This is a genomic window from Clostridium nigeriense (genome assembly GCF_900086595.1).
GTDB classification, from domain to species: Bacteria; Bacillota; Clostridia; order Clostridiales; family Clostridiaceae; genus Clostridium; species Clostridium nigeriense.
In genome coordinates this window covers 465,544-523,214 of sequence record NZ_LT575472.1, presented here as the reverse complement: position 1 = coordinate 523,214, position 57,671 = coordinate 465,544, and the positions used below count along the sequence as shown (strand labels likewise).

Sequence of the window (57,671 nt, the reverse complement as noted above, 5' to 3'; positions counted from 1 at the left end):
GACTTAAGTCCTCCCACTTAATTAAAACATTAGCTTATATTAAACTAATTTTTCAACTTGTGTAAATTCTAGTTCAGCTAGAGTTTCTCTGCCGAACATATCGATTAACGCTTTAATTTTGCGTTTTTCTATATTTATCTCTTGAATTATAGCCACAAATTCTCTTAGTGGCCCTGAGATAACTCTTACGCTTTCCCCTACTTCTAAATCAATCTCTACCGGAGCTTCTTTAACTCCCATGGATTCAATTTCTTCATCTGTTAAGGGAACTGGTTTAGAAGCTGGGCCAACAAAACCTGTTACACCCCTAGTGTTTCTAACCACATACCATGACTCATCTGTCATTAGCATTTTTACTAACACATATCCAGGAAACTTCTTCTTTAGAGAAATCTTTTGTTTCCCATCTTTCTCTTCTACTACTTCTTCCATAGGCACTTGAATGTCTTGTAACAAGTTTTGAAGATTTCTATTTTCAATGGTCTTTTCAAGATTTGCTTTAACTTTGTTTTCGTAGCCTGAGTATGTGTGTACAACATACCATCTTGCTTTTTCGCTCATATTTTCTTATAGGCTTAAAGCCTAAACCTCCTTTATTTAAAATTTAAAATGAATTTAAAGAGGTTTTGAAAAATATAATCTAACCCACCTACTAATACAATATATATTAGTACAACTACGCCAACTGCAATTAACGCTTTTTTAGTTTCATTTTTAGAAGGCCAAGTTATTCTTTTAACTTCTGCCTTAACCCCTCTAAAAAAATTAAATATTCCACCATTACTTGGTGTTTTTTTAGTTAAATTTACATTTTCCTTAACAGCCATTACTTCACATCCTTAATCATTGTGAGTATATGTCAAAACTATATCAGCTAATTACTTAGTTTCTTTATGAAGTGTATGTTTCTTACAGAATTTGCAGTATTTATGCATTTCTAATCTGTCTGGGTTATTTTTCTTGTTTTTCATTGAATTGTAATTTCTTTGCTTACACTCTGTGCATGCTAAAGTTACCTTTACTCTCACAGTCTGCACCTCCAGTTTACCGTAAATAATATAAAACTATGCTACTTTATGTTAATGTATTTTCGTTAATTACCTAAACACATTATCACAAAACAGCTATTATGTCAATATATAAGCCTTGCAAAGGACTAGGTAATGAAACCCAGTCCCACACACAGCTTTATCACTTATTTATTATTCGATTATGCTAGTAACAACTCCTGAACCTACAGTTCTTCCACCTTCTCTAATCGCGAATCTTAATCCTTCGTCCATTGCAACTCTAGTGATTAATTCAACGTTCATGTCGATGTGGTCTCCTGGCATAACCATTTCCATACCTTCTGGTAATTTGATTGATCCAGTAACGTCTGTTGTTCTGAAGTAGAATTGTGGTCTGTATCCATCGAAGAATGGAGTATGTCTTCCACCTTCTTCTTTCTTAAGTACGTAAACTTGACCTACGAACTTTTGGTGTGGCTTAACTGATCCAACTTTTGCTAATACTTGACCTCTTTCGATGTCAGTTCTTTGAACTCCTCTTAAAAGAACTCCAACGTTATCTCCAGCTTGCGCTTCGTCTAGTAACTTTCTGAACATTTCTATTCCTGTTACTACTACTTTTCTTGTATCTTCTTGTAATCCAACGATTTCTACTTCGTCTCCTACGTGAAGAACTCCTCTTTCAACTCTTCCCGTTGCAACTGTTCCTCTACCAGTGATTGTGAATACATCTTCTACTGGCATTAAGAATGGCTTATCTGTTGCTCTTTCTGGAGTTGGGATGTAGCTGTCTACAGCTTCCATTAACTCAAGGATTGGAGCGATTGCTTTTTCATCTGTTGGGTTTTCTAAAGCTACTAAAGCTGAACCCTTAACTACTGGAATATCATCGCCTGGGAAGTTGTATTCTGATAATAATTCTCTAACTTCCATTTCAACTAATTCTAATAATTCTTCATCATCTACCATATCAGCTTTGTTTAAGAATACTACTATGTAGTCAACTCCAACTCTTGATGCTAGTAGGATGTGCTCTCTTGTTTGAGGCATTGGACCATCTGCTGCTGAACAAACTAAGATAGCTCCGTCCATTTGAGCAGCTCCTGTGATCATGTTCTTAACATAGTCAGCATGTCCTGGACAGTCAACGTGTGCATAGTGTCTGTTTTCTGTTTCATATTCAACGTGTGATGTATTGATTGTGATTCCTCTTTCTTTTTCTTCTGGAGCCTTATCAATTTCATCATATTTGAATGATTCTGCTAATCCTCTGTTTGCTAAAACTGTTGTGATTGCAGCTGTTAATGTTGTCTTACCGTGGTCAACGTGACCGATTGTTCCAATGTTTACGTGTGGTTTACTTCTTTCGAATTTTTGCTTTGCCATTGTAAAATCCTCCTTTATGGAAATTAAATAATATGAACCTTCTTAGTTATTATATCTAATTTAGTTCTATTTTTCTATACTTATATGAATTTTAGTATCAATATACTAAGTTTATATTTAGTAATGTTACTTATAATTTAATTATAAGCAACATTACATATTTTTATAACTAAAGTGAATTAGTTTCTTTCACTTTTTATCTTTTCTTGGATGCTCTTTGGCACTTCTTCAAAGTGGTCAAATACCATTGAATAAGTTCCTCTACCTTGAGTTCTTGATCTTAAAGTAGTAGCATAACCAAACATTTCTGAAAGTGGAACGAATGCTCTTATTATTTGAGCTCCGTTTATAGCTTCCATACCTTCAATTCTACCTCTTCTTGAGTTAAGGTCACCCATTACATCTCCCATGTATTCTTCTGGAACTGTAACTTCAACCTTTTCTACTGGCTCAAGTAATACTGGATCTGCTTTTGCCATAGCATTCTTAAATGCCATAGATCCTGCAATCTTGAAGGCCATTTCAGATGAGTCAACTTCGTGGTATGATCCATGAACTAATTTAACTTTAAAGTTAATAGTTTCATATCCTGCTATAACCCCGTTTTTAGCTGCTTCTTGAATACCATTGTCTATAGCTGGTATGTATTCCTTTGGAACAGCTCCACCAACGATAGCATTTTCAAATGTGTATTCTCCTTCAGTTGGTTCCATTTCAATAACAGCATGACCGTATTGTCCTTTACCACCTGATTGCTTAGCATATTTAGCTTCAGCTTTAACAGCTTTTCTGATTGTTTCTTTATAAGCAACTTGAGGAGCACCAACGTTACACTCAACTTTGAACTCTCTAGTTAATCTATCAACTATGATTTCTAAGTGAAGTTCTCCCATACCTTCTATAATTGTTTGACCAGTTTCTTGATCAGTATGAGTTCTGAATGTTGGATCTTCTTCTGCTAATTTAGCTAATGCTAATCCCATCTTTTCTTGACCAGCTTTTGTCTTTGGTTCTATAGCTACAGATATAACTGGTTCTGGGAATTCCATTGATTCTAATACTATTGGATTATTTTCTGCACAAAGAGTATCTCCTGTAGTAGTGTTCTTTAATCCAATTATTGCTCCTAATTCACCTGCTTCTAATGACTCAACCTCTTCTCTGTGGTTGGCATGCATCTTAACAAGTCTTCCGATTCTTTCCTTTTTACCCTTAGTAGAATTTAACACATATGTTCCGCTTTGCATAACACCTGAGTAAACTCTTGTGAATGCAAGCTTTCCTACGAATGGGTCAGTAGCTATTTTAAATGCTAAAGCTGACATTGGAGCTTCATCTGAAGCTTCTCTTGTATCTTCTTCACCTTCTAAAGTAGTTCCCTTAACAGCAGGAATATCTAATGGTGATGGTAAGAATGCAACAACTCCATCGATCATTTGTTGAACACCTTTATTCTTGTATGATGATCCACAAATACATGGAACTACTTCATTAGCAATAGTTGCTTTTCTTAAAGCAGTCATTATTTCTTCTTCAGTTAACTCTTCACCTTCAAGGTATTTTTCCATTAACTCTTCATCTGTTTCAGCTATTGCTTCTATCATAGCCATTCTATATTCTTCAGCTTGATCAGCTAAGTCAGCTGGTATTTCTTCATATCTAACATCTTTTCCAAGATCATCATAGAACATAATAGCTTTATTAGTTATTAAATCTACCATTCCCTTGAATTGATCTTCTGCTCCAATTGGAATTTGTATTGGAACAGCATTAGCTTTTAATCTATCTCTTACAGTGTTGATACATCTAAAGAAATCTGCACCTGTAGCATCCATCTTATTTACATATATCATTCTTGGTACACCGTATTTGTCTGCCTGTCTCCATACAGTTTCAGTTTGTGGTTCAACACCACTCTTTGCATCTAGAACTGTAACAGCACCATCAAGTACTCTTAAAGATCTTTCAACTTCAACTGTAAAGTCTACGTGACCAGGAGTATCTATTATATTTAATTCATGGTCTTTCCAGAAACACATTGTTGCAGCAGAAGTAATTGTTATACCTCTTTCTTTTTCTTGTTCCATCCAGTCCATTTGTGAAGCACCTTCGTGAGTTTCACCTATTTTATGTGTTTTACCAGCATAAAATAATATACGCTCTGTAGTTGTTGTTTTACCAGCATCTATATGAGCCATTATTCCAAAGTTACGGAATTTATCTAATGGATAATTTCTTGCCATCTGTATGTCCTCCTCTCAACGAGTAATTTTAAATTCGACAAAACTGTTTTGGCAAAAGTCCAAAACAGTTTGTTTATTAGTATCTGTAATGAGCAAATGCTTTGTTTGCTTCAGCCATCTTATGAGTATCTTCTCTCTTCTTAACAGCTGCTCCAGTATTATTAGCTGCATCCATTAATTCTCCAGCTAATCTTTGAGCCATTACCTTTTCGCCTCTTTTTCTTGAAGCATCTAAAAGCCATCTTAGTCCTAAAGTCTGTCTTCTTTCAGGTCTAACTTCGATTGGAACTTGGTAGTTAGCACCACCTATTCTTCTAGCTTTAACTTCTAATAAAGGCATTACATTGTTCATTGCTTCTTCAAATACTTCNTATTCAACGTGTGATGTATTGATTGTGATTCCTCTTTCTTTTTCTTCTGGAGCCTTATCAATTTCATCATATTTGAATGATTCTGCTAATCCTCTGTTTGCTAAAACTGTTGTGATTGCAGCTGTTAATGTTGTCTTACCGTGGTCAACGTGACCGATTGTTCCAATGTTTACGTGTGGTTTACTTCTTTCGAATTTTTGCTTTGCCATTGTAAAATCCTCCTTTATGGAAATTAAATAATATGAACCTTCTTAGTTATTATATCTAATTTAGTTCTATTTTTCTATACTTATATGAATTTTAGTATCAATATACTAAGTTTATATTTAGTAATGTTACTTATAATTTAATTATAAGCAACATTACATATTTTTATAACTAAAGTGAATTAGTTTCTTTCACTTTTTATCTTTTCTTGGATGCTCTTTGGCACTTCTTCAAAGTGGTCAAATACCATTGAATAAGTTCCTCTACCTTGAGTTCTTGATCTTAAAGTAGTAGCATAACCAAACATTTCTGAAAGTGGAACGAATGCTCTTATTATTTGAGCTCCGTTTATAGCTTCCATACCTTCAATTCTACCTCTTCTTGAGTTAAGGTCACCCATTACATCTCCCATGTATTCTTCTGGAACTGTAACTTCAACCTTTTCTACTGGCTCAAGTAATACTGGATCTGCTTTTGCCATAGCATTCTTAAATGCCATAGATCCTGCAATCTTGAAGGCCATTTCAGATGAGTCAACTTCGTGGTATGATCCATGAACTAATTTAACTTTAAAGTTAATAGTTTCATATCCTGCTATAACCCCGTTTTTAGCTGCTTCTTGAATACCATTGTCTATAGCTGGTATGTATTCCTTTGGAACAGCTCCACCAACGATAGCATTTTCAAATGTGTATTCTCCTTCAGTTGGTTCCATTTCAATAACAGCATGACCGTATTGTCCTTTACCACCTGATTGCTTAGCATATTTAGCTTCAGCTTTAACAGCTTTTCTGATTGTTTCTTTATAAGCAACTTGAGGAGCACCAACGTTACACTCAACTTTGAACTCTCTAGTTAATCTATCAACTATGATTTCTAAGTGAAGTTCTCCCATACCTTCTATAATTGTTTGACCAGTTTCTTGATCAGTATGAGTTCTGAATGTTGGATCTTCTTCTGCTAATTTAGCTAATGCTAATCCCATCTTTTCTTGACCAGCTTTTGTCTTTGGTTCTATAGCTACAGATATAACTGGTTCTGGGAATTCCATTGATTCTAATACTATTGGATTATTTTCTGCACAAAGAGTATCTCCTGTAGTAGTGTTCTTTAATCCAATTATTGCTCCTAATTCACCTGCTTCTAATGACTCAACCTCTTCTCTGTGGTTGGCATGCATCTTAACAAGTCTTCCGATTCTTTCCTTTTTACCCTTAGTAGAATTTAACACATATGTTCCGCTTTGCATAACACCTGAGTAAACTCTTGTGAATGCAAGCTTTCCTACGAATGGGTCAGTAGCTATTTTAAATGCTAAAGCTGACATTGGAGCTTCATCTGAAGCTTCTCTTGTATCTTCTTCACCTTCTAAAGTAGTTCCCTTAACAGCAGGAATATCTAATGGTGATGGTAAGAATGCAACAACTCCATCGATCATTTGTTGAACACCTTTATTCTTGTATGATGATCCACAAATACATGGAACTACTTCATTAGCAATAGTTGCTTTTCTTAAAGCAGTCATTATTTCTTCTTCAGTTAACTCTTCACCTTCAAGGTATTTTTCCATTAACTCTTCATCTGTTTCAGCTATTGCTTCTATCATAGCCATTCTATATTCTTCAGCTTGATCAGCTAAGTCAGCTGGTATTTCTTCATATCTAACATCTTTTCCAAGATCATCATAGAACATAATAGCTTTATTAGTTATTAAATCTACCATTCCCTTGAATTGATCTTCTGCTCCAATTGGAATTTGTATTGGAACAGCATTAGCTTTTAATCTATCTCTTACAGTGTTGATACATCTAAAGAAATCTGCACCTGTAGCATCCATCTTATTTACATATATCATTCTTGGTACACCGTATTTGTCTGCCTGTCTCCATACAGTTTCAGTTTGTGGTTCAACACCACTCTTTGCATCTAGAACTGTAACAGCACCATCAAGTACTCTTAAAGATCTTTCAACTTCAACTGTAAAGTCTACGTGACCAGGAGTATCTATTATATTTAATTCATGGTCTTTCCAGAAACACATTGTTGCAGCAGAAGTAATTGTTATACCTCTTTCTTTTTCTTGTTCCATCCAGTCCATTTGTGAAGCACCTTCGTGAGTTTCACCTATTTTATGTGTTTTACCAGCATAAAATAATATACGCTCTGTAGTTGTTGTTTTACCAGCATCTATATGAGCCATTATTCCAAAGTTACGGAATTTATCTAATGGATAATTTCTTGCCATCTGTATGTCCTCCTCTCAACGAGTAATTTTAAATTCGACAAAACTGTTTTGGCAAAAGTCCAAAACAGTTTGTTTATTAGTATCTGTAATGAGCAAATGCTTTGTTTGCTTCAGCCATCTTATGAGTATCTTCTCTCTTCTTAACAGCTGCTCCAGTATTATTAGCTGCATCCATTAATTCTCCAGCTAATCTTTGAGCCATTACCTTTTCGCCTCTTTTTCTTGAAGCATCTAAAAGCCATCTTAGTCCTAAAGTCTGTCTTCTTTCAGGTCTAACTTCGATTGGAACTTGGTAGTTAGCACCACCTATTCTTCTAGCTTTAACTTCTAATAAAGGCATTACATTGTTCATTGCTTCTTCAAATACTTCTAAAGCATCTTTGCCTGTTTTTTGCGCCACTATTTCAAACGCTTCGTAGCATATTTTTTGTGCTACTCCTTTTTTACCATCTTCCATAACGTTATTTACTAATTTAGTAACAACCTTTGAATTGTATATTGGATCTGGTAATACATCTCTTTTTGCGATATGTCCTTTTCTTGGCACTTTTCTTCCCTCCTTAACATAATAAATTTAAGTTCATTGGTACTCTGCAATAAATATTGCCGTAAAGTGCTTCGCCCCTTCATCTATATAAACTTAATTTATAAATCTATGTAAATGCTGAAGATAAGCACTACTGTAGTTTATAGTTTAAACTACTTTTTTGCCTTCGGCTTCTTAGCACCGTACTTTGATCTTCCTTGCATTCTGTTAGCTACTCCAGCACAGTCAAGTGCTCCTCTTACGATATGGTATCTAACACCAGGAAGGTCCTTAACTCTACCACCTCTTATAAGAACAACACTGTGCTCTTGTAAGTTGTGTCCTACACCACCAATGTATGCAGTTACTTCGAATCCATTTGTAAGTCTTACTCTTGCGATTTTTCTTAACGCTGAGTTAGGCTTCTTAGGAGTAGTTGTTTTAACAACTGTACAAACCCCTCTTCTTTGTGGACACTCATTAAGTGCTGGTGCTGTTGACTTGTTGATAACAGTTTTTCTGCCTTTTCTTACTAATTGGCTAATAGTTGGCATTTTTTCACCTCCTGAAATTTTTTTATCTATCTAATATTTAAGATAAAAGCTAATTTATTATATAGTATAAATGTATCTATGTAAATTAGTTTATATACATAATATACATTTTTTAAACTCCTTAATAGACTTAATCTGTATATTTTTTACATTTTTATCCAGATGCACCCCTATTAAGCTCTTAGTTAATTTTTTGTGTATATATTTAGCTACCTATTCACATTGTCCTAATTAACTTTTATAAATTTAATTCCATAACTTATTATAATTATCTAATTTAAATTAATCTTAATATTTCATGAAATTACTCTTTTTTATAAAAGTTCATAGAGGCATAGCACATAACTTTGCCTCCATGAATCCATGTAGACAATTATACTGTAGTGTAGCTCTAAAATCACACAACTCGTATTTTATCATTTAAGCATACACATGTCAATAAAATTGCATTGTATTATTCAATTGATTCTAATACTTCATTATTCACTGGAACATCCTCTACATCTAACTTAACGTTTCTGTATCTCATCATTCCAGTACCTGCTGGTATTAACTTACCAATAATAACATTTTCTTTCAATCCAACTAATGGATCTATTTTTCCTTTGATTGCTGCTTCAGTAAGAACTCTTGTAGTTTCTTGGAATGATGCTGCTGATAAGAAACTGTCTGTTGCTAAAGCTGCCTTAGTTATACCAAGTAAAGCTTGCTCTCCCTTAGCTTCTTCTCCGCCAAATTCCCTTACTCTTGCATTTTCTTCTTCAAAGTCAAACATATCTATCATAGTTCCTGGTAATAATTCAGTATCACCAGAATCTAAAACTTTAACTTTTCTAGTCATTTGTCTAACAACTACTTCTAAGTGTTTATCATTGATATCAACACCTTGTAGTCTATAAACTTTTTGAACTTCTGATAATAGATATTTTCTAGCTCCATCTATTCCCTTTATAGCAGCTATATCATGCGGATTTACTGAACCTTCAGTAATTTCATCCCCAGCTTCTATAACTTCATCATCAGATACTTTTAATCTTGATCCGAAAGGTATTTCGTAGCTACGTTCTTCTCCATCTTCAGATGTTACAAATACAGTTCTCTTCTTTTTAGTTTCTTCAACTCTAACTGTACCTGAAATTTCACTTACTATTGCTAAACCTTTTGGCTTTCTAGCTTCAAATAACTCTTCTACTCTTGGAAGACCTTGTGTGATATCGGCTCCAACAACTCCCCCTGTGTGGAATGTTCTCATTGTAAGCTGAGTACCAGGTTCTCCGATAGATTGAGCTGCTATAATACCAACAGCTTCACCAATATTTATCTTTTGTGCTGTTGCCATGTTCATACCATAACATTTTGAACATACACCAACTTTACACTTACATGTAAATACTGATCTTATTTTTACTTTTTTAATTCCAGTTGCTGCAACTTTTTCTGCAGTATCTAGATCCATATATTGATCAGCTTCTACCATAACTTCTCCTGTTTCTGGATGAATTATTGCTTCAGCTGTATATCTACCATGTAATCTTTCAGCTAATCCTTCGATTGCCTCATTACCTTCCTTAATTTCTGAAACATAGATACCTTCTGTTGTTCCACAATCTACTTCTCTTACTATTACATCTTGTGAAACATCAACAAGTCTTCTTGTTAAGTATCCAGAGTCAGCAGTCTTAAGCGCTGTATCAGCATTACCTTTTCTAGCTCCGTGTGTAGAAATAAAGTACTCTAATACTTCAAGACCTTCTCTAAAGGATGCTCTGATTGGTAATTCTATAATCTTACCAGTTGGACTCGCCATCAGACCTCTCATACCAGCTAATTGCTTAATTTGAGATTTAGAACCTCTGGCTCCTGAATCAGCCATCATGAATATTGGATTAAACTTATCCAAACTATCCATAAGAGCATCTGCAACATCTTCTGTTGTCTTAGTCCATTTTTCTATAACTCTTTCATATCTTTCTTCTTCAGATATAAATCCTCTCTTATACATCTTCTCAATTTTTTCAACTGTTTCATCAGCTTCCTTAAGAAGTCTGTATTTAGCTTCTGGTACTATCATATCTGAAGCCGCAACTGTTACAGCTCCAATTGATGAATAATGATATCCTAAAGCTTTAATCTTATCTAGCATTATAGATGTATTAGTTGGACCATGAACAGCATAACACTTATCTATTAATTTTCCTAAAGTCTTTTTAGTTATTAAGAAATCAACCTCTAAGTTAAACTCTTCATCTTTATTATTTCTATCAACAAATCCTAAGTCTTGAGGAATAGATTCATTGAATATTAATTTACCAACTGTAGTTGTAATGATTCCAGATCTTACTTCTCCATCTACTTCTCTAAATAATCTTACTTTTATTTCAGCGTGAATAGCTATTTCGCCTACTTCATAAGCCATAATAGCTTCATTTTTAGATGCAAATATTTTACCTTCACCTTTAGCTCCTTTTTTATCCATAGTTAGATAATAAGAACCTAATACCATATCTTGTGTAGGTACACAAACTGGTTTACCATCTGAAGGCTTCATTATATTTCCTGCTGCTAACATTAAGAATCTAGCTTCAGCTTGTGCTTCAACTGATAATGGAACGTGAACAGCCATTTGGTCACCATCGAAGTCAGCATTGTACGCTGTACATACTAATGGATGTAATTTTATTGCTCTACCTTCTACTAGAACTGGTTGGAAAGCTTGAATTCCTAATCTATGTAGAGTAGGTGCACGGTTTAATAATACTGGATGATCTGTAATAACTTCTTCAAGTACATCCCAAACCTGATTATTTACTCTTTCAACCATTCTCTTTGCACTCTTAATGTTATGAGCTACGCCATCTTCTACTAGTTTTTTCATAACAAATGGCTTAAATAATTCTAAGGCCATTTCCTTAGGAAGTCCACATTGGTACATTTTTAATTCTGGTCCAACAACAATAACTGATCTACCAGAATAGTCAACTCTCTTACCAAGTAAGTTTTGTCTAAATCTACCTTGCTTACCTTTTAACATATCTGATAATGATTTAAGTGGCCTGTTTCCTGGTCCTGTTACAGGTCTTCCTCTTCTACCATTATCTATAAGTGCATCCACTGCTTCTTGAAGCATTCTCTTTTCATTTCTAACAATAATATCTGGAGCACCTAAATCTAATAACTTCTTTAATCTGTTATTTCTATTAATAACTCTTCTATATAAATCATTTAAGTCTGAAGTTGCAAATCTTCCTCCATCTAATTGAACCATTGGTCTTAAATCAGGTGGAATTACAGGAATAACATTAATAACCATCCATCTTGGATCATTTCCTGATTTTCTAAAAGATTCTACTACTTCTAATCTTCTTATGATTCTAACTTTCTTTTGTCCTGTACTTACTTTTAATTCTTCTTTAAGATCTCTTGCTTGAGATTCTAAGTCGATTTCTCCAAGTAATTCTTGAACTGCTTCTGCTCCCATTCCAGCTATAAAGCTTTCATCACCATATTTATCAACAGCTTCTCTAAATTCTTTTTCATTAAGAAGTTGTTTCTTTAATAATGGAGTTTCCTTAGGATCTATTACTACATATGAAGCAAAGTATAATATTTTCTCTAAAGCTCTTGGTGACATATCTAAAAGTAATCCCATTCTTGATGGAATTCCTTTAAAGTACCAAATGTGAGAAACTGGGGCAGCCAGTTCAATGTGCCCCATTCTTTCTCTTCTAACTTTAGCCTTAGTAACTTCAACTCCACATCTATCACATACTATTCCCTTATATCTTACTCTTTTATATTTACCACAATGACATTCCCAATCCTTGATAGGTCCAAAGATTCTTTCACAGAATAAGCCATCTCTTTCTGGTTTAAGGGTTCTATAGTTTATTGTTTCAGGTTTTTTAACTTCTCCTCTTGACCATTCTCTTATTTGATCTGGTGAAGCTAACCCTATTTGTATAGCATCAAAATTATTCAATTCAAACAAGGGTATATCCTCCCTTCAAAATTAGTGTTCATCATTTACAAAATCATCTAGTTCTAAGTCTTCTTCATGGAAGCCTTCTAATGCAAAATTATCGAATTCAACATCTTCTTCAACTTCATCTTCTGACATTGTATAACTGTCATCTATATTAACATCATCTGCAACAATATCTTCTGTTCCTTCAATGTTAACTTCTAAATCTTCCATATCTTCTTCAGCAAACTCTTTAAGTCTAACTTCTTGGTTATCTTCATTTAAGACTTTAACATCTAAGCATAGAGCTTGAAGTTCTTTAATAAGAACCTTGAATGATTCTGGAACTCCAGGTTCTGGAATATTTTCACCTTTAACTATAGCCTCATAAGTCTTAACTCTACCTACAACATCATCTGATTTAACAGTTAAGATTTCTTGTAGTGTATGTGCAGCACCATATGCTTCTAATGCCCAAACTTCCATTTCCCCGAATCTTTGACCACCGAATTGTGCCTTACCACCAAGTGGTTGTTGAGTTACTAATGAGTATGGTCCTGTTGATCTTGCGTGTATCTTATCATCAACTAAGTGAGCTAGCTTTAAGATATACATGATACCAACAGTAACTTCATTGTCAAATGGTTCACCTGTTCTACCATCATATAATACAGTTTTACCATTTGCATTATAACCTGCTTTTTCTAAGCATTCTTCTATGTCTTTTTCAGTTGCACCATCAAATACAGGAGTAGCTATATGCCATCCTAATTGACTTGCAGCCCAACCTAAGTGAACTTCTAATACCTGACCGATATTCATACGCGATGGAACCCCTAGAGGGTTTAAGCATATTTGTAGTGGTCTTCCATCTGGTAAGAATGGCATATCTTCTTCTGGAAGAACTCTTGATATAACCCCTTTATTACCATGACGTCCAGCCATCTTATCTCCAACAGATATCTTTCTCTTTTGAGCTATATAACATCTTACTAATTCATTAACTCCTGGGTTCAATTCATCCCCATTTTCTCTAGTAAAGACTTTAACATCAACAATGATACCAGCTTCTCCGTGAGGAACTCTTAATGAAGTATCTCTTACTTCTCTAGCCTTCTCACCAAATATAGCTCTTAGAAGTCTTTCTTCTGCAGTTAATTCAGTTTCTCCCTTAGGTGTAACTTTACCTACAAGAATATCTCCTGATCTAACTTCAGCTCCTATTCTTATGATACCTCTATCATCTATGTCTTTTAATGCATCTTCACTTACATTAGGAATATCTCTAGTTATTTCTTCTGGTCCTAGCTTAGTATCTCTAGCTTCACATTCATACTCTTCAATATGAATAGAAGTAAATACATCTTCTCTAACTAATTCTTCTGAAATAAGCATAGCATCCTCGTAGTTATATCCTTCCCACGTAATGAAGCCCATTCTTATATTTTTACCTAGTGCAATTTCACCTAAGTCCGTTGATGGACCATCAGCTAACACTTGGTTCTTAAACACAATTTCGCCTTTATCTACTAAAGGTCTTTGATTTATACATGTACCTTGGTTACTTCTCTTAAATTTAAGAAGCTTATAAGTATCTATTCCTCCGTCTACGTCTCTCTTAATTCTTATTTCATTAGAGCTTACGTAAACAACTTTACCAGCATTTTTAGCCTTAGGAAGTACTCCTGAGTCTACCGCAGCCTTAAATTCTATACCAGTACCTACTATTGGTGCTTGTGGCTTTAATAGTGGAACAGCTTGACGTTGCATGTTTGATCCCATAAGTGCTCTTGATGCATCATCATTTTCAAGGAACGGTATCATTGCTGTAGCTACAGATACTATTTGTCTTGGAGATACGTCTATTAAATCTACTTCATCAGCATTAACTACTAATATATCATGTTTGCTTCTAACAGTAACTCTACTGTCAACAAATTTTCTATCTTCACCGATAGGTTCTTTGGCTTGTGCTACAAGATATAAATCTTCTTCATCTGCTGTAAAGTATCTTATTTCATCAGTTATTATTCCTTTTTCTTTATCAACAACTCTATATGGAGTTTCAATAAATCCATATTCATTAACCTTAGCATAAGTAGCTAATGAGTTAATAAGACCTATATTTGGTCCTTCTGGAGTTTCTATCGGACACATTCTACCATAATGTGAATGGTGAACGTCTCTTACTTCGAACCCAGCTCTTTCTCTTGAAAGACCTCCTGGTCCTAAAGCAGATAATCTTCTCTTATGAGTTAACTCTGAAAGTGGATTTGTTTGATCCATGAATTGTGATAATTGCGAACTTCCAAAAAATTCCTTTATAGCAGCCGCAACAGGTCTAATATTGATTAACATTTGAGGAGTTATAGCTTCTTGGTCTTGAATAGTCATTCTTTCTTTAACTACTCTTTCCATTCTTGATAAACCAATTCTAAATTGGTTTTGTAATAACTCTCCTACTGATCTTAATCTTCTATTTCCTAAATGATCTATATCATCAACATAACCTATTTCATAAGGTAATCCTAATTCATAGCTTATAGTTGCAAATATATCATCTTTTATTATATGTTTAGGAATAAGTCTATTTATATTCTTTTTAATTTCGTCTTTTATAGTTTCTTCATCATCATAGTTATCTAAAATTTCTTTTAATATTGGATAATGAACATATTCCTTGATATTTAAGTCTTCTATATCAAAAGATACAAATTTCTTTATATCAACAAAGTGGTTACCGATAACTCTAACAACTCTATCCTCAACTAAAATATCAACTGAGTTAATACCTACATTTTGGATTTCTTCAGCAACAGATCTACTGATTTTTTTACCTTGCTCTACCATAATTTCTCCTGTTTGAGGATTAACTATATCTGTAGCAGCAATTTGGTTGACTAATCTTAAATTTAATGCTAATTTCTTATTAAATTTATATCTTCCAACCCTTGATAAATCGTATCTCTTTGCGTCAAAGAATAATGAGTCTATAAGAGATATTGCGCTATCAACTGTAGGTGGTTCACCTGGTCTTAGCCTCTTATATATTTCTAATAAGGCTTCTTCCTTTGTTTTAGTGTTATCTTTTTCTATTGTAGCCTTAAATCTTTCATCTTCCCCAAAATAGTCTAGAAGCTCTGCATCGCTTCCGAATCCCATAGCTCTTGCTAATATTGAGATAGGAAGTTTTCTTGTTTTATCTATTCTTACATAGATAATATCGTTAGAATCTGTTTCATATTCTAACCATGCTCCCCTATTTGGAATAACTGTAGATGAATACAGTTTCTTACCTGTTTTATCAACATTAAAACTGTAATAAACTCCTGGTGACCTTACTAATTGACTTACTATAACTCTTTCAGCACCATTTATGATGAAAGTTCCTTGTTCAGTCATTAATGGGAAGTCACCCATAAATACTTCTTGTTCTTTGATTTCACCAGTTTCATTGTTTTGTAATCTTACAGAAACCTTTAGTGGTGCAGCATAAGTAGAATCTCTCTCCTTGCACTCTTCCACTGAATACTTAATGTTATCCATATCAAGCTTATAATCAACAAATTCTAGAACAAGATTACCTGTAAAATTTGTGATTGGATTAATGTCATCAAATACTTCATGAAGACCTTCCTTTAAAAACCACTGATATGAATCTAATTGTACCTCAATAAGATTTGGCATTTCTGTTACATCTTTAACTTTACCAAAACTCATTCTAGTTCTTTTTCCGACTTGGACAGGATGTACCATGAATTTTCACCCCTTGTATAAAACTAAAATAACCAAAAACACACCTTCCCTAAGGACTTTATGTTTTCGGACAACATCACTAATTAGTATAACCAGCTTTTAAGCTATTATACAAATTTTTCATATGAATATATACCATCCCATAATGAATAGTACATTTAATGATACTATCATATTCTGCTTTCAATGTCAATTATTTTATTGTATAACTTATGTTAATCTAAAATAATTAACTTTTCAAGTAAATTTTTATATAAAACTATATAAAGTATCCCAGGAACTTGATATTTTATATAGTTTTATTTAGGCAATTAAAAAGGTGCTATTACAGCACCTTTTTATATTTAAAGTTAATTACTTAACTTCTACTTCAGCTCCAACTTCAGCTAATTTAGCTTTCATGTCTTCAGCTTCTTCTTTTGAAACGCCTTCTTTAAGTGTCTTAGGAGCTCCGTCAACTATTTCCTTAGCTTCCTTTAATCCTAATCCAGTTAATTCTCTAACTACTTTGATTACTTTGATCTTTTGAGCACCAGCGTTAGCTAATACTACATCAAATTCAGTTTTTTCTTCTGCAGCTGCAGCACCACCTGCAACAGCTCCTGCAACTGCTACTGGAGCAGCAGCGCTTACACCAAATTCTTCTTCACAAGCTGTAACTAGCTCGTTTAATTCTAAAACAGTCATTTCTTTTATAGCTTGAATTATATCTTCTCTTGTCATTTTAATTGCACCTCCAAAATTTTTATCAGTTATTATTCAGCTGATTCTGATTCTTTCTTTTCTTTAATTGCATTTAATAAATATGCAAGGTTTGATAATGGAGCTTTGAAGCTTCCAAGAAGTTTTGCGATAAGAACTTCTTTTGATGGTATTGTAGCAAGCTTTTCAACTTGTTCTTTGTTGTATATAGTCTTATCTACCATACCTGCTTTTAATTCTAATTTCTTGTGATCCTTAGCAAATGTATGTAATACTCTTGCTGGAGCAGTAGCATCTTCATAACCAAATGCTATAGAAACTGGTCCTTCTAAGTATTCATCAAGACCTTGAATTCCTAATTCATTAGCAGCTAATACTACTAGGTTGTTTTTATAAACCTTGTATTCAACACCTGCTTCTCTTAAGCTTTTTCTTAAAGCTGTATCTTCTTCAACTGTTAAACCTTGATAGTTTGCTAGAACAACTCCTTGAGCTTTTTCTAACTTTTCTTTAATTTCAGCTACCTTAGCTTCTTTAATTTGTCTATTCTTGTTCATTACTGTGTGTCCACCTCCTCACAGTTTTTAACTGCAATTTTATATTAAGAAAGGCCTTCCCATAGACATAGGAAGACCAACAAATAATTACTTACCTTGGTATTCCTCGGTAGGCAATTATTTAAACCTTTCGGCACCTACTGTCTTTGGAATTAGTATTCTTTTTTTCAACAGATAAGATTATATTACATAGTCTTATACTTGTCAATACTAATCTAAAACTTTTGTTGGGTTAATTTTAGCTCCAGGTCCCATTGTGCTTGAAACAGATACTGATTTAACGTATTGTCCCTTAGCAGCAGCTGGTTTTGCTTTTATTAAAGCATCCATTAAAGCGTGGAAGTTTTGTTGTAGTTTTTCAACTCCAAAAGACTTCTTTCCGATTGGGCAGTGAACTATAGCAGTTTTGTCAACTCTATATTCAACCTTACCAGCTTTGATATCAGCTATAGCCTTAGCAACATCAAATGTTACTGTTCCTGATTTTGGGTTTGGCATTAATCCTTTAGGTCCTAAAACTCTACCGATTCTACCAACAACACCCATCATATCTGGTGTAGCTACAACTACATCATAATCAAACCAGTTTTCAGTTTGGATCTTTTGAACTAATTCTTCAGCTCCAACGAAATCTGCACCAGCTTCTTGAGCTTCTTTAGCTTTTTCGCCCTTAGCGAATACTAAAACTCTTACTGTTCTACCAGTTCCGTTTGGAAGAACAACAGCTCCTCTAACTTGTTGATCTGCGTGTCTTGGGTCAACCCCTAATCTAACGTGTAGTTCTATAGTTTCATCAAACTTTGCCTTAGCAGTTTTAACAGCTAAATCTAAAGCTTCAGATGGAGTGTATAATGCACTCTTATCTATTAATTTTGCGCTTTCAATATAATTCTTTCCCATAATTTGCCTCCTTTGTGGTATTAACGGTTTTTACCTCCCACTTTTTTACGAATTACTCTTCAACAGTTACTCCCATACTTCTTGCAGTACCTTCGATCATGCTCATAGCAGTTTCGATAGTTGCTGCATTTAAGTCAGGCATCTTTAACTCAGCAATTTTTCTTACTTGATCCTTTGTTAACTTACCAACTTTAGTTCTGTTTGGAACTCCTGAACCACTTTCGATTCCTAATTCCTTCTTTATAAGAACTGCTGCTGGTGGAGTCTTTAGTATAAAACTAAAAGATCTATCTTGGTAAACTGTTATAACAACTGGTATTATTAATCCAGCTTGGTTAGCAGTCTTTGCATTGAACTCCTTACAGAATCCCATAATATTAACACCATGTTGACCTAATGCTGGTCCTACTGGTGGTGCTGGTGTTGCCTTACCTGCAGGAAGTTGAAGTTTAATCATCCCTGTTACTTTCTTAGCCATGTTAATATTCCTCCTATACTGTGGTAATACGGACTTAAGTCCTCCCACTTAATTAAAACATTAGCTTATATTAAACTAATTTTTCAACTTGTGTAAATTCTAGTTCAGCTAGAGTTTCTCTGCCGAACATATCGATTAACGCTTTAATTTTGCGTTTTTCTATATTTATCTCTTGAATTATAGCCACAAATTCTCTTAGTGGCCCTGAGATAACTCTTACGCTTTCCCCTACTTCTAAATCAATCTCTACCGGAGCTTCTTTAACTCCCATGGATTCAATTTCTTCATCTGTTAAGGGAACTGGTTTAGAAGCTGGGCCAACAAAACCTGTTACACCCCTAGTGTTTCTAACCACATACCATGACTCATCTGTCATTAGCATTTTTACTAACACATATCCAGGAAACTTCTTCTTTAGAGAAATCTTTTGTTTCCCATCTTTCTCTTCTACTACTTCTTCCATAGGCACTTGAATGTCTTGTAACAAGTTTTGAAGATTTCTATTTTCAATGGTCTTTTCAAGATTTGCTTTAACTTTGTTTTCGTAGCCTGAGTATGTGTGTACAACATACCATCTTGCTTTTTCGCTCATATTTTCTTATAGGCTTAAAGCCTAAACCTCCTTTATTTAAAATTTAAAATGAATTTAAAGAGGTTTTGAAAAATATAATCTAACCCACCTACTAATACAATATATATTAGTACAACTACGCCAACTGCAATTAACGCTTTTTTAGTTTCATTTTTAGAAGGCCAAGTTATTCTTTTAACTTCTGCCTTAACCCCTCTAAAAAAATTAAATATTCCACCATTACTTGGTGTTTTTTTAGTTAAATTTACATTTTCCTTAACAGCCATTACTTCACATCCTTAATCATTGTGAGTATATGTCAAAACTATATCAGCTAATTACTTAGTTTCTTTATGAAGTGTATGTTTCTTACAGAATTTGCAGTATTTATGCATTTCTAATCTGTCTGGGTTATTTTTCTTGTTTTTCATTGAATTGTAATTTCTTTGCTTACACTCTGTGCATGCTAAAGTTACCTTTACTCTCACAGTCTGCACCTCCAGTTTACCGTAAATAATATAAAACTATGCTACTTTATGTTAATGTATTTTCGTTAATTACCTAAACACATTATCACAAAACAGCTATTATGTCAATATATAAGCCTTGCAAAGGACTAGGTAATGAAACCCAGTCCCACACACAGCTTTATCACTTATTTATTATNTATTAAGAAAGGCCTTCCCATAGACATAGGAAGACCAACAAATAATTACTTACCTTGGTATTCCTCGGTAGGCAATTATTTAAACCTTTCGGCACCTACTGTCTTTGGAATTAGTATTCTTTTTTTCAACAGATAAGATTATATTACATAGTCTTATACTTGTCAATACTAATCTAAAACTTTTGTTGGGTTAATTTTAGCTCCAGGTCCCATTGTGCTTGAAACAGATACTGATTTAACGTATTGTCCCTTAGCAGCAGCTGGTTTTGCTTTTATTAAAGCATCCATTAAAGCGTGGAAGTTTTGTTGTAGTTTTTCAACTCCAAAAGACTTCTTTCCGATTGGGCAGTGAACTATAGCAGTTTTGTCAACTCTATATTCAACCTTACCAGCTTTGATATCAGCTATAGCCTTAGCAACATCAAATGTTACTGTTCCTGATTTTGGGTTTGGCATTAATCCTTTAGGTCCTAAAACTCTACCGATTCTACCAACAACACCCATCATATCTGGTGTAGCTACAACTACATCATAATCAAACCAGTTTTCAGTTTGGATCTTTTGAACTAATTCTTCAGCTCCAACGAAATCTGCACCAGCTTCTTGAGCTTCTTTAGCTTTTTCGCCCTTAGCGAATACTAAAACTCTTACTGTTCTACCAGTTCCGTTTGGAAGAACAACAGCTCCTCTAACTTGTTGATCTGCGTGTCTTGGGTCAACCCCTAATCTAACGTGTAGTTCTATAGTTTCATCAAACTTTGCCTTAGCAGTTTTAACAGCTAAATCTAAAGCTTCAGATGGAGTGTATAATGCACTCTTATCTATTAATTTTGCGCTTTCAATATAATTCTTTCCCATAATTTGCCTCCTTTGTGGTATTAACGGTTTTTACCTCCCACTTTTTTACGAATTACTCTTCAACAGTTACTCCCATACTTCTTGCAGTACCTTCGATCATGCTCATAGCAGTTTCGATAGTTGCTGCATTTAAGTCAGGCATCTTTAACTCAGCAATTTTTCTTACTTGATCCTTTGTTAACTTACCAACTTTAGTTCTGTTTGGAACTCCTGAACCACTTTCGATTCCTAATTCCTTCTTTATAAGAACTGCTGCTGGTGGAGTCTTTAGTATAAAACTAAAAGATCTATCTTGGTAAACTGTTATAACAACTGGTATTATTAATCCAGCTTGGTTAGCAGTCTTTGCATTGAACTCCTTACAGAATCCCATAATATTAACACCATGTTGACCTAATGCTGGTCCTACTGGTGGTGCTGGTGTTGCCTTACCTGCAGGAAGTTGAAGTTTAATCATCCCTGTTACTTTCTTAGCCATGTTAATATTCCTCCTATACTGTGGTAATACGGACTTAAGTCCTCCCACTTAATTAAAACATTAGCTTATATTAAACTAATTTTTCAACTTGTGTAAATTCTAGTTCAGCTAGAGTTTCTCTGCCGAACATATCGATTAACGCTTTAATTTTGCGTTTTTCTATATTTATCTCTTGAATTATAGCCACAAATTCTCTTAGTGGCCCTGAGATAACTCTTACGCTTTCCCCTACTTCTAAATCAATCTCTACCGGAGCTTCTTTAACTCCCATGGATTCAATTTCTTCATCTGTTAAGGGAACTGGTTTAGAAGCTGGGCCAACAAAACCTGTTACACCCCTAGTGTTTCTAACCACATACCATGACTCATCTGTCATTAGCATTTTTACTAACACATATCCAGGAAACTTCTTCTTTAGAGAAATCTTTTGTTTCCCATCTTTCTCTTCTACTACTTCTTCCATAGGCACTTGAATGTCTTGTAACAAGTTTTGAAGATTTCTATTTTCAATGGTCTTTTCAAGATTTGCTTTAACTTTGTTTTCGTAGCCTGAGTATGTGTGTACAACATACCATCTTGCTTTTTCGCTCATATTTTCTTATAGGCTTAAAGCCTAAACCTCCTTTATTTAAAATTTAAAATGAATTTAAAGAGGTTTTGAAAAATATAATCTAACCCACCTACTAATACAATATATATTAGTACAACTACGCCAACTGCAATTAACGCTTTTTTAGTTTCATTTTTAGAAGGCCAAGTTATTCTTTTAACTTCTGCCTTAACCCCTCTAAAAAAATTAAATATTCCACCATTACTTGGTGTTTTTTTAGTTAAATTTACATTTTCCTTAACAGCCATTACTTCACATCCTTAATCATTGTGAGTATATGTCAAAACTATATCAGCTAATTACTTAGTTTCTTTATGAAGTGTATGTTTCTTACAGAATTTGCAGTATTTATGCATTTCTAATCTGTCTGGGTTATTTTTCTTGTTTTTCATTGAATTGTAATTTCTTTGCTTACACTCTGTGCATGCTAAAGTTACCTTTACTCTCACAGTCTGCACCTCCAGTTTACCGTAAATAATATAAAACTATGCTACTTTATGTTAATGTATTTTCGTTAATTACCTAAACACATTATCACAAAACAGCTATTATGTCAATATATAAGCCTTGCAAAGGACTAGGTAATGAAACCCAGTCCCACACACAGCTTTATCACTTATTTATTATTCGATTATGCTAGTAACAACTCCTGAACCTACAGTTCTTCCACCTTCTCTAATCGCGAATCTTAATCCTTCGTCCATTGCAACTCTAGTGATTAATTCAACGTTCATGTCGATGTGGTCTCCTGGCATAACCATTTCCATACCTTCTGGTAATTTGATTGATCCAGTAACGTCTGTTGTTCTGAAATAGAATTGTGGTCTGTATCCATCGAAGAATGGAGTATGTCTTCCACCTTCTTCTTTCTTAAGTACGTAAACTTGACCTACGAACTTTTGGTGTGGCTTAACTGATCCAACTTTTGCTAATACTTGACCTCTTTCGATGTCAGTTCTTTGAACTCCTCTTAAAAGAACTCCAACGTTATCTCCAGCTTGCGCTTCGTCTAGTAACTTTCTGAACATTTCTATTCCTGTTACTACTACTTTTCTTGTATCTTCTTGTAATCCAACGATTTCTACTTCGTCTCCTACGTGAAGAACTCCTCTTTCAACTCTTCCCGTTGCAACTGTTCCTCTACCAGTGATTGTGAATACATCTTCTACTGGCATTAAGAATGGCTTATCTGTTGCTCTTTCTGGAGTTGGGATGTAGCTGTCTACAGCTTCCATTAACTCAAGGATTGGAGCGATTGCTTTTTCATCTGTTGGGTTTTCTAAAGCTACTAAAGCTGAACCCTTAACTACTGGAATATCGTCTCCTGGGAAGTTATATTCTGATAATAATTCTCTAACTTCCATTTCAACTAATTCTAATAATTCTTCATCATCTACCATATCAGCTTTGTTTAAGAATACTACTATGTAGTCAACTCCAACTCTTGATGCTAGTAGGATGTGCTCTCTTGTTTGAGGCATTGGACCATCTGCTGCTGAACAAACTAAGATAGCTCCGTCCATTTGAGCAGCTCCTGTGATCATGTTCTTAACATAGTCAGCATGTCCTGGACAGTCAACGTGTGCATAGTGTCTGTTTTCTGTTTCATATTCAACGTGTGATGTATTGATTGTGATTCCTCTTTCTTTTTCTTCTGGAGCCTTATCAATTTCATCATATTTGAATGATTCTGCTAATCCTCTGTTTGCTAAAACTGTTGTGATTGCAGCTGTTAATGTTGTCTTACCGTGGTCAACGTGACCGATTGTTCCAATGTTTACGTGTGGTTTACTTCTTTCGAATTTTTGCTTTGCCATTGTAAAATCCTCCTTTATGGAAATTAAATAATATGAACCTTCTTAGTTATTATATCTAATTTAGTTCTATTTTTCTATACTTATATGAATTTTAGTATCAATATACTAAGTTTATATTTAGTAATGTTACTTATAATTTAATTATAAGCAACATTACATATTTTTATAACTAAAGTGAATTAGTTTCTTTCACTTTTTATCTTTTCTTGGATGCTCTTTGGCACTTCTTCAAAGTGGTCAAATACCATTGAATAAGTTCCTCTACCTTGAGTTCTTGATCTTAAAGTAGTAGCATAACCAAACATTTCTGAAAGTGGAACGAATGCTCTTATTATTTGAGCTCCGTTTATAGCTTCCATACCTTCAATTCTACCTCTTCTTGAGTTAAGGTCACCCATTACATCTCCCATGTATTCTTCTGGAACTGTAACTTCAACCTTTTCTACTGGCTCAAGTAATACTGGATCTGCTTTTGCCATAGCATTCTTAAATGCCATAGATCCTGCAATCTTGAAGGCCATTTCAGATGAGTCAACTTCGTGGTATGATCCATGAACTAATTTAACTTTAAAGTTAATAGTTTCATATCCTGCTATAACCCCGTTTTTAGCTGCTTCTTGAATACCATTGTCTATAGCTGGTATGTATTCCTTTGGAACAGCTCCACCAACGATAGCATTTTCAAATGTGTATTCTCCTTCAGTTGGTTCCATTTCAATAACAGCATGACCGTATTGTCCTTTACCACCTGATTGCTTAGCATATTTAGCTTCAGCTTTAACAGCTTTTCTGATTGTTTCTTTATAAGCAACTTGAGGAGCACCAACGTTACACTCAACTTTGAACTCTCTAGTTAATCTATCAACTATGATTTCTAAGTGAAGTTCTCCCATACCTTCTATAATTGTTTGACCAGTTTCTTGATCAGTATGAGTTCTGAATGTTGGATCTTCTTCTGCTAATTTAGCTAATGCTAATCCCATCTTTTCTTGACCAGCTTTTGTCTTTGGTTCTATAGCTACAGATATAACTGGTTCTGGGAATTCCATTGATTCTAATACTATTGGATTATTTTCTGCACAAAGAGTATCTCCTGTAGTAGTGTTCTTTAATCCAATTATTGCTCCTAATTCACCTGCTTCTAATGACTCAACCTCTTCTCTGTGGTTGGCATGCATCTTAACAAGTCTTCCGATTCTTTCCTTTTTACCCTTAGTAGAATTTAACACATATGTTCCGCTTTGCATAACACCTGAGTAAACTCTTGTGAATGCAAGCTTTCCTACGAATGGGTCAGTAGCTATTTTAAATGCTAAAGCTGACATTGGAGCTTCATCTGAAGCTTCTCTTGTATCTTCTTCACCTTCTAAAGTAGTTCCCTTAACAGCAGGAATATCTAATGGTGATGGTAAGAATGCAACAACTCCATCGATCATTTGTTGAACACCTTTATTCTTGTATGATGATCCACAAATACATGGAACTACTTCATTAGCAATAGTTGCTTTTCTTAAAGCAGTCATTATTTCTTCTTCAGTTAACTCTTCACCTTCAAGGTATTTTTCCATTAACTCTTCATCTGTTTCAGCTATTGCTTCTATCATAGCCATTCTATATTCTTCAGCTTGATCAGCTAAGTCAGCTGGTATTTCTTCATATCTAACATCTTTTCCAAGATCATCATAGAACATAATAGCTTTATTAGTTATTAAATCTACCATTCCCTTGAATTGATCTTCTGCTCCAATTGGAATTTGTATTGGAACAGCATTAGCTTTTAATCTATCTCTTACAGTGTTGATACATCTAAAGAAATCTGCACCTGTAGCATCCATCTTATTTACATATATCATTCTTGGTACACCGTATTTGTCTGCCTGTCTCCATACAGTTTCAGTTTGTGGTTCAACACCACTCTTTGCATCTAGAACTGTAACAGCACCATCAAGTACTCTTAAAGATCTTTCAACTTCAACTGTAAAGTCTACGTGACCAGGAGTATCTATTATATTTAATTCATGGTCTTTCCAGAAACACATTGTTGCAGCAGAAGTAATTGTTATACCTCTTTCTTTTTCTTGTTCCATCCAGTCCATTTGTGAAGCACCTTCGTGAGTTTCACCTATTTTATGTGTTTTACCAGCATAAAATAATATACGCTCTGTAGTTGTTGTTTTACCAGCATCTATATGAGCCATTATTCCAAAGTTACGGAATTTATCTAATGGATAATTTCTTGCCATCTGTATGTCCTCCTCTCAACGAGTAATTTTAAATTCGACAAAACTGTTTTGGCAAAAGTCCAAAACAGTTTGTTTATTAGTATCTGTAATGAGCAAATGCTTTGTTTGCTTCAGCCATCTTATGAGTATCTTCTCTCTTCTTAACAGCTGCTCCAGTATTATTAGCTGCATCCATTAATTCTCCAGCTAATCTTTGAGCCATTACCTTTTCGCCTCTTTTTCTTGAAGCATCTAAAAGCCATCTTAGTCCTAAAGTCTGTCTTCTTTCAGGTCTAACTTCGATTGGAACTTGGTAGTTAGCACCACCTATTCTTCTAGCTTTAACTTCTAATAAAGGCATTACATTGTTCATTGCTTCTTCAAATACTTCTAAAGCATCTTTGCCTGTTTTTTGCGCCACTATNTATTCAACGTGTGATGTATTGATTGTGATTCCTCTTTCTTTTTCTTCTGGAGCCTTATCAATTTCATCATATTTGAATGATTCTGCTAATCCTCTGTTTGCTAAAACTGTTGTGATTGCAGCTGTTAATGTTGTCTTACCGTGGTCAACGTGACCGATTGTTCCAATGTTTACGTGTGGTTTACTTCTTTCGAATTTTTGCTTTGCCATTGTAAAATCCTCCTTTAATCTTTGTGATAAACTTTGCCTAGCGTTTTCTAGCTTTTTTGGTTAATATATTGAGCCCACTACAAAGATTAAAGCAATTTAAAATCACAAAAATCGCAATTAGTGAGCGCTCAACTATATTGGAGCTCACGATCGGGATTGAACCGACGACCTCCGCCTTACCAAGGCGACGCTCTGCCTACTGAGCTACGTGAGCATTTCCATCATATTTTGGTTTACAGTTTAATATACCAATTATAAAGTTTACTATTGTTCAAAAAATTTGTCAATAAAAATTTAATGACTTATTTTTCTGGCCAAAGACACTTTTCTAGTTTCCTCTTAACCCTCTGAAGTGCATTGTCTATTGACTTAGCTTGCCTATCTAAGTCACAAGCAATTTCTTGATATGATTTCCCATCTAAATAAGATTGAAGAACTTCCATTTCAAGATCAGAAAGTACCTTGGCCATTTCTCCTTCAATATGCTTTATTTGTTCTTTTCCTATTAGCAGTTCTTCAGGATCAGTAATTTTTAACTCTGATAATACATCAATTAACGTCCTATCTGATTCTTCCTCATAAATTGGTTTATTTAAAGATATATATGTGTTAAGGGGGATATGCTTTTGTCTGGTTGCTGTTTTAATAGCTGTTATAATTTGTCTAGTAACACAAAGTTCTGCAAAAGCTTTAAAGCTAGTAAGCCTATCTGCCTTAAAATCTCTAATTGCCTTATATAAACCTATCATTCCCTCTTGATAAATATCTTCTTTGTCAGCTCCAATAAGAAAATAAGATTTTGCTTTAGCTTTTACAAAGTTTTCATACTTTGAAATTAAATATTCTTGTGCTCTACTGTTTCCCTTTTTAGCTTCATCTACTATCTCTTCATCCAGTTTATTTTGGAATTCAACAAATAAGGTTTCTTCCAATCTAGTACTCTCCACCATATATCACCCCTTTTTAAGCCTTATGCTATCTTTCTACCTTTTAAGATTTATTATTACATTTTATTTACTACGTCTCATAGCCTCTAACTTTTTCAATACATCTTCATCAACATTGTCTAATAGATTATTCTTACTAGATAAATGTGTATTTTTTAATGTTTTTCTTTTTATTCTATTTTCAGTATCAAGAACCTCATTATAAAATTCAATAGAAGATACTCTAACAGCCCCTCTTTGAAAAATAGTTTGTTGCTCAAGCCAATCTGAAGTAACAACATAGACCTCAAACCTTCTTCCCAAATTATGAACTTCTCTTTCTATATAAGAGTCTGCTGTTTCTCCATCTTTAGTAAAGACTATACTTATATTATTATTTATATCTTCCTTCTTTTCAATGCTTCTATTTACTTTATGGGCATCAAAAACTATTATAATTCTACATCCTTCGTAAACAGAATAATTATGCAAACTATCTATTAAACTTTGTCTTGCCCCATCAAAACTATAATCTTTTTGAACTTTTAAATCTGGCCAACTATTTATAACATTATACCCATCAACAAATACTATTTTCACATGATACCTCTTGTGGCTTAGTTATTTTACTAGCCTTCCCTTTAATATTTCATACATCATTATACCACCTGCAACTGAAGCATTTAAAGAGTTTATTTTTCCTACCATAGGAATCTTAACTAACTTATCACATTTTTTTAATGTAAGCTTAGATATCCCCCTGCCTTCGCTTCCTATAACCATAGCACAAGGTCCACTAAAATTAACTTCATAACTATATTCTTCTCCAGCTATATCTGCTCCATATATCCAAAGACCTTCTTTTTTTAATTCATCTATAGCTGCATTTATATTAGTTACTTTAGCTATTTTCATATGCTCTATTGCTCCCACAGAACATTTATAAACTGTAGATGTTATACCTACATTTCTTCTCTTTGGTATTATAATACCATGAACGCCACATAATTCCGCAGTCCTTATTATAGAACCTAGATTATGAGGATCCTCAATTTCGTCTAATATTACTATAAATGGATCTTCGCCTCTTTTTTTAGCTAAATCTAGCATATGAGGTATTTCACAGTACTTATATGGAGTAACTTGAGCTATTACACCTTGATGATTTACTCCTCCACTCATTGCATCTAATTTTTTTCTATCTACATCTTTTAAAACTATTCCTTTTTCCCTAGCTATATTAATTATAGCCTTTATAGATCCCTCCATATTGCCATTTGCAATATATAATGATTCTATAGTTCTATCGCTTTTTAAAACTTCCATTACAGCATTTCTACCAACAATTAAATCTTCTCTAATTTCAGTTTCAACTATTTCAATGTTCTTATCTTTATTATCTACACTTCTTCTGTTATCTTTAGCAAATTGCTTTTTAGGCTTATTTTGACTATTTTCAAACATTTGTCTTTCCATTCTAGCCTTCATTCTAGCTTCTCTAGTTCCTTTAGTCATTTTTATCACTCCTTAAATCTATTATATCCTTTTCTAAGGTTATGTTAAGTATATTTCCGTTGATTTCTCTAATATATTAAAAAGTCTTTCCCTATTTCCTATTAAGTATAAGTATCCAATTAGAGCTTCAAATCCAGTAGCATTTCTATAATCTACAACACTTGAGTTCTTAGGTATAGTTGCTGATTTAGCATTTCTACCTCTCTTATATATGTACATCTCGTCCTCTGTTAATTCTCCCTCTATATTATGCATTATAGCAGACTGACTCTTAGCCTTTACATATCCAATAGCTTTTACATGCATTTTATGAGCAGATAATTGTGTATTATTAGAAAGAATATAGTTTCTTATATATATTTCAAAAACTCCATCACCTATTAATGCTAACTGCAAAGGATTTAACTGTCTGGCCTCTTCCTTACTAAATTCTCTAATTCTTAAATCCTCTAACATATTCTATCTCCTTTAAATAAAGGCTGCAAACGCAGCCTTTATATTAATTTATTTTTTTCCATCTAACACCTTGAGGTGTATCTTCTAAAATAATATTTCTTGCCTTAAGGTCATCTCTTATTTTATCAGCTAAAGCAAAGTTTCTATCTTTTCTTGCTTGTTGTCTTTCTTCTATTAGTCTTTCTATTTCTTCTTCTAGACTCCCCTTAGTAGACTTTTGAAGAATACCTAATGGATTTCCAAGTTCTCTAATAAGTTCTAATGCTTTTTCACAAAGCTCCTTAGAAGAATCAATAGATATATTTGTATTAATATCTTTTATAAGGTCAAAGATAGCTGTAATAGCATCTGCAGTATTGAAATCATCATCCATCTTAGCTATATACTTTTGTCTATATTCATCTAATGATTCTAAATACTTTTCTTCTTTCTCATCCATCTTTTCTTTCTTAACTTCATTCATCAAGTTTTCAAGATTTGAAACTGCATTATATAATCTTTCAACTGACGCCTTAGCAGATTCTAATAAGTCATCACTAAAATTTAATTGAACTCTATAGTGAGCAGATAACATTAAAAATCTTATTACATCTGCATCATACTTACCTAAAGCATCTCTAGCCGTTAAGAAATTATTTAAAGACTTAGACATTTTTTGGTTATTAACATTTAAATATGCAGCATGCATCCAATAATTTGAAAAAGGTTTGCCTGTTAATGCTTCACTTTGAGCTATTTCATTTTCATGGTGTGGGAAAGCTAAATCCATTCCACCGGCATGAATATCTATAGTTTCACCTAAAAGCTTTTTGGCCATACATGAGCATTCTATATGCCATCCTGGTCTTCCTAGTCCCCAGGGACTTATCCAAGCTGGCTCCCCTGGTTTTTGTGCCTTCCATAATGCAAAATCCATAGGGTCTTCTTTTCTTTCATCTATATTTATTCTGGCACCAGATTGAAGGTCCTCTAAACTTTGCTTAATAAGTTTTCCATATCCCTCAAACTTCTTCGTTCTAAAGTAAACATCTCCATCTACTTCATAAGCATATCCCTTTTCAATTAGTCCTTCAACAAACTCTATGATATCTTTTATATATTCAGTAGCCCTAGGATTAGTTGATGCTCTTTTTATATTTAATCCATCAGCATCTTTGTAATATTCGTCTATATACTTATCACCAATGTCAGCAACTGTAGTTCCCTCTTCATTAGCTTTTCTAATCATTTTATCATCTATATCAGTAAAGTTTTGAATAAACTTAACATCATAGCCTTTATACTCTAAATATCTTCTAATGGTATCAAAAACTATAAAAGTTCTCCCATTACCTATATGAAAATAATTATAAACTGTAGGTCCACAAACATACATCTTAACTTCTCCTGGAGTAATTGGAACAAACTCCTCCTTCTTTCTTGTTAAGCTATTATAAATTTTCATTTAATTACCTCCTATCTAACAGATAATTTATTTTTCTTAAACTCTTCTCTTACCCTATTAACTACTTCTTCTATCTTTATATTTTCCATCTCAGCAGTTCTAAGTTTAAATTCTACTTCACCTTCTGATATTTTCTTACCAACAGTAATTCTCATTGGTATTCCCATAAGATCAGAATCTTTAAATTTAACTCCTGCTCTTTCGTTTCTGTCATCTAAAACTACATCTATTCCCATATTCTTTAGCTCTTCATAAATGCTATTAGCAATTTTCATTTGCTCTTCATCTTTTATATTTACTGGTATAACATTCACATGATATGGAGCTACAGCTAAAGGCCATACTATTCCATTTTCATCATTATGTTGTTCTATTATAGATGCCATAGTTCTAGTTACACCTATTCCATAACATCCCATCATAAATGGTTTTTCTTTACCATTTTCATCTATGAATTTTGCATTCATAGCCTCTGAATATTTAGTTCCAAGCTTGAATATATGACCTACTTCTGTTCCTCTTGATATAGTTACTTTGCCTCCACAAACTGGGCATTTTTCACCTTCAGTAATATTTCTATAATCACCAACTACACCTTCAAAATCTCTACCATAATTCACATTTTCAATATGATATCCTGTTTCATTTGCCCCTACTATAAAATTGTACATATTGGCAACTTCTTCATCAACTAATAAAGTATCAACCTTTATATTTATAGGTCCTGCAAAGCCAACTTGCGCATTAGTAGCCTTTAATACTTCTTCTGATGTAGCCATATTTAAATTAACTACTCCACCTAAAGCATTAGATATTTTAACCTCATTAGCTTCTCTATCTCCTCTAATCATTACTGCTACAATTTTATCATCAGCATTATAAATTAAAGTCTTTGCAAATTTCTTTTCAGTAGTATTAAAGAATTTTACTAAATCTTCAATAGTTCTTATATTAGGAGTCTCAGTTTTAACTAAATCCCTTAATTCCTCCTTTTCAGCCTTTTCAACAGTTGAAGGAGCTTTTTCTATATTAGCTGCGTAATCACAAGCTGTACAGAAAACTACATCATCTTCTCCTACTTCTGATTTAACCATAAATTCAGCTGAATTTGAACCTCCAATTGCTCCTGAATCTGCTTCAACACATTTTGCATCTATTCCACATCTATTGAATATCTTTATATAAGCTTCATACATCTTATTATATGATATGTCTAATCCATCTTGATCCTTATCAAAGCTATAAGCATCCTTCATTACAAATTCTCTAGATCTCATAACACCAAATCTTGGTCTTCTTTCATCTCTATACTTGGTTTGAATTTGATAAAGATTTACTGGCAATTGCTTATATGACTTAATTTCATTTCTAGCTATATCTGTAAATACTTCTTCGTGAGTAGGCCCTAGACAAAAATCTCTGTTATTTCTATCTTTAAGTCTAAACATTTCTTCTCCATAAACATCCCATCTACCTGACTCTTGCCAAAGTTCTGCTGGCAATACTGCAGAAGCTAAAAATTCTTGAGCTCCGGCATCATTCATTTCTTCTCTTACTATATCTTCTACCTTTTTTAAAACTCTTAATCCTAATGGCATGTAATTATATATTCCTGATGCCATTTTTCTAATCATTCCAGCTCTTAACATTAATTTATGGCTATTAATTTCAGCTTCTGCTGGAACCTCTCTTAATGTTGATATTAACATATTAGACATTTTCATTTTTGCTTCCTCCTACTACTTTTTATTATATTTATCTAATTCTCATAATTTATTTAGATTTTTTAATTATAAACAATATATTTTATAAGATAATAAAAAAAGCCCACCCTATTATAATTAGGGCGAACTTATATCGCGGTACCACCTAAATTTGTGCTCTAATAATTTTAACGATATTAAACCGATAGTTTTTACCTACGACTCCAAAGCTGGTTCAAATCCTGTTGAAAATCTTACAGCCCATGAATTTTCTCTCTGAAATGCGGATTCTACTATTCTTCTTCACTGTTTTAAAACCTATTTAATTTTAGCTTAATTTATTATATATTCTAGCAAAATTTATGTCAATATAATAGTCATTTTTATCAAATAAGTCTTTCTGCTAATATTAAATCCTCTGGTGTGGTCACCTTAATATTAGTATAGTCTCCTTCATATAAATAAACTCTATTGTTATAAGCTTCAACAACCATAGTATCATCTGTAACTATTAGCTTATCTTGCTTTATTTTTTTATGACATTCCTTAATTAAATCAAATTTAAAAACTTGAGGAGTTTGAATTGCCATTAAATCTTGTCTATTGGGAGTTGAAAGAGAAAATCCATTTTCATCTTTTATTTTTATAGTATCCTTAGGTATAACCCCTGGCGCTGCCGCTCCATAAAGTTTTGCATATTTTATACCATCTATTATTATTCTTTCGGAAACAAAAGGCCTTGCTCCATCATGAATTAACACTATTTCATCATTTTTTATTTCTTCTAACGCATTAAATACAGAATCTTGTCTCTCTTTTCCGCCTTCAACTATCAAGTCTACCTTTAAAGAGTATTTCTCTAAAACTTCCTTAATACAATATTCTATTTCATCCCTCGGTAATACTAAAATGATTCTATTTATATCCTGGCAAGCAGTAAATTTCTTCAATGTATAATATAGGATAGGCTTACCATTAATCTCTATATACTGCTTACTAACTTTAGCACCCATTCTTTTCCCTTTTCCACCGGCTAAAATTATAGCACTAATCATATAAACACCTACTGTTCTTCTTTAGGTTTTGCAAATATCATCCTACCTGCAGCTGTTTGTAATACAGATGTAACAATAACCACTATTTGTTCACCCATATACTTTCTTCCACCTTCTACAACTATCATAGTTCCGTCATCTAAATATCCTATTCCTTGAGTTGCTTCCTTACCATCTTTAACTACTATTACTTTCATTTCTTCTCCTGGAAGAACTACTGGCTTAATAGAGTTAGCAAGCTCATTAATATTAAGAACTGGCACCCCTTGGAATTCTGCAACTTTATTTAAGTTGAAATCATTTGTTATAACTTTACCCTTTAGAGTTTGAGCAAGCTTTAATAACTTACTATCAACTTCTTGAATTTCTGGAAAATCACCTTCCCAAATTTGAGTCTCTATATCTAATTCTTTTTGAATTTTATTTAATATATCAAGACCTCTTCTTCCTCTATTTCTCTTAAGAGAATCAGCTGAATCCGAAATATGTCTTAACTCATCTAGGACAAAGTTAGGAATAACTAAAGGCCCTTCCACAAATCCTGTTTGACATATATCAAAAATTCTACCATCTATAATTACTGATGTATCTAAAACTTTAGCTATAGATTTTACATTACCCTTAGATTTTTTATCCTTAATACTATTTTTTCTTAAATTTGCAAGAACATTTGATATATCATCCCTTTTTTCAATAAATATATTAGCAAATATTATTGCAAATATTAAGTTTAATAAGACAAAGAGTATTGGTCCTAGCCCAAATAAATCTATACTATTTAAAGGTAATCCCACCAATGATGTTAATATTAATGATATTAATGCACCAAACCCACCATATATTATCTCTGTTGCAGTAAGCCTTTGAATATTTTTTTCTATATATTCAATAACCTTAACAATAGAGTCATATATACGTGGTGAAATAAAATAAAGAATAATTCCAATTAATAAAGTCATAAAAATACGAAAAGATATAATTCCAATTGTTTTAGATAAAAAAGATATTTCACTTATAAGTTTTATGTTTAATAATATTCCACTAAGAATATACCCACTTATTAAACCTATTATAGTAAATATAACTCTTATAATCTTTTTTAACATATTTTCACCTCCTATATAATTTTTATAATCTATATAATTATACCATATAAATCCTATTCTCTTAAATTAATAAATCTTAAAATCTTATTAATTTAAAATACCCCCTATAAAAAATCACTGATTTAATTTATTATAGGCTTAAGTTAATTAATCCTTTTAGCAATAAAAAATTAGTATCAGCCGTAATCTTAAAGGAGTTGATGTATATGAAAGATATAATATTTGATAGTTTTCAAAATGATGTTAATGAATCTTTACTACGTCATAAAAGTGTTCTAGATATAATGACAAAATTAAATGAAACAAATGCTAGAGTTAATAGAGCTCTAGCTAAATCAGTAACTAATTGCGGCTGTATAAAAATAAACGCTAAAAAACAAAATCATCTTTCTACCAATACAAACTTTAATCCTTCTTTAAGTACACATATTGAAGGAAAGCTTTGTGATAATTGCCGCGAGGTTATAGAAAATGAGCTTGGAAATAATATATTTTATCTTACCTCTTTATGCAATTGCTTAGATTTGAACTTATATGACATATTCCTAAAAGAAGAAAATAAAATAAATATCTTAGGGAAGTATACCCTTAGATAGGTTTAAAGCAGGGCAATACCTGCTTTTTTATTATTAACTTTTTCTTTTTCTTTTATACATATTTTAACTAAATCTCATTCTTTAAATATATTTGTTCCTTTATTCTCTTTAATCCACTTCTTATAGCCTTTGCCCTAGCCTCTCCTATACCGTCTACTTGATCTAATTCTTCTGTATCAGCATCAATTACAAATTTAAGTTGTTGAAAGTGTCTAACTAAATTCTCTATTACCGAAACTGGTATTCTTGGAACTTTAAATAATATTCTAAATCCCTTTGGAGAAATTAACGTATCAGTTAATGGCATACCTGTATAACCAAGCAATTTAGATATTAAATCTAAATCTACAAGTTCTTCTGCTGTAAGTCTTTGTATTTCATTATATATTTCATTATAATCCATGTCTTCTTTGCAATAATCTCTTATTAATAGTATTCCATCTCTTTCAATAAATCTAATAAGTTCACTAAGTTGCATTGCTATTAATCTTCCTTCATTACCTAGCTCAACTATATATCTTTTAATTTCTTCAACTACTCTCATTACCATTTCAGTTCTTTGTATTGCTGTAACTACATCAAAAATAGTAGTTAAATCTTGAAATTCTAATAAGTTTAAATTGTTTATCACTCTATCTAATACAGTGACATACTTTTCTAGAGTTTGTATTGCTTGATTTGCTCTTGCTAAAATAACACTACTTTCTTGAAGAACATATTTTAAATCCCCCTTATAAACAGTTATTATATTTCTCCTTTGAGAAATTGCTATAACTACATTTCCTGTTTGCTTTGCAACTCTATTTGCTGTTCTATGCCTAGTACCAGTTTCATATGTAGTAAGAGTATGATCTGGCACTAGCTGAGTATTTGCATAAATTATTTTTTTTAAATCACTACTTAAAACTATAGCTCCATCCATTTTTGCTAATTCATAAACATACGCTGGTGAATAATCTGAATTAATATTAAATCCGCCATCTACTATTTTCATTATTTCTTCATCATCACCAATTACTATTAACCCACCAGTTTTAGCTCTTAATATATTTTCCAAACCTTCTCTAAGAGCTGTTCCTGGACTCATTAACTTTAATATGCTCTTTATTTCTTCATCATCTTTTATCCTCATACACTCACCCAATCTTGCTAGAATATCTTATTAATAGCCTCTCTTAAATTGCTTACACCGATAATATTCATACTACTACTATTTACCTTATCCTTGTTTCTTTCAGGTATTATCGCATTTTGGAATCCCATCTTTTCAGCTTCTTTAATTAATCTTTCACAAGAAGATATCGGTCTAATTTCTCCTGTAAGTCCAACTTCCCCAATTATAACTGTCCTTTGAATTTTTAAACCTGTGTTTTTAACGCTGGATAATAGAGCTAAGGCTAAGCCTAAATCTCCAGTAGTTCCATCTAAACTAAGTCCTCCAACTACATTGACATATACATCATATTTATAAAAAGGTACTCTTAATTTCTTTTCCAAAACTGCTAGTATAAGTCTTAGCCTTTGATTATCTATACCAACAGCGGTTCTGCTTGCTAAGTGTGTATTACTTTCACTAACTAAAGCTTGCATTTCAACTAAAATCGGTCTAGTACCTTCCATTATTCCTATTACTGTAGAACCCTCTTGGTTAAAATTAGTATCTTCTAAGAATATTCTCGAAGGATCATATATTTCCTTTAATCCTTCTTCAGCCATTTCGAATACTCCGATTTCACTTGTAGTTCCAAAACGATTTTTCATAGTCCTAAGAACTCTAAATTCTTCGGTACGTTCTCCTTCAAAATATAGTACTGTATCTACCATATGTTCAAGTACTCTAGGCCCTGCTAATTCTCCTTGCTTAGTTACATGAGCTACTATGAACAAAGGAATATTTTGATGTTTTCCTATTCTCATAATTGCATTAGAGCACTCTTTAACCTGAGATACACTTCCTGGAGCTGATGTAATTGATTCTTTATATACAGTTTGAATGGAGTCTATAATTACGAATATAGGATTTATTTCATTAATATATGATTCAATTAAGTCTAAATTAGTTTCAGATAATATAAAAAGATTATCTGAATTAACTCCTAACCTATCTCCTCTAATTTTTATTTGTTCTTCCGATTCCTCTCCAGAAACATATAAAACCTTGCCATATTTTTTTGAAATTGAATCTGCTGTTTGAAGAAGGAGTGTTGACTTACCTATACCCGGGTCTCCTGATATTAAAGTTAAAGAGCCTCTTACCAATCCTCCACCTAATACTCTATTTAATTCTTTTAATCCCGTATCATATCTTTCTTTTTCACCTGATTTTATATCTCTTATGCTCTTTGGCATATTTTCTAATACTCTTATATTATTAACCTTAGATTTTACTTCTTTTGTTGTTTCTTTTATTTCCTCTATTAAGGTATTCCAATTATTACAATCTGGACACTTTCCTAACCATTTAGGAGACTCATATCCACATTCTTGACAAACAAACATGGATTTAATCTTTGCCATAAAATTTACCTACCAATCTATTTATTTTTATATTAAATTACTATAAATACTATATCATAACAAAATCCAAAAACCAATTTTAATAATAAAAAAAGAGCTGCAATAATTATATTATTACAACTCTTTTAAAAATATTATTCAAATCTAAATTTTATAGTAGTTTAGCCGCTGCTTCATCAACTATTACTACAACATCTCTATGCATTTGTAACATTGATGCAGGCATATTAGTGCTTATCTTTCCACTTACCATTCCTTTTACAGCTTCAGCCTTAGATTCACCACTTGCTATAACTATTATCTTCTTAGACTTCATTATTCCGCCAAGACCCATTGTTAAAGCTGTCTTTGGAACTTCATCTATTGAATCAAAAAATCTTGCATTTGCCTTTATAGTATCTTCAGTTAATCCAGTTAAGTGTGTTCCAGAAACTAATGCTTCATCTGGCTCATTAAATGCTATATGTCCGTTATTTCCAACTCCTAATAACTGAACATCAGTGCCACCTAAAGCTGCTATTTTAGCATCATAATTTTTACATTCTTCTTCTATATTTTCAGCTAATCCATTTGGAACATAAGTATTCTTCTTATCTATATTTATATGATTAAATAAATTATCATTCATAAAGTATCTATAGCTTTGAGGATGATCTCCACTTAATCCAACGTATTCATCAAGGTTAACAGTAGTAACTTTAGAGAAATCAATTTCTCCTTCTTTATTCATTCTTATTAACTCTTTATACATTCCAATTGGTGATCCACCTGTTGCTAATCCTAATATTGCCTTAGGATTATTCTTAACAACCTCGGCCATTTCATTAGCAGCCACTTTACTTAACTCTTCATAATTTTTTGTTACTATTACCTTCATCGTATTTTCCCCTCTCTTCTAGATATATTTACTTCTAAAATAAATTTATCTGACCTATATATAGCTTCTTCTAAAAATATTAATTTATTATTTAAATCATAAGTTTTACTAATAATTTTTAGCATAGGTACTTGGTTGCTAACACCAAATATATCTTTTAATTCGTTATTCATAATAACTGAAACAATTGAGGATTGAGAATAATCTACCTTATAACCAAAGTCCTCTAATATTTTAAATAGGGACCCTTTTAGCATTTCTTCATCTATATACCCGCAATAATCTACTGGTATATAAACTCTCTCAAGAGCAACACACTCCTCATCAACTATACGCTTTCTGGTTATTTTATATAGCTCATCTAATGAAAAAATATCTGTAAAGTCTTCTGGAGTTTGGATTTTTTCAAATTCAACTAGTTCAGATCTTAGGCTTTTTCCCATTTGCTTTATTATCTCAGTAAAGCTCATCATGTCCTTTTGTTTAAAAGTTTGTTCGCATACAAAAGTTCCCTTACCCTTAATCCTTAATAGAATTCCTTCTTGTACTAATTCTCCAATAGCCTGCCTTATGGTCATTCTACTAACTCCATATATTTCACATAACTCTCTTTCGCTTGCTATGCAATCTCCTGGTTTCCATACCCCCTCAGAAATTTTAGATATTAAATCATTCTTAAGTTGATAGTAAACCGGAATTGGACTACTTTTATCTATCATTATTAATCCTCCTATAAATATTATATTAAAAATCGTTATAGATGTCTAGACCAGTTGATTAATTTATATATTTTTTATATTGTTATAAAAAAAAAATTTTTGAGAAAAATAATCTTATAATCCATAAAGGAGTTGATATTTTGGTTAGTCGAGATTATTTTTCAAATATTCCATCTAAAAATGTATTACGTGAAGATAAAAGTAAAAATTTATCTGAAGAATTATTCTCAAACTATAAAGATAATTCTTTAGATAACATGATTCTTAATTCTAACTTAGAAAATCAAAATGTTATTAAATAACTTATATCTCACATTGATATGATACCATATTCTTTATTTTTATAAAATATTTCATAAATATTGAATTTAGTGTTGAAATAGTGTAAACTTTATATTAAATAATATTAATTATCTATTGATAATAAAAAAGGAGGATTACAAATGGTTAAAGTTTATAGTACAAACTCTTGTCCATGGTGTGTAAAAGCAAAAAATTATTTAAAATCAGTAAATGTTCAATTTGAAGAATTTAATGTGCAAGAAGATATGACTGCTAGAGATGAAATGATCAATAAATCAAAACAAATGGGAGTTCCTGTTTTAGATATAAATGGTACTGTTATTGTTGGATTTGATAAAAATGCTATTGATAAAGCTTTAAATCTTTAATTTAAATTACTATTACTAAGTTTATTTTAACTTTTATCGTTATAAACATAGTAAAACAAAGGGAGCTGTTAAAAACAGCTCCCTTTGTTTATATTATCTTCCTATATTAATAACAGTAGCCTTTGGTCTTGACATAGCTTCTATTGAATATCTTATACCTTGAGTTCCTATTCCAGATGCCTTAACTCCTAAGAATGGGAAATGATCTGGTCCTCTTTCAGTTTTATTATTAACTTGAACTGTACCAACTTCTAATCTTTCAGCTACATAAAAAGCTTCATTAATGTTTTCAGTAAATACTGATGATTGTAATCCATATTCAGATTTATTAGCAATATCTATTGCCTCATCCTTATCTTTTACTCTTATTATTGGTAATACTGGACCAAATGGTTCTTCCCAAGCTAATCTCATATCAGTTGTTACATAGTCAAATAGAGTTGGATAAATTAGATTATCTTCTCTCTTACCACCAACCAATAAATGAGCACCCTTTTCTCTTGCATCATCAATTAATTCCCAAACAAAGTCTGCTGCTTTATTATCTATTAGTGGAACTACTTCTGCACCATCTACTGGATTTCCTACCTTTAATTTTTCAACTTTTTCCTTAACTTTTTCAACTAATTTGTCTGCAATTTCATCAACTACTAATATTCTTTTAACAGCTGTACATCTTTGTCCTGAATAAGAATATGCTCCAGAAACTATATTAGCTGCTGCTAAATCTAAATCAGCATCCTTTAATACAATTGCTGCATCCTTACCACCAAGTTCCATTAGTAATGGCACCATGCTTGTTATTTTTGAAATTCTAGTACCAACTTCTGTACTTCCAGTAAAATTAATAAAATCAATTTCAGGATGAGTAACTATATAGTCTCCTATTTCACTTCCTCTTCCAGTAATAGTATTTAATACACCTGCTGGAACTCCTGCTTGCTCAAACACTTTAGCTAAATATAATCCGCAAAGACTTCCTTGAGTTGCAGGTTTTAACACTACAGTATTTCCAGCTATTAAAGCTGGTGCAATCTTTGAAGATGCTAAGTTTATTGGATAGTTAAATGGAGATATAGCTAATACTACTCCTAATGGTTCTCTTGTTACCAAAGATATTTTATTTTTCTTAAATCCTGGGAAGCTGTCCCCTGGAATACTTTCACCAGCTAAATTCTTTGCTGTATCTGCTGTAAATCTAATATAGTCCGCTGATCTTAATATTTCTGACTCAGCTGATTTCTTATCTTTTCCAATTTCTCTCATCATTATATCTGACATTTCATCTGCCTTCTCTATTAACAAATCTGCTGCCTTATATAATACTTCTGCTCTTTCATTAACTGGAACGTTTCTCCATAGTTTTTGTGCTTCATCTGCACTCTTAATTGCAAAATCCACTTCTTCCTTAGTCATTGCTGGAACTTTCCCCACTAAACAGTTCCCTATTGGTGAATAAATATCAATGAACTTATTACTATTACTAGTTACCCATTGACCATTAACTAAATTTTTAAAGGTAAATTCCTCTCCTATTATACAACTAAACATTATTTGCCCCCTTCTATTTTTTTGCTAATTCTATTTTATTTTTATCAAATCCAACTATAATTTCTCCATCTATATCAATAACAGGTACAGTTCTTTGTCCTGAGACCTTAAATACTTCTTCTCTATCCTCATGTTTATCTGCTACATTTATTTCTTGGTATTCCCAACCCTTCATTTCAAAAAATCTCTTTGCCTTCACACAAGATGGGCACCATGATGTTGAATATATTTTTATCATATTATTTCTCCTTACTGTACTTTAATTTATTATTATCAAAACTTTATTATTTATTACTTTTTTTATTTTCAACTATAACTTTTTCCGCTTGTAATGCTGCTATAGTTCCATCAGCAACGGCTGTAGTTATTTGTCTATATTCTTTTTCTCTAACATCTCCTGCTGCAAAAACTCCATGAACCTTGGTTCTCATAAGCTCATCAGTCTTAACATAGCCTCCAGCTGTTAGTTCTATAAATTCTTTAAAATGCTCTGTCTTTGGTTCTGTTCCTATAAATCCAAATATTGCATCCATATTCATGACTTTTTCACTACCATCTATAGTGTTTTTTATTATGGCTTTTTCCATAAAGTCTTCACCATCAACATCAACTAAATCTTCATTAAATAATACTTCTATTTTTGGATGATTCATAACTTCTTCTATAGTTGCTTTTTCACCTTTAAAATAGTCATATCTTCTTATCATATATACTTTAGATGCAAACTTAGTTAAAAATAAAGCTTCTTCTAATGCAGAGTTTCCTCCTCCAACTACACCAACTACTTTTCCTTCATACATTGCACCATCGCATACTGCACAATAATGTATCCCCTTCCCTGAAAACTTCTCTTCATTAGGAATAGGTAGTTTTCTAGGTGTGGCTCCTGTTGCTATAATAACTGCATCAGTTTTATATATATAACTATTAGTTTCAATTATCTTTTCATCATTACTAAAATCAACTTTTTCAATCATATCAAACTCATCAATTTCAGCGCCAAGTTCTTCAGCTTGTTGTTGCATTAAATCTGCAAGCTCTGCTCCTGAAACTTTTTTAAATCCTGGATAGTTTTCAATAGTATAACTATTTCTAACTTGACCTCCTAATATTTGATCTTCTATTAAAAGCATATCTAATTTTGCTCTACTTGCATAAATAGCAGCAGTTAGACCAGCAGGGCCTCCACCGATTATTATAAGTTCTTTATGTTTTATTTCTTTACTCATAGCTTTCTCCTCCTACCCCCCAGGGGTATAATCTTTATATTAATTATATGCTTCTACATTTTAAATTGCAACTACTTTTATATAATAATTTTTATTAATTCTATATTTTTTATCTTTTTTATAGTATTAAACTATTAATAATTTATTATTACAAATAGCAAAAGAAAGATTTTCTAAAAGAAAATCTTTCTTTATATTATGATATATGCTTGAAATAAAGTTCTTCTCCATTACAATAAACTTCTAAATTGTCTCCACCCTTAATGCAGCCTTTTAGCATTTCTTCACTTAACTTATCTTCTAACTCTTTTGCAATTATTCTTCTTAAAGGCCTTGCACCATAATTAATATCAACACCCTTATTTACTAAGAATTTTTTACTATCCTCATTTAAGTTTATTGTTATTTTTCTCTCTCTTAATTTATCTATTGTATTATTAAGCATTAAGTTAACAATTTTTAATATATCCTTATCTCTTAATTTCTCAAATACTATAACTTCATCTATTCTATTTAAAAACTCCGGTTTAAACTGTTTTTTTACCTCTTCCATTATGTTTTTCTTCATATTTTCATATTCATTATTTTCAAAATTACTTTGATTGAAGAATCCAACTGTACTCTGTTTTTTTATATCATGTGCTCCAACATTTGAAGTCATTATGATAATAGTATTTTTAAAATTAACAGTTCTTCCTTTACTATCCGTAAGCTTTCCATCTTCCATGATTTGAAGAAGAATATTAAAAATATCTGAATGAGCCTTTTCAATTTCATCTAATAGTACAACAGAATAAGGATTCCTTCTTACAGCTTCTGTTAATTGTCCTCCCTCTTCATAGCCTACATATCCCGGAGGAGCTCCTATTAATCTAGATACAGAATGCTTTTCCATATATTCAGACATGTCTATTCGTATTAGATTTTTTCTATCTCCAAACAACACTTCTGCTAAAGTATTAGAAAGCTCAGTTTTACCAACGCCTGTTGGTCCACAGAATATAAATGCTCCTATTGGCCTATTAGGATCCTTTAACCCAACTCTCGCTCTTCTTATAGCTCTTGCAACTGCAGTAACAGCTTCTTTCTGTCCTATAATTCTTTCTTGAAGAATATCCTCTAACTTTAATAACCTTTCGGATTCTGCTTCAGTTAACTTTTCTACTGGAATCTTAGACCATACTGATACTACTTTTGCTATCTGCTCTTTATTTACTATATTACTAAATTCACTTATATTATAATTAATTTTTAAGTTATTAAGCTTATCTTTAATTTCCTTTTCTTCATCTCTTAGATAAGCTGCCCTTTCAAAGTTTTGGCTTTTAATTGCAAGTTCCTTATACCTAGAAATATCATCTAAACTTTTTTGTAAATCAATAACTTCTGGTGGTGAAACTAAATTTTCTATTCTTACCTTTGCAGAAGCTTCATCAATTAAATCAATAGCTTTATCTGGCATAAACCTATCACTTATATACCTATTAGATAATTCTACTGCTGCCTCTAGTGCCTCATCTTCAATCTTAACCATATGATGAATTTCATATTTTTCTCTAAGACCTTTTAATATTTCTAGAGTTTCCTCAGTTGATGGTTCTTCTACCATTACAGGTTGGAATCTTCTTTCTAAAGCTGAATCTTTTTCTATATACTTTCTGTATTCATCTATAGTAGTTGCTCCAATACATTTAATTTCTCCTCTAGCAAGTGCAGGTTTTAAAATATTTGATGCATCTATTGCTCCTTCTGCTCCGCCTGCTCCAACTATAGTATGAATCTCATCTATAAATATTATTATATCTTGAGAATTTACTATCTCGCTCATAACTTTCTTTAATCTATCTTCAAATTCACCTCTATACTTAGCTCCAGCTATCATAGCAGTTAAATCTAAAGCTATTATAGATTTATCTTTCAATATATCAGGAACCTTACCTTCTGCTATTAATTGAGCCAATCCCTCTATAACAGCAGTTTTACCTACTCCAGGTTCTCCTATTAAGCATGGATTATTTTTTCCTCTTCTACATAATATCTCAAGGACTCTTTTATTTTCATTTTTTCTCCCTATAACTGGATCAAGCTTTCCTTCCTTAGCTAATAAAGTTAAGTCTCTACCATATTGACTTAACATAGGAGTCTTTACACCATTCTTCTTACTTTTATCATCTGATTGCTTTAAATCCTTTGAATCATTTTTATTAAGAAAATTTACAAGTTCATTTTTTACTAATTTTAAATCTACTTTTAAATTTGAAATTATTGTGTAAGCTATACTCTCAATATCGTCTAATAGAGCTAAAAGAATATGTTCTGGATTTATATAATTATGATTATACATCATTGATTTAGCTAAGCTATCATCAAATATTCTCTTAGTTCTAGGATTTAATAACATTTCTCCTATTGATATATCAATATCTCCAAAACCTAAGTATTCTTCTATAATATTTCTAGCTTTATCTATTGTAACTCCATTAATATATAATACTTTGTTAGCAAAGCCCCCCTCTTTTAATATTCCCAAAAGAATATGCTCAGTTCCTATATATCCATGTTTAAAATACTGTGATTCCTTTTGAGCTTCTAAAAGTACTGTCTGAGCTCTTTCTGTAAATTTACCAAAAACCATAAATACCTCCATACCCTATTGCTAAATTACAATTCACAGACAAACTATAGATATATAACATACATTAAGATAATACAATAGCTAAAATTCCCTTTAACATATCTGCTCTAAGTTTATTTTTATCATCAACAGATGTTAAAGTTCTGTCATTTAAAGAAATTTTAATAATCTCGTACTCCTTATTAGTAATAGATTTCGTATCCTTTAAATGATTTAAAATAGATAAAGCATTTCCATAGGTTATACTTTCCCCTATAGAATTATTTATTATATTTAACCTTTCAGCCTTATCATCGTATGTTATCTTTTTAATAACTATACATCCCCCGCCACCTCTTTTACTTTCAATAATATATCCTTTTTCATAAGTAAACCTAGTAGTTAAAACATAATTTATTTGAGATGGTGCACAGGAAAATTTATCTGCTAATTCATTTCTTTGAATTAATATTTTTCTTTCTCTTTCTTCATTTAATAAATCCTTTATAAAATTTTCTATTGTATCTGAAATTCTTGCCATATATTCACCTTCTTAAACTTAGTTTCAAAATTGACCTTCTTTGACTTTTATTATATATTATTAGTTTTAATATGTCCAATTATTATATTTTTCATTTTAAAGGAATTATGTTACTCCTTTTGTTTAAACTATATAAGAGGTGATACATATGGAAATTAAGTGGATTGGCCATAATAGTTTTTTAATAAAAAATTCTTTTGGAAAGAAAATTCTCCTAGATCCAATGCAAATATATCCCTATATACAAAAATATGATTTAAGCCCAGATATAATTACATTTAGTCACTCTCATAACAATGAAATTATTAATTATTATATAGATAGTAATTGTAAAATAATTAATTCAGCATTAAAATATCAAGATAATCACTTTCGTATTGAAGGATTTACTAGCTTTAGAGATAATTATGAAGGTTTTAAAAGAGGTGAAAATATAATTTATATTATAGAAATAGATGGTTTTAAATTATGCCATCTTGGCTCCTTAGGCCATATATTGGATGACGATTTAATTAGTAATTTATTAGATATTGATGTTTTATTTATACCTGTTGGTGGCCACTTTTGCTTAGATGGACACTCAGCTTCTAAGCTTGCCTCAGAAATAAAACCTAAATATATAGTTCCAATGAGTTTTAAAACATCCTCAGAATACTTTTATCTAGACGGACCACTTAAATTTTTAACTTCTTATAAAAATATAATTTCTTATAACTCTAATATAATTTATTCACAGGACTTAGACTTTTTTAACAAACAGACAGTAATATTATTAAGACAAAATAATAAAGAACCGCTAATTTAGCGGTTCTTTATGTAGAATTATGCTTGTACTGGAGCTCCTACTGGACAAACATTTGCACAGTTTCCACAATCTATGCAAGTATCCTCATCGATAACGAATTGAGTATCTCCTTGACTTATAGCATTAACTGGACATTCTGCAGCGCAAGCACCACAGTTGATGCATGAATCTTCAATTTTAAATGCCATTATCAGCACCTCCTAATATTATGAATCTATTTCAATCACTATTTTATCATAAGGGTAAAAAATTTTAAAGACTTCTAAAAAAATATCTAAAATATAATTTTAATTAATACTGTATCCTAGTTCTTCAATAGATGCTATTATTCTATCTAAAACTACAGTTTTATCATCATAAACAATGTTAACTTCTTTTTTAGATATACTAATTTCACAAGCAATAACGCCTTCGTTATGAGATATAACATCTTTTATACTAATAACATCATTATTTGTATTAAGATTTGAAATCTTTAATACTGTCTTCATTTAATACCCTCCTTTAACTATCCTTTATTAGATCCTTTATTAGATTTTTATCTTCTGGTGAATCTATTTCTAATTTAATTTCAGATTCATCTATAGAATCTTCATATCCACCTTCAATTAATTCAATATCATCTATCTTAAATTCTTCTACTACCTCTTCATCGCCTCTTCTATACTTAACTTTCACATTTTCTTTAACGGTATTATTACTAATAACTTCACCCTTAAAATCACCCATTTTTACTATAGAACCGATCTTAGGTAATCTCTTTCTTATGTCTTCATAAGTACTTTGCTCATAATTTAAGCAACACATTAGTCTTCCACAGATACCTGATATTTTAGTTGGATTTAATGACAAGTTTTGTTCCTTAGCCATTTTTATTGATACTGAAGCAAAATCTCCAAGGAATGTCGAACAGCATAATGGTCTTCCACAAGGTCCTAAACCTCCAAGCATCTTCGCCTCGTCTCTTACTCCTATTTGTCTAAGCTCTATTCTAGTCTTAAATATTGTTGCTAAATCCTTAACTAGTTCTCTAAAATCTACTCTTCCATCTGCAGTAAAGTAAAATATAACTTTATTATTGTCAAAGGTATATTCTACATCTATTAATTTCATATTTAATCCATGCTCTTCAATTTTTTTCAAACATATATCTAAGGCATCTTTTTCCTTTACCTTATTTTCCTTATGTTTATTTATGTCATCTTCTTGAGCTACTCTAATAACGCTCTTTAATGGAGCTACTATATCTGATTCAGGAATTTCCTTAATCCCTATAACGCATTCTCCAAATTCTATTCCTCTTGCTGTTTCAACAACAACAAAATCACCTTTTTTTATTTCTAATCCACTAGGATCAAAATAATATATCTTTCCGGCTTTCTTAAATCTAACGCCTATTACTTTTATCATTATTAAACCTCCATAAAACCTATAAGCATAACTCTAATAGTTAATTGAAAATTAGAATTGCTTAGTAATGATTTTCTAGCCTCTCCTATTTTATCAATAATTTTATTGAGTTTCTTATAGGACATTTCAATAGCTAATTTTTTTATGCTTTCAATTTTATCCCCATTTATTATTCCATTGTCATCATTGATTTCCTTATAAACTATTATATCTCTTATAAAGGAGGCTAAAATGTTTAATATATCTTCCTTCTTATCCTTAAATACTACTATTTTTGTTTCAAAATCTAAAAGTTCTATAGAACTACTCTTTGTTATTAAAAATAAAAGTTCTACTAAGGTATTTCTTAAGTCCTTTAAAGAGGAATCCCTTAAAAAGGCTTCAGCTTTTCCAGGGACCCCCTCACTAAAGGCAATAGCAGCATTAACTTCTTCTTCACTAAAATCATCACTGTTCATATTACTTAAATAAGTTCTTATTTCTCCTTTGGTTAAAGGAGATAGCTTATAAATCTGACATCTTGATTTTATAGTATCTAAAATTAATTCTAAACTTTCACATAATAAAATTATATAAACACCATTAGGTGGTTCTTCTATAGTCTTTAGAAGTGCATTTTGTGCTTGTACTGTTAATTTATTTCCATCATAAATTATTATTACCTTTTTATCTCCCTCAAAAGGCTTCTTATTGATTTCTTCTACGATTTCTCTAACATCATCAACCCCAAATGAAGCTTTTTTACACCTATAATTTATAATATCAATATAATCCTTATCTTCTAATTTACCTAATATATTTCTAGCAAATTTATTAGCTAAATTACTTTTTCCAATACCATCGGCTCCTACAATTATATGTGCATGGGAAATTTCACTTAAGTCTACTCTTTTTTTGAAACTATCTATTATGCTTTTATGTCCAATAATTTCTCCCATTACACCCTCCAAAATTATATTTTAATAAATTGATCTACATCTACTACGAATATTGTTGCTCCTCCAACTTCAATTTCAATTGGATAAGACATATACATATCCATATTACCTGTTATAGGAGTTGGCGTAGTAATAATTTGCTTTCTAGTTTTACAAATATCTTCTACGACATCTATAACCTTTTGTACCTTGTCTGCTTCTACACCTATAATTAAGGTTGTATTACCAGATTTTAAAAACCCTCCTGTTGATGCTAATTTAGTTACTCTAAATCCAGCCTCAGTAATTGCGTCAACCAAATCTAGTGCATCATCATCCTGTACCATAGCTATTACTAGTTTCATATTAACCCCTCCCGTAAAATATTCTCCTTTATAATATTTTATCATAAATGCTCTGTAAATTAAGCAAAAACTTTATTTTATATTATATTTTATTCAATAAAGTTCAAAATTATATTCTTAACTTCATTAAAAACTTCTTCTATAGACTTTTCTGCGTTTATAACTTGAAAATTATCTTGATTTTCTTCTACTAATTTATAATATCCATCTCTTACCTTATTATGAAAATCTAACTTTTCTAAATCCAATCTATTAACTTCCCTATCTTTATTTTTGTTTATTCTGGACAATCCTACTTCTGGAGAGACATCAAATAATATATTTAAATCTGGCATATATTCCCCTACTGCAAACTTATTTATTTCAAATATTTCTTTAACATCTATTTCTCTTGCATATCCTTGATATGCCAAAGAGGAAAAAATAAACCTATCACATAAAACTATTTTTCCCTTATTTAGTTCTGGAATAACCTTTTCTACTAAATGCTGTCTTCTGGCAGCTGCATATAACAATGCTTCTGTTTTTCTATCCATTTCTGTATTCTTTGTATCTAAAATGATGTTTCTTATATTCTCTGAAATTCTTATTCCACCGGGTTCTCTAGTTTTAATACATTCTATTCCACTATCAATTAAAAACTCGTATATCATTTCTAATATAGTGCTTTTCCCCGAACCTTCTCCACCTTCAAATACTATAAACTTTCCTCTGTTCATTTTATTTACCTCATATTATTAATTTATATTTTCTTAAAAGCCATTTCTTTACATTTTCTTTATAAAACTCATATTGTATATCATTGACTTCAATATTGGAAATTATATCGTAACAACCATGACATAATAAACTTTCCTTAGTAATTATATCACCTAAACATAATTCTTTACTACAAACCTTACACTTATTTTTATTTTCGTCAATTGTTTTATTTTTTAAATCCATAATAATTCCCCCTTTTTATTATAATTCTCACCCCTTATTATAATTTTTATACTTTTTGTAAATGCTATTTAATCAGTAAAACTTTTTATAAATTCTTAAAAAATAAATAAATATTCTACTTTAGGGAAAATTATAAACATAATAAATTGGGAGGAACTTAAAATGAAACAAGAAATGATTAGTTATATTGAAAAGCATAAAGATGATTTAAAAAGCTTAAATAGATTTTTATACGACAATCCAGAAAAAAGCTATGATGAGTTTAACTCTTATAATTATATTTGTAATTTATTAGAGAAACATAACTTTGAAATCAAAAAAAATTTTTTAGATTTAAAAACCTCATTCTATGCATCTAAGGGAAGTGGCAATCCAAATATTTGCTTTTTGTGTGAATATGATGCTATTGAAAATGAAGGGCATATTACAGGTCACAATTTACTAACTACTACCTCTGTAGCTGCAGCCTTAGCTTTAAGTTCAATTATCGAAAAGATAGGTGGTTCTGTGACATTAATAGGGTGTCCTGGCGAATATTTAGGTGGTACTAAATCAGTAATGGTTAAACAAGGAGTTTTTAATGATATTGACGTTGTTCTAGTTGCTCATCCTGATGTTGTAACTTCAGAAAGCGGAAGTTCTTCTGCAATTATTCCTCTAAGTATTAAATTTCTTGGTCACAGTGGACTTAGCTTCCTAAATAAAGAAACTTATACATCATTAGATGGAATACTTTTAACTTTTAATATATTAAATTCATTATTGAAGGGGTTTCCAAAAGATGTAGAAGTAAACTCCATTTTATCTAATGGAGGATTTACCCCTTTACTATTACCTATAGAATCAGAAGCTAAATTTTATATAAGATCTAAAGAAATGGATATAGCTAGAATAGTAGAAAGTAAATTAAGGGAAATTGCTATTTATGTATCTAAGCTTATTAGAGTCCAAAATACAATTTCATTATATGAACCTGAAAATGAAGAACTAATAACTAATAGAACTTTAAATAGGTTGTTTAGTCATAACCTTAAAGAAACAGGTATCATTAATATTGATGGTCCTAGAGATATACATTCTGGATTAAGTTTAGGCATAGTAAGTAAAACTATTCCATGCATTCAACCTTTCTTCTCTATAATAGAAGATAATAATATAAAATATGGGACTAAAAATTTTGCTAATGCCACTATTTCTAATCATGCTATAGAAGAATCATTAAAAGTAGCTTTAGCACTAGCCTTTACTGGTCATGATATTATTGCAAAGGAAAATCTCCTTAGTGAAGTAAAAAATGAATTCTATAAAAAATAGGCTCTAAACAGAGCCTATTTTATACTACTTCTTTTCTAGTTAAGTTACATTTTAATTCTCCATGCCTTATTATTTTATTAATAAACTTATCGCTTGGTTGAAATTTAATTTTTTCTAATTTGTTTCCATTTTTAAAAATACAATAATAAGATTTAGCACCTATTCTATTGCATAAGTATTTTTTACACTTAATAGTAAATTGGTATTCCTTAGGCATATCTGACTTTTCTCCTATATAGACTACATCAGACATTCTTATGCTTTCTAAGTTCTTTTCTTCCTTATTACTTATTAAATTAATTATAAGCTTGTCTGCAATAACTGCATACTTATAAGAAACAAAACAACTTCTAATCTCCTTCGATATTAAAACTACTGTTACAACTACTAATGTTCCATTAAAGATATATCCAATTATATGCTGATTATATTTAGATCTTTCAATTGCCTCTGCTAAATAAAGAATAGCCGTAATTGAAAATAAAATCATAGCTATAACTGGAACTCTCTTTTTTGCAACAATTTCTCTATGCATCATTTTCTCATTTATCCCCCATTAAATATTACTTCCATGTAATAAGCAATATCGTGATTATACTAATTATTTTTATATTTGACCAGATTTGTTTTCAATTAATAAAGATTGTATTTATAGCATTATCCAAAGTTAAGATGAATTATTTTATTCACTTGCATTATTACTATGAATATCTCCAATTATCTCTATATTTATAATTAAATAAACTTATATAAGGAAATTTAAAAATTTATTAGAATTATAGACTTTGAATAATTTCTAAAAAAAATAAAATTATTTAAGTATGTTACAAAATCAATAATACATAGTATAATTATCTATGAAATCTATTTAGGAGGTTTAATTATGATACAAATATACAAAAGTATTGGTGAAAATAATCCATCACTAAAAATATTAGATAATTTAGAACCAGGATGTTGGATAAACATAATAGCACCATCAGATGAAGAACTAATATTAATATCTAAAAAGACTGGTGTCCCACTATCCTTTTTAAAAGCTCCTTTAGATGACGAAGAAACCTCTCGTATAGATATTGAGGATAATTGCCTATTAGTTATAGTGGATATTCCTTTTACTGAAATGGAGGATAACTCCTTAACATACGATACATATCCTTTAGCAATAATACATACTGAAAAACAAATAATAACTGTTTGCTTAAAAAATAGTAGAATATTAACTGATTTTATAAATGGAAAGGTTAAATCTTTTTTCTCATTTAAAAAATCACGATTCATATTACAAATATTAAGTAGAATATCTAATTCTTACTTAGTTTACTTAAGACAAATAGATAAAAAAAGCTTAATGATAGAAAAAAGACTCCATAAATCCATGAAAAATAGAGAATTGATTCAATTACATTCTCTTGAAAAATCATTGGTTTACTTTTCAACATCTCTTAAAGCAAATGAGATAACCTTAGAAAAAATGTTAAAACTTGATATAATGCAAAAATATGAAGAAGATCAAGATGTCTTAGAAGATGTAATTATAGAAAATAAACAGGCAATAGAAATGACTGAAATTTATAGTAATATACTTGCTAGTACTATGGACTTTTTTGCATCAGTTATCTCTAATAATCTAAATATAGTTATGAAGGTCTTAGCCTCTGTTACTATTTTAATGGCTATTCCAACAGTTATAGGCGGATTATTTGGTATGAACTTTATTAGAATGCCACTTATTCATAACGAATACGGATTTGAAATAACTATGATTATAACCTTAGTTTTAACCTTTGGAACAGCTTATTTACTTTACAAAAAAGATATGTTTTCATAAAAATAAAGCTAGCTTTGTACTAGCTTTATTTTTTTTATAATATATTAAAATATAAGTATTATAAAGTAGGTGTATATTTTTGTTCAAAAGAAAACTTAAGGTCCTAAATAATTACGCAACCATCGGAATAGTAGCTCCTGCTTCCCCTGAATCCCCAGAATCTATTGACTCAAAAATAGAATCCTTTGAAAAATTAGGTTTTAAAATAAAAAAAGGAAAACATTTATATGATAACTATGGTTATTTAGCAGGAAATGATAAAGATAGAGCTGAGGATTTAAATTCTATGTTTGCAGATAAGAAAATTGAGGCCATTATCTGTCTTAGAGGCGGATACGGTTCAATTAGAATGGCTCAATATCTAGATTTAAAATTAATAAAAAATAATCCAAAGCCTTTCTTTGGATATAGCGATATAACATTACTACTAAATTATATTAATAATAAATGTAACTTTCCAACTTTTCATGGTCCAATGATAACTTCAAACTTTAATGACATTACTACTAAAGAATATTTTCTTAAGATAATTAAACATAATAAAAGTAAGATTATTTACAATTTAAAAGATATTTGTTCTGATAACTTTTTAATTTGGAACAAAAAAGATTTTACTGGAAATATAGTTGGCGGCAATTTATCTATTATTTGCTCTACTTTAGGAACACCATATGAAATAAATTTTAATAATAATATTTTACTAATTGAAGATGTTGATGAAAGCCCTTATGTTGTGGATAGAATGCTATCTCAGTTAATATCCTGTGGAAAAATTCAAAAATTATCAGGAATAATTATAGGATATTTCACTAATTGTATAAATAAAAATAATAATATTACTGTTGAAGAAATACTAAAAGAAAAACTTATCCCTTTTAATATCCCCATAATTCAAGGCATTAAAATAGGTCATGATTATCCTAATATAACCTTCCCTATAGGAAGTAGCTTTAAGTTTTCTTGTAGGGAAAATTTGCTTATTCAAAAAGAAATTATTTTTAAATAGTTAATAAATATTTTTTAGACGCAAAAAAATCCTACAAGATTTCCTTGTAGGATTTTTATTTGGAGGCGCCACCCGGATTTGAACCGGGGAATAAAGGTTTTGCAGACCTCTGCCTTACCACTTGGCTATAGCGCCATACCTGGTGGCTCGACCAGGAATCGAACCAGGGACACGAGGATTTTCAGTCCTCTGCTCTACCGACTGAGCTATCGAGCCACATTACCTGGCAACGTCCTACTCTCCCACACAGTCTCCCATGCAGTACCATCGGCGCTGTAGAGCTTAACTTTCCTGTTCGGAATGGAAAGGAGTGTTTCCTCTACGCCATCATCACCAGATGTTATGATTCTCCAAATCTTCATTTGGTAAGAATCTTGTACTTCTATTTGAAGTTCAGAGTGTTCTCTGAAAATTGCATATGAATTAATAACTTATTTTGGTCAAGCCCTCGACCTATTAGTATCAGTCAGCTAAATATGTTACCACACTTACACCTCTGACCTATCAACCTTGTGTTCTTCAAGGGGTCTTACTAGCTTATGCTATGGGAAATCTCATCTTGAGGGGGGCTTCACGCTTAGATGCTTTCAGCGTTTATCCCTTCCCGACTTAGCTACCCAGCTATGCTCCTGGCGGAACAACTGGTGCACCAGAGGTCAGTCCATCCCGGTCCTCTCGTACTAAGGACAGCTCCTCTCAAATTTCCTACGCCCGCGACGGATAGGGACCGAACTGTCTCACGACGTTCTGAACCCAGCTCGCGTGCCGCTTTAATGGGCGAACAGCCCAACCCTTGGGACCTACTACAGCCCCAGGATGCGACGAGCCGACATCGAGGTGCCAAACCTCCCCGTCGATGTGGACTCTTGGGGGAGATCAGCCTGTTATCCCCGAGGTAGCTTTTATCCGTTGAGCGATGGCCCTCCCACGAGGTACCACCGGATCACTAAGCCCGACTTTCGTCCCTGCTCCACTTGTGGGTGTCGCAGTCAGGCTCCCTTCTGCCTTTGCACTCTACGAACGATTTCCGACCGTTCTGAGGGAACCTTTGGGCGCCTCCGTTACATTTTAGGAGGCGACCGCCCCAGTCAAACTGCCCACCTAACAATGTCCCGTCACCAGTTTCATGGCGTCCGGTTAGAATCCCAATACTGTCAGGGTGGTATCCCAAGGATGACTCCACTAAGGCTGACGCCCTAGCTTCTCAGTCTCCCACCTATCCTGTACAGACAATATCGAAACTCAATGCTAAGCTACAGTAAAGCTCTACGGGGTCTTTCCGTCCAATCGCGGGTAGCGAGCATCTTCACTCGCACTACAACTTCGCCGGATTTGCAGTTGAGACAGTGCCCAAGTCATTACGCCATTCGTGCGGGTCAGAACTTACCTGACAAGGAATTTCGCTACCTTAGGACCGTTATAGTTACGGCCGCCGTTTACTGGGGCTTAAGTTCACACCTTCGCTTGCGCTAAGTGTTCCCCTTAACCTTCCAGCACCGGGCAGGCGTCAGCCCCTATACATCAGCTTGCGCTTTAGCAGAGACCTGTGTTTTTGCTAAACAGTTGCTTGGGCCTATTCTCTGCGGCCTGCTCTCACAGGCACCCCTTCTCGCTAACTTACGGGGTCAATTTGCCTAGTTCCTTAACTGCAATTCTTCCGATGGCCTTAGGATTCTCTCCTCATCTACCTGTGTCGGTTTGCGGTACGGGCACTATTTCTCTCTCTAGATGCTTTTCTTGGAAGCAGGGAATCAGATACTTCAGTCTAAAAGACCTTCCCCATCACACCTCAGGATTGTTAAGACGGATTTGCCTATCTTAACTCCCTAAATGCTTAGACTAGCATTTCCAATCGCTAGCACATCCTATCCTTCTCCGTCACACCATCGATAATAACGATAATAGTGGTATTGGAATATCAACCAATTGTCCATCACCTACGCCTTTCGGCCTCGGCTTAGGTCCCGACTAACCCTGGGCGGACGAGCCTTCCCCAGGAAACCTTAGATTTTCGGCCTGTAAGATTCTCACTTACATCTCGCTACTAATGCCAACATTCTCACTCGTAATCAGTCCACCGCTCCTTACGGTACGACTTCAGCCCGATTACGACGCTCCTCTACCGCTCAAGTAATCTTGAGCCCGTAGCTTCGGTGGTAAGTTTGAGCCCCGGACATTTTCGGCGCAGGATCTCTCGACTAGTGAGCTATTACGCACTCTTTAAATGAGTGGCTGCTTCTAAGCCAACATCCTAGTTGTCTTAGAAATCCCACATCCTTTACCACTTAACTTACACTTTGGGACCTTAGCTGACGATCTGGGCTTTTTCCCTTTTGACCACGGATCTTATCATTCGTAGTCTGACTGCCGGACTAATAGTATATGGCATTCGGAGTTTGATAAGGTTCGGTAAGCGATATGCCCCCTAGCCCATTCAGTGCTCTACCTCCATTACTCATATCCGACGCTAGCCCTAAAGCTATTTCGAGGAGAACCAGCTATCTCCGAGTTCGATTGGAATTTCTCCGCTATCCACAGCTCATCCCATGCTTTTTCAACAGCAACGTGGTTCGGTCCTCCACGGGGTTTTACCCCCGCTTCAACCTGGCCATGGATAGGTCACCCGGTTTCGGGTCTACGGCATGCAACTAGTCGCCCTATTAAGACTCGGTTTCCCTTCGGCTCCGTACCTTAAGTACTTAACCTTGCTACATACCGTAACTCGTTGGCTCGTTCTACAAAAAGCACGTCATCACCCTCATAAGGGGCTTTGACCGGTTGTAGGCACACGGTTTCAGGTTCTAT

General features: G+C 32.4%; 57 protein-coding genes, 3 tRNA genes, 2 rRNA genes, 2 pseudogenes and 2 other annotated features (1 of these 66 running past the window's edge). Of the genes and pseudogenes, 7 read left to right on the top strand and 57 right to left on the bottom strand.

The features are described from left to right. Positions 1 to 39 precede the first annotated feature (39 nt). The 36 genes and pseudogenes from nusG (BN6774_RS02800) to BN6774_RS02630 form a co-directional block, all read right to left on the bottom strand. Positions 40 to 561, bottom strand: coding sequence for a transcription termination/antitermination protein NusG (gene nusG, locus BN6774_RS02800; protein WP_066889820.1), 522 nt, complete (start codon positions 559 to 561; stop codon positions 40 to 42). A 32-nt stretch (positions 562 to 593) separates the two neighbouring features. Further along, positions 594 to 827 (bottom strand): preprotein translocase subunit SecE, encoded by a 234-nt coding sequence (gene secE / locus BN6774_RS02795; RefSeq protein ID WP_066889819.1) that lies wholly within the window; start codon positions 825 to 827, stop codon positions 594 to 596. Between the two features lie 51 nt (positions 828 to 878). After that, positions 879 to 1,028: a 50S ribosomal protein L33 gene (rpmG, locus tag BN6774_RS02790; RefSeq protein WP_066889817.1), complete on the bottom strand. Its 150-nt coding sequence runs from the start codon at positions 1,026 to 1,028 to the stop codon at positions 879 to 881. 174 nt (positions 1,029 to 1,202) lie between these two features. Then, complete coding sequence (tuf, locus tag BN6774_RS02785) at positions 1,203 to 2,396, bottom strand: elongation factor Tu (RefSeq protein WP_066889815.1); 1,194 nt, start codon at positions 2,394 to 2,396, stop codon at positions 1,203 to 1,205. A 179-nt stretch (positions 2,397 to 2,575) separates the two neighbouring features. Beyond that, entirely contained in the window at positions 2,576 to 4,639 is a 2,064-nt protein-coding gene (gene fusA / locus BN6774_RS02780) for an elongation factor G (protein WP_066889814.1), read from the bottom strand. A gap of 76 nt (positions 4,640 to 4,715) precedes the next feature. After that, positions 4,716 to 5,219: a 30S ribosomal protein S7 gene (gene rpsG, locus BN6774_RS02775; RefSeq protein WP_084766844.1), complete on the bottom strand. Its 504-nt coding sequence runs from the start codon at positions 5,217 to 5,219 to the stop codon at positions 4,716 to 4,718. Between the two features lie 179 nt (positions 5,220 to 5,398). After that, a complete protein-coding gene (fusA, locus tag BN6774_RS02770) occupies positions 5,399 to 7,462 on the bottom strand; it encodes an elongation factor G (RefSeq protein ID WP_066889814.1) in 2,064 nt (687 codons plus the stop codon). Positions 7,463 to 7,538: 76 nt separating this feature from the next. After that, entirely contained in the window at positions 7,539 to 8,009 is a 471-nt protein-coding gene (gene rpsG, locus BN6774_RS02765; RefSeq protein WP_066889835.1) for a 30S ribosomal protein S7, read from the bottom strand. 152 nt (positions 8,010 to 8,161) lie between these two features. Further along, positions 8,162 to 8,542: a 30S ribosomal protein S12 gene (gene rpsL, locus BN6774_RS02760; RefSeq protein WP_008681201.1), complete on the bottom strand. Its 381-nt coding sequence runs from the start codon at positions 8,540 to 8,542 to the stop codon at positions 8,162 to 8,164. A 454-nt stretch (positions 8,543 to 8,996) separates the two neighbouring features. Further along, positions 8,997 to 12,530: a DNA-directed RNA polymerase subunit beta' gene (rpoC, locus tag BN6774_RS02755; RefSeq protein WP_066889833.1), complete on the bottom strand. Its 3,534-nt coding sequence runs from the start codon at positions 12,528 to 12,530 to the stop codon at positions 8,997 to 8,999. Between the two features lie 21 nt (positions 12,531 to 12,551). Continuing rightward, entirely contained in the window at positions 12,552 to 16,259 is a 3,708-nt protein-coding gene (gene rpoB, locus BN6774_RS02750) for a DNA-directed RNA polymerase subunit beta (RefSeq protein WP_066889830.1), read from the bottom strand. A 354-nt stretch (positions 16,260 to 16,613) separates the two neighbouring features. Beyond that, positions 16,614 to 16,982 (bottom strand): 50S ribosomal protein L7/L12, encoded by a 369-nt coding sequence (gene rplL / locus BN6774_RS02745; RefSeq protein ID WP_066889828.1) that lies wholly within the window; start codon positions 16,980 to 16,982, stop codon positions 16,614 to 16,616. A gap of 32 nt (positions 16,983 to 17,014) precedes the next feature. Beyond that, complete coding sequence (rplJ, locus tag BN6774_RS02740; RefSeq protein WP_066889826.1) at positions 17,015 to 17,518, bottom strand: 50S ribosomal protein L10; 504 nt, start codon at positions 17,516 to 17,518, stop codon at positions 17,015 to 17,017. Between the two features lie 37 nt (positions 17,519 to 17,555). Next, positions 17,556 to 17,686, bottom strand: a sequence feature (ribosomal protein L10 leader region). A 42-nt stretch (positions 17,687 to 17,728) separates the two neighbouring features. Further along, positions 17,729 to 18,418 carry a 50S ribosomal protein L1 gene (gene rplA, locus BN6774_RS02735; RefSeq protein ID WP_066889824.1) on the bottom strand — a complete coding sequence of 230 codons (690 nt, stop codon included), beginning with the start codon at positions 18,416 to 18,418 and terminating at the stop codon, positions 17,729 to 17,731. A gap of 52 nt (positions 18,419 to 18,470) precedes the next feature. Beyond that, the gene (rplK, locus tag BN6774_RS02730) at positions 18,471 to 18,896 is read right to left on the bottom strand and encodes a 50S ribosomal protein L11 (protein WP_066889822.1); all 426 of its coding nucleotides are present in this window, start codon (positions 18,894 to 18,896) and stop codon (positions 18,471 to 18,473) included. 70 nt (positions 18,897 to 18,966) lie between these two features. Further along, positions 18,967 to 19,488 carry a transcription termination/antitermination protein NusG gene (gene nusG, locus BN6774_RS02725; RefSeq protein WP_066889820.1) on the bottom strand — a complete coding sequence of 174 codons (522 nt, stop codon included), beginning with the start codon at positions 19,486 to 19,488 and terminating at the stop codon, positions 18,967 to 18,969. Between the two features lie 32 nt (positions 19,489 to 19,520). Continuing rightward, positions 19,521 to 19,754 (bottom strand): preprotein translocase subunit SecE, encoded by a 234-nt coding sequence (secE, locus tag BN6774_RS02720; protein ID WP_066889819.1) that lies wholly within the window; start codon positions 19,752 to 19,754, stop codon positions 19,521 to 19,523. 51 nt (positions 19,755 to 19,805) lie between these two features. Beyond that, positions 19,806 to 19,955 carry a 50S ribosomal protein L33 gene (rpmG, locus tag BN6774_RS02715; protein ID WP_066889817.1) on the bottom strand — a complete coding sequence of 50 codons (150 nt, stop codon included), beginning with the start codon at positions 19,953 to 19,955 and terminating at the stop codon, positions 19,806 to 19,808. A gap of 174 nt (positions 19,956 to 20,129) precedes the next feature. Further along, positions 20,130 to 20,260, bottom strand: a sequence feature (ribosomal protein L10 leader region). A 42-nt stretch (positions 20,261 to 20,302) separates the two neighbouring features. Next, on the bottom strand, positions 20,303 to 20,992 hold the full coding sequence (gene rplA, locus BN6774_RS02710; RefSeq protein ID WP_066889824.1) for a 50S ribosomal protein L1: 690 nt from the start codon (positions 20,990 to 20,992) through the stop codon (positions 20,303 to 20,305). A gap of 52 nt (positions 20,993 to 21,044) precedes the next feature. Continuing rightward, positions 21,045 to 21,470 carry a 50S ribosomal protein L11 gene (gene rplK, locus BN6774_RS02705; RefSeq protein WP_066889822.1) on the bottom strand — a complete coding sequence of 142 codons (426 nt, stop codon included), beginning with the start codon at positions 21,468 to 21,470 and terminating at the stop codon, positions 21,045 to 21,047. A gap of 70 nt (positions 21,471 to 21,540) precedes the next feature. Continuing rightward, positions 21,541 to 22,062, bottom strand: coding sequence for a transcription termination/antitermination protein NusG (gene nusG, locus BN6774_RS02700; protein WP_066889820.1), 522 nt, complete (start codon positions 22,060 to 22,062; stop codon positions 21,541 to 21,543). Between the two features lie 32 nt (positions 22,063 to 22,094). Then, positions 22,095 to 22,328, bottom strand: coding sequence for a preprotein translocase subunit SecE (secE, locus tag BN6774_RS02695; RefSeq protein ID WP_066889819.1), 234 nt, complete (start codon positions 22,326 to 22,328; stop codon positions 22,095 to 22,097). Positions 22,329 to 22,379: 51 nt separating this feature from the next. Continuing rightward, positions 22,380 to 22,529: a 50S ribosomal protein L33 gene (gene rpmG, locus BN6774_RS02690; protein ID WP_066889817.1), complete on the bottom strand. Its 150-nt coding sequence runs from the start codon at positions 22,527 to 22,529 to the stop codon at positions 22,380 to 22,382. Positions 22,530 to 22,703: 174 nt separating this feature from the next. After that, positions 22,704 to 23,897: an elongation factor Tu gene (tuf, locus tag BN6774_RS02685; protein ID WP_066889815.1), complete on the bottom strand. Its 1,194-nt coding sequence runs from the start codon at positions 23,895 to 23,897 to the stop codon at positions 22,704 to 22,706. 179 nt (positions 23,898 to 24,076) lie between these two features. Next, positions 24,077 to 26,140, bottom strand: coding sequence for an elongation factor G (fusA, locus tag BN6774_RS02680; RefSeq protein ID WP_066889814.1), 2,064 nt, complete (start codon positions 26,138 to 26,140; stop codon positions 24,077 to 24,079). Positions 26,141 to 26,216: 76 nt separating this feature from the next. Next, positions 26,217 to 26,537: pseudogene (rpsG, locus tag BN6774_RS18800) on the bottom strand (30S ribosomal protein S7); the annotation flags it as partial. A gap of 18 nt (positions 26,538 to 26,555) precedes the next feature. Further along, positions 26,556 to 26,753: pseudogene (locus tag BN6774_RS18795) on the bottom strand (GTP-binding protein); the annotation flags it as partial. 138 nt (positions 26,754 to 26,891) lie between these two features. Then, positions 26,892 to 26,967 (bottom strand) — tRNA-Thr (locus BN6774_RS02670). Between the two features lie 88 nt (positions 26,968 to 27,055). Then, complete coding sequence (gene sigH, locus BN6774_RS02665; RefSeq protein WP_066889812.1) at positions 27,056 to 27,703, bottom strand: RNA polymerase sporulation sigma factor SigH; 648 nt, start codon at positions 27,701 to 27,703, stop codon at positions 27,056 to 27,058. A gap of 60 nt (positions 27,704 to 27,763) precedes the next feature. Then, complete coding sequence (locus tag BN6774_RS02660; RefSeq protein WP_066889810.1) at positions 27,764 to 28,279, bottom strand: NYN domain-containing protein; 516 nt, start codon at positions 28,277 to 28,279, stop codon at positions 27,764 to 27,766. Between the two features lie 21 nt (positions 28,280 to 28,300). Beyond that, the gene (gene rlmB, locus BN6774_RS02655) at positions 28,301 to 29,194 is read right to left on the bottom strand and encodes a 23S rRNA (guanosine(2251)-2'-O)-methyltransferase RlmB (protein ID WP_066889807.1); all 894 of its coding nucleotides are present in this window, start codon (positions 29,192 to 29,194) and stop codon (positions 28,301 to 28,303) included. A gap of 39 nt (positions 29,195 to 29,233) precedes the next feature. Further along, entirely contained in the window at positions 29,234 to 29,650 is a 417-nt protein-coding gene (locus BN6774_RS02650; RefSeq protein ID WP_066889806.1) for a Mini-ribonuclease 3, read from the bottom strand. Between the two features lie 43 nt (positions 29,651 to 29,693). Continuing rightward, entirely contained in the window at positions 29,694 to 31,094 is a 1,401-nt protein-coding gene (gene cysS, locus BN6774_RS02645; protein ID WP_066889804.1) for a cysteine--tRNA ligase, read from the bottom strand. Positions 31,095 to 31,105: 11 nt separating this feature from the next. Next, positions 31,106 to 32,818: a proline--tRNA ligase gene (locus tag BN6774_RS02640; protein WP_066889802.1), complete on the bottom strand. Its 1,713-nt coding sequence runs from the start codon at positions 32,816 to 32,818 to the stop codon at positions 31,106 to 31,108. A 365-nt stretch (positions 32,819 to 33,183) separates the two neighbouring features. Next, entirely contained in the window at positions 33,184 to 33,852 is a 669-nt protein-coding gene (gene ispD, locus BN6774_RS02635; protein ID WP_066889800.1) for a 2-C-methyl-D-erythritol 4-phosphate cytidylyltransferase, read from the bottom strand. Positions 33,853 to 33,860: 8 nt separating this feature from the next. Next, positions 33,861 to 34,958 carry a PIN/TRAM domain-containing protein gene (locus BN6774_RS02630; protein ID WP_066889798.1) on the bottom strand — a complete coding sequence of 366 codons (1,098 nt, stop codon included), beginning with the start codon at positions 34,956 to 34,958 and terminating at the stop codon, positions 33,861 to 33,863. A 206-nt stretch (positions 34,959 to 35,164) separates the two neighbouring features. Here BN6774_RS02630 and BN6774_RS02625 point away from each other — a divergent pair, with 206 nt between their 5' ends. Continuing rightward, positions 35,165 to 35,554 carry a nucleoside triphosphate pyrophosphohydrolase family protein gene (locus tag BN6774_RS02625; protein WP_066889796.1) on the top strand — a complete coding sequence of 130 codons (390 nt, stop codon included), beginning with the start codon at positions 35,165 to 35,167 and terminating at the stop codon, positions 35,552 to 35,554. 67 nt (positions 35,555 to 35,621) lie between these two features. Here BN6774_RS02625 and disA read toward each other — a convergent pair whose 3' ends face one another. The 4 genes from disA to BN6774_RS02605 form a co-directional block, all read right to left on the bottom strand. Then, the gene (gene disA / locus BN6774_RS02620) at positions 35,622 to 36,686 is read right to left on the bottom strand and encodes a DNA integrity scanning diadenylate cyclase DisA (protein ID WP_066889794.1); all 1,065 of its coding nucleotides are present in this window, start codon (positions 36,684 to 36,686) and stop codon (positions 35,622 to 35,624) included. A gap of 17 nt (positions 36,687 to 36,703) precedes the next feature. After that, a complete protein-coding gene (gene radA / locus BN6774_RS02615; protein WP_066889792.1) occupies positions 36,704 to 38,071 on the bottom strand; it encodes a DNA repair protein RadA in 1,368 nt (455 codons plus the stop codon). A gap of 151 nt (positions 38,072 to 38,222) precedes the next feature. Continuing rightward, positions 38,223 to 38,948 (bottom strand): glucosamine-6-phosphate deaminase, encoded by a 726-nt coding sequence (gene nagB, locus BN6774_RS02610; RefSeq protein ID WP_066889790.1) that lies wholly within the window; start codon positions 38,946 to 38,948, stop codon positions 38,223 to 38,225. Then, complete coding sequence (locus BN6774_RS02605) at positions 38,945 to 39,667, bottom strand: GntR family transcriptional regulator (RefSeq protein ID WP_066889787.1); 723 nt, start codon at positions 39,665 to 39,667, stop codon at positions 38,945 to 38,947. The genes nagB and BN6774_RS02605 overlap by 4 nt, the downstream gene beginning before the upstream one ends. A 140-nt stretch (positions 39,668 to 39,807) precedes the next feature. On the opposite strand from BN6774_RS02605, the gene BN6774_RS18455 reads away from it, so the two are divergent. Continuing rightward, the gene (locus BN6774_RS18455) at positions 39,808 to 39,969 is read left to right on the top strand and encodes a hypothetical protein (protein ID WP_159426809.1); all 162 of its coding nucleotides are present in this window, start codon (positions 39,808 to 39,810) and stop codon (positions 39,967 to 39,969) included. 141 nt (positions 39,970 to 40,110) lie between these two features. After that, positions 40,111 to 40,338, top strand: a complete 228-nt coding sequence (locus tag BN6774_RS02600; protein ID WP_066889785.1) for a glutaredoxin family protein — start codon at positions 40,111 to 40,113, stop codon at positions 40,336 to 40,338. Between the two features lie 93 nt (positions 40,339 to 40,431). On the opposite strand, the gene BN6774_RS02595 is transcribed toward BN6774_RS02600, so the two are convergent. From BN6774_RS02595 to BN6774_RS02575, 5 genes are all read right to left on the bottom strand, one after another. After that, positions 40,432 to 41,889: an NADP-dependent glyceraldehyde-3-phosphate dehydrogenase gene (locus BN6774_RS02595; RefSeq protein ID WP_066889782.1), complete on the bottom strand. Its 1,458-nt coding sequence runs from the start codon at positions 41,887 to 41,889 to the stop codon at positions 40,432 to 40,434. Positions 41,890 to 41,902: 13 nt separating this feature from the next. Further along, positions 41,903 to 42,127 carry a glutaredoxin domain-containing protein gene (locus BN6774_RS02590; protein ID WP_066889780.1) on the bottom strand — a complete coding sequence of 75 codons (225 nt, stop codon included), beginning with the start codon at positions 42,125 to 42,127 and terminating at the stop codon, positions 41,903 to 41,905. Between the two features lie 46 nt (positions 42,128 to 42,173). Further along, positions 42,174 to 43,118, bottom strand: a complete 945-nt coding sequence (gene trxB, locus BN6774_RS02585; RefSeq protein ID WP_066889778.1) for a thioredoxin-disulfide reductase — start codon at positions 43,116 to 43,118, stop codon at positions 42,174 to 42,176. A gap of 196 nt (positions 43,119 to 43,314) precedes the next feature. After that, on the bottom strand, positions 43,315 to 45,753 hold the full coding sequence (locus BN6774_RS02580) for an ATP-dependent Clp protease ATP-binding subunit (protein WP_066889776.1): 2,439 nt from the start codon (positions 45,751 to 45,753) through the stop codon (positions 43,315 to 43,317). Between the two features lie 64 nt (positions 45,754 to 45,817). After that, positions 45,818 to 46,273 (bottom strand): CtsR family transcriptional regulator, encoded by a 456-nt coding sequence (locus BN6774_RS02575; RefSeq protein WP_066889774.1) that lies wholly within the window; start codon positions 46,271 to 46,273, stop codon positions 45,818 to 45,820. Positions 46,274 to 46,421: 148 nt separating this feature from the next. On the opposite strand from BN6774_RS02575, the gene BN6774_RS02570 reads away from it, so the two are divergent. Next, complete coding sequence (locus BN6774_RS02570; protein WP_066889773.1) at positions 46,422 to 47,078, top strand: MBL fold metallo-hydrolase; 657 nt, start codon at positions 46,422 to 46,424, stop codon at positions 47,076 to 47,078. 17 nt (positions 47,079 to 47,095) lie between these two features. On the opposite strand, the gene BN6774_RS02565 is transcribed toward BN6774_RS02570, so the two are convergent. From BN6774_RS02565 to BN6774_RS02535, 7 genes are all read right to left on the bottom strand, one after another. After that, the gene (locus BN6774_RS02565) at positions 47,096 to 47,266 is read right to left on the bottom strand and encodes a DUF362 domain-containing protein (protein WP_066889771.1); all 171 of its coding nucleotides are present in this window, start codon (positions 47,264 to 47,266) and stop codon (positions 47,096 to 47,098) included. Between the two features lie 99 nt (positions 47,267 to 47,365). Next, a complete protein-coding gene (locus BN6774_RS02560) occupies positions 47,366 to 47,569 on the bottom strand; it encodes a heavy-metal-associated domain-containing protein (protein WP_066889768.1) in 204 nt (67 codons plus the stop codon). A 13-nt stretch (positions 47,570 to 47,582) separates the two neighbouring features. Next, positions 47,583 to 48,488: a PSP1 domain-containing protein gene (locus tag BN6774_RS02555; RefSeq protein ID WP_066889766.1), complete on the bottom strand. Its 906-nt coding sequence runs from the start codon at positions 48,486 to 48,488 to the stop codon at positions 47,583 to 47,585. 2 nt (positions 48,489 to 48,490) lie between these two features. Beyond that, complete coding sequence (locus BN6774_RS02550; RefSeq protein ID WP_066889764.1) at positions 48,491 to 49,426, bottom strand: DNA polymerase III subunit delta'; 936 nt, start codon at positions 49,424 to 49,426, stop codon at positions 48,491 to 48,493. Between the two features lie 14 nt (positions 49,427 to 49,440). Further along, positions 49,441 to 49,770, bottom strand: coding sequence for a cyclic-di-AMP receptor (locus BN6774_RS02545; RefSeq protein WP_066889762.1), 330 nt, complete (start codon positions 49,768 to 49,770; stop codon positions 49,441 to 49,443). A gap of 89 nt (positions 49,771 to 49,859) precedes the next feature. Continuing rightward, a complete protein-coding gene (tmk, locus tag BN6774_RS02540; protein WP_066889760.1) occupies positions 49,860 to 50,489 on the bottom strand; it encodes a dTMP kinase in 630 nt (209 codons plus the stop codon). 10 nt (positions 50,490 to 50,499) lie between these two features. After that, positions 50,500 to 50,715, bottom strand: a complete 216-nt coding sequence (locus BN6774_RS02535) for a sigma factor G inhibitor Gin (protein ID WP_066889758.1) — start codon at positions 50,713 to 50,715, stop codon at positions 50,500 to 50,502. Positions 50,716 to 50,877: 162 nt separating this feature from the next. Here BN6774_RS02535 and BN6774_RS02530 point away from each other — a divergent pair, with 162 nt between their 5' ends. Then, positions 50,878 to 52,029, top strand: coding sequence for a zinc-binding metallopeptidase family protein (locus BN6774_RS02530; RefSeq protein ID WP_066889756.1), 1,152 nt, complete (start codon positions 50,878 to 50,880; stop codon positions 52,027 to 52,029). A gap of 19 nt (positions 52,030 to 52,048) precedes the next feature. On the opposite strand, the gene BN6774_RS02525 is transcribed toward BN6774_RS02530, so the two are convergent. Continuing rightward, the gene (locus BN6774_RS02525; protein ID WP_084766839.1) at positions 52,049 to 52,567 is read right to left on the bottom strand and encodes a hypothetical protein; all 519 of its coding nucleotides are present in this window, start codon (positions 52,565 to 52,567) and stop codon (positions 52,049 to 52,051) included. A 345-nt stretch (positions 52,568 to 52,912) separates the two neighbouring features. On the opposite strand from BN6774_RS02525, the gene BN6774_RS02520 reads away from it, so the two are divergent. Together BN6774_RS02520 and BN6774_RS02515 are read left to right on the top strand one after the other, a co-directional pair. Further along, complete coding sequence (locus BN6774_RS02520) at positions 52,913 to 53,860, top strand: magnesium transporter CorA family protein (RefSeq protein WP_066889754.1); 948 nt, start codon at positions 52,913 to 52,915, stop codon at positions 53,858 to 53,860. A gap of 79 nt (positions 53,861 to 53,939) precedes the next feature. Further along, positions 53,940 to 54,866, top strand: a complete 927-nt coding sequence (locus tag BN6774_RS02515; protein ID WP_066889752.1) for a S66 peptidase family protein — start codon at positions 53,940 to 53,942, stop codon at positions 54,864 to 54,866. Between the two features lie 60 nt (positions 54,867 to 54,926). Here BN6774_RS02515 and BN6774_RS02510 read toward each other — a convergent pair. From BN6774_RS02510 to BN6774_RS02495, 4 genes are all read right to left on the bottom strand, one after another. Further along, positions 54,927 to 55,001, bottom strand: a tRNA-Cys gene (locus BN6774_RS02510). Positions 55,002 to 55,006: 5 nt separating this feature from the next. Further along, positions 55,007 to 55,082: transfer RNA gene (locus BN6774_RS02505), tRNA-Phe, on the bottom strand. 5 nt (positions 55,083 to 55,087) lie between these two features. Continuing rightward, positions 55,088 to 55,204, bottom strand: a 5S ribosomal RNA gene (gene rrf, locus BN6774_RS02500). Between the two features lie 98 nt (positions 55,205 to 55,302). Then, positions 55,303 to 57,671 (bottom strand): 23S ribosomal RNA (locus tag BN6774_RS02495); it runs 536 nt beyond the window's last position.

What these genes read in the sequence shown, in the direction of transcription:
- secE (WP_066889819.1), bottom strand. Translation starts at nt 827, where the DNA reads ATGGCTGTTAAGGAAAATGTAAATTTAACTAAAAAAACACCAAGTAAT.
- BN6774_RS02640 (WP_066889802.1), bottom strand. Translation starts at nt 32,818, where the DNA reads ATGAAAATGTCTAATATGTTAATATCAACATTAAGAGAGGTTCCAGCA.
- ispD (WP_066889800.1), bottom strand. Translation starts at nt 33,852, where the DNA reads ATGATTAGTGCTATAATTTTAGCCGGTGGAAAAGGGAAAAGAATGGGT.
- nusG (WP_066889820.1), bottom strand. Translation starts at nt 22,062, where the DNA reads ATGAGCGAAAAAGCAAGATGGTATGTTGTACACACATACTCAGGCTAC.
- BN6774_RS02570 (WP_066889773.1), top strand. Translation starts at nt 46,422, where the DNA reads ATGGAAATTAAGTGGATTGGCCATAATAGTTTTTTAATAAAAAATTCT.
- BN6774_RS02520 (WP_066889754.1), top strand. Translation starts at nt 52,913, where the DNA reads ATGATACAAATATACAAAAGTATTGGTGAAAATAATCCATCACTAAAA.
- BN6774_RS02590 (WP_066889780.1), bottom strand. Translation starts at nt 42,127, where the DNA reads ATGATAAAAATATATTCAACATCATGGTGCCCATCTTGTGTGAAGGCA.
- radA (WP_066889792.1), bottom strand. Translation starts at nt 38,071, where the DNA reads ATGGCAAAGATTAAATCCATGTTTGTTTGTCAAGAATGTGGATATGAG.
- fusA (WP_066889814.1), bottom strand. Translation starts at nt 7,462, where the DNA reads ATGGCAAGAAATTATCCATTAGATAAATTCCGTAACTTTGGAATAATG.
- BN6774_RS02625 (WP_066889796.1), top strand. Translation starts at nt 35,165, where the DNA reads ATGAAAGATATAATATTTGATAGTTTTCAAAATGATGTTAATGAATCT.
- rpoB (WP_066889830.1), bottom strand. Translation starts at nt 16,259, where the DNA reads ATGGTACATCCTGTCCAAGTCGGAAAAAGAACTAGAATGAGTTTTGGT.
- BN6774_RS02600 (WP_066889785.1), top strand. Translation starts at nt 40,111, where the DNA reads ATGGTTAAAGTTTATAGTACAAACTCTTGTCCATGGTGTGTAAAAGCA.
- BN6774_RS02550 (WP_066889764.1), bottom strand. Translation starts at nt 49,426, where the DNA reads ATGGGAGAAATTATTGGACATAAAAGCATAATAGATAGTTTCAAAAAA.
- fusA (WP_066889814.1), bottom strand. Translation starts at nt 26,140, where the DNA reads ATGGCAAGAAATTATCCATTAGATAAATTCCGTAACTTTGGAATAATG.
- trxB (WP_066889778.1), bottom strand. Translation starts at nt 43,118, where the DNA reads ATGAGTAAAGAAATAAAACATAAAGAACTTATAATAATCGGTGGAGGC.
- rpsL (WP_008681201.1), bottom strand. Translation starts at nt 8,542, where the DNA reads ATGCCAACTATTAGCCAATTAGTAAGAAAAGGCAGAAAAACTGTTATC.
- BN6774_RS02565 (WP_066889771.1), bottom strand. Translation starts at nt 47,266, where the DNA reads ATGGCATTTAAAATTGAAGATTCATGCATCAACTGTGGTGCTTGCGCT.
- BN6774_RS02530 (WP_066889756.1), top strand. Translation starts at nt 50,878, where the DNA reads ATGAAACAAGAAATGATTAGTTATATTGAAAAGCATAAAGATGATTTA.
- tmk (WP_066889760.1), bottom strand. Translation starts at nt 50,489, where the DNA reads ATGAACAGAGGAAAGTTTATAGTATTTGAAGGTGGAGAAGGTTCGGGG.
- rplK (WP_066889822.1), bottom strand. Translation starts at nt 18,896, where the DNA reads ATGGCTAAGAAAGTAACAGGGATGATTAAACTTCAACTTCCTGCAGGT.
- rplJ (WP_066889826.1), bottom strand. Translation starts at nt 17,518, where the DNA reads ATGAACAAGAATAGACAAATTAAAGAAGCTAAGGTAGCTGAAATTAAA.
- BN6774_RS02525 (WP_084766839.1), bottom strand. Translation starts at nt 52,567, where the DNA reads ATGATGCATAGAGAAATTGTTGCAAAAAAGAGAGTTCCAGTTATAGCT.
- cysS (WP_066889804.1), bottom strand. Translation starts at nt 31,094, where the DNA reads ATGAAAATTTATAATAGCTTAACAAGAAAGAAGGAGGAGTTTGTTCCA.
- BN6774_RS02580 (WP_066889776.1), bottom strand. Translation starts at nt 45,753, where the DNA reads ATGGTTTTTGGTAAATTTACAGAAAGAGCTCAGACAGTACTTTTAGAA.
- BN6774_RS02545 (WP_066889762.1), bottom strand. Translation starts at nt 49,770, where the DNA reads ATGAAACTAGTAATAGCTATGGTACAGGATGATGATGCACTAGATTTG.
- BN6774_RS02535 (WP_066889758.1), bottom strand. Translation starts at nt 50,715, where the DNA reads ATGGATTTAAAAAATAAAACAATTGACGAAAATAAAAATAAGTGTAAG.
- nusG (WP_066889820.1), bottom strand. Translation starts at nt 561, where the DNA reads ATGAGCGAAAAAGCAAGATGGTATGTTGTACACACATACTCAGGCTAC.
- BN6774_RS02650 (WP_066889806.1), bottom strand. Translation starts at nt 29,650, where the DNA reads ATGTTAGAGGATTTAAGAATTAGAGAATTTAGTAAGGAAGAGGCCAGA.
- rplA (WP_066889824.1), bottom strand. Translation starts at nt 18,418, where the DNA reads ATGGGAAAGAATTATATTGAAAGCGCAAAATTAATAGATAAGAGTGCA.
- nagB (WP_066889790.1), bottom strand. Translation starts at nt 38,948, where the DNA reads ATGAAGGTAATAGTAACAAAAAATTATGAAGAGTTAAGTAAAGTGGCT.
- rlmB (WP_066889807.1), bottom strand. Translation starts at nt 29,194, where the DNA reads ATGACTAAAGGAACTAGAGAAGCTAGAATGAAGGCTAGAATGGAAAGA.
- tuf (WP_066889815.1), bottom strand. Translation starts at nt 2,396, where the DNA reads ATGGCAAAGCAAAAATTCGAAAGAAGTAAACCACACGTAAACATTGGA.
- BN6774_RS02575 (WP_066889774.1), bottom strand. Translation starts at nt 46,273, where the DNA reads ATGGCAAGAATTTCAGATACAATAGAAAATTTTATAAAGGATTTATTA.
- rplL (WP_066889828.1), bottom strand. Translation starts at nt 16,982, where the DNA reads ATGACAAGAGAAGATATAATTCAAGCTATAAAAGAAATGACTGTTTTA.
- BN6774_RS02605 (WP_066889787.1), bottom strand. Translation starts at nt 39,667, where the DNA reads ATGATAGATAAAAGTAGTCCAATTCCGGTTTACTATCAACTTAAGAAT.
- BN6774_RS02630 (WP_066889798.1), bottom strand. Translation starts at nt 34,958, where the DNA reads ATGTTAAAAAAGATTATAAGAGTTATATTTACTATAATAGGTTTAATA.
- BN6774_RS02595 (WP_066889782.1), bottom strand. Translation starts at nt 41,889, where the DNA reads ATGTTTAGTTGTATAATAGGAGAGGAATTTACCTTTAAAAATTTAGTT.
- rplA (WP_066889824.1), bottom strand. Translation starts at nt 20,992, where the DNA reads ATGGGAAAGAATTATATTGAAAGCGCAAAATTAATAGATAAGAGTGCA.
- rplK (WP_066889822.1), bottom strand. Translation starts at nt 21,470, where the DNA reads ATGGCTAAGAAAGTAACAGGGATGATTAAACTTCAACTTCCTGCAGGT.
- BN6774_RS02560 (WP_066889768.1), bottom strand. Translation starts at nt 47,569, where the DNA reads ATGAAGACAGTATTAAAGATTTCAAATCTTAATACAAATAATGATGTT.
- secE (WP_066889819.1), bottom strand. Translation starts at nt 19,754, where the DNA reads ATGGCTGTTAAGGAAAATGTAAATTTAACTAAAAAAACACCAAGTAAT.
- BN6774_RS02555 (WP_066889766.1), bottom strand. Translation starts at nt 48,488, where the DNA reads ATGATAAAAGTAATAGGCGTTAGATTTAAGAAAGCCGGAAAGATATAT.
- fusA (WP_066889814.1), bottom strand. Translation starts at nt 4,639, where the DNA reads ATGGCAAGAAATTATCCATTAGATAAATTCCGTAACTTTGGAATAATG.
- sigH (WP_066889812.1), bottom strand. Translation starts at nt 27,703, where the DNA reads ATGGTGGAGAGTACTAGATTGGAAGAAACCTTATTTGTTGAATTCCAA.
- tuf (WP_066889815.1), bottom strand. Translation starts at nt 23,897, where the DNA reads ATGGCAAAGCAAAAATTCGAAAGAAGTAAACCACACGTAAACATTGGA.
- secE (WP_066889819.1), bottom strand. Translation starts at nt 22,328, where the DNA reads ATGGCTGTTAAGGAAAATGTAAATTTAACTAAAAAAACACCAAGTAAT.
- nusG (WP_066889820.1), bottom strand. Translation starts at nt 19,488, where the DNA reads ATGAGCGAAAAAGCAAGATGGTATGTTGTACACACATACTCAGGCTAC.
- disA (WP_066889794.1), bottom strand. Translation starts at nt 36,686, where the DNA reads ATGAGGATAAAAGATGATGAAGAAATAAAGAGCATATTAAAGTTAATG.